The sequence below is a fragment of the Paenibacillus alkaliterrae genome (assembly GCF_021532375.1).
In the GTDB taxonomy this organism is placed as follows: domain Bacteria; phylum Bacillota; class Bacilli; order Paenibacillales; family Paenibacillaceae; genus Pristimantibacillus; species Pristimantibacillus alkaliterrae.
The window spans coordinates 114,824-171,013 of record NZ_JAKGAP010000007.1; the positions used below are offsets into that span (position 1 = coordinate 114,824).

The following is a 56,190-nucleotide window of genomic DNA, read 5'->3' on the forward strand; positions in this document are numbered from 1 at the left end:
CGCCAACGTTACTCAGGAACAGGTGGCACAGGCGCGTAAAAGAGGAAGCGTGTCCCTCAGGGACGAAAGCGAGCACTACCCAAATGCATCACACAACCTCCTCTGCTGCTCTTACGTTAGTCCAATTGCGGGTGTCCAGAGGGTGCAACCCTTGGGGCCCTCCCTTGGAAGGGAGGGTTTGGGAGGGTTCGAAAGCCTTTGAAGGTTTGGATGAAGCCTTTGAAGGTTTGGTAGTAGAAGCCTTTGAAGGTTTGGTTGTCACTAAGGAGGGAATTTTATATGGAACAAACAGACCAGATAACATTTGATCGTATTGAAGAGGCGCTAAATGATCTTAAGCTGGGAAAGCCGATTATCGTCGTAGACGACGAAGATCGTGAGAATGAGGGCGATCTCATCGCATTAGCTGACAAAACCACGCCCGAGATTATTAATTTTATGATTACGGAAGCGCGAGGACTGGTATGTGTACCGATTACACAAGAGCGTGCGGAAGAGCTGGATTTACCTCCCATGGTCTCTCATAATACCGACTATCATGGTACGGCTTTCACCGTTTCTGTCGATTATATCCGGACAACGACTGGAATCTCGGCGCATGAACGGTCGGAGACGGTGAAGGCGCTCATCGACCCGATGACGAAGGCGGCGGATTTCAGGAGACCGGGGCATATTTTTCCGCTCATAGCGAAACCGGGCGGCGTGCTTCGACGCGCTGGGCATACAGAGGCAGCGATCGATCTGGCCGTTATGTGCGGCTCATCGCCTGCAGCCGCCATTTGCGAAATCATTAATGAAGATGGAACGATGGCGCGTCTGCCGGACCTAATCGTTTTTAAAAAAAAGCATGATTTAAAGCTGATCACGATCCAAGAGTTGATTCACTACCGCAATGAAAAAGAAAAGCTAGTTGAACGCGCAGTGGATGTGAAGCTGCCTACCGATTTCGGTACGTACCGGGCAATTGCCTATACGAATATCGTCGACAATAAAGAGCATGTGGCCCTTGTCAAAGGCGATATCGATCCAGAGGGCATTTCATTGGTGCGTGTGCATTCGGAATGCTTGACGGGAGACGTTTTCCATTCTCACCGTTGCGATTGCGGTCCGCAGCTGGAAGCGGCTCTTAAACAGATTGACGAGGCGGGCAGCGGCGTTCTTCTCTATATGAGGCAAGAAGGCAGGGGCATCGGTCTTATTAACAAATTAAAGGCTTACGCGCTGCAAGAGCAAGGTCTTGATACCGTCGATGCAAATTTAAAGCTTGGCTTTCCGGCCGATTTGCGAGATTATGGTATTGGCGCGCAGATTTTGAAGGATCTTGGCATTCGAAAAATGCGTTTGCTAACAAACAATCCTCGTAAAATTAAAGGTCTAGAAGGTTACGGGCTGGAGGTTGTCGAACGCGTACCGATTCAAATGGATGCGAATGAAGACAATAACGGCTATTTACGTACAAAAAAGTCGAAGCTGGGGCATTTGCTTCGGTTCGAGGAACAGGATTACAACATTTGAAAAACGAAAGGATGATTATAAAATGGTACGCGTTTTTGAGGGACATTTAGTATCGGAAGGTTTAAAATATGGAGTAGTCGTAGGACGGTTTAACGAATTTATTTCGAGCAAGCTGCTTGGAGGTGCGCTTGATGCTTTTAAGCGCCATGGTGCACAGGAGGAAGACGTAGACGTAGCTTGGGTACCAGGCGCATTTGAAATTCCGTTGATTGCGCAAAAAATGGCGGAAAGCGGTAAATATGATGCCGTTATTACTTTAGGGGCTGTAATACGTGGATCAACACCACATTTTGATTATGTTTGCAACGAAGCTGCAAAAGGAGTAGCGGCAATCGCATTGAAAACGGGGGTTCCAACGATTTTTGGCGTTTTGACTGTAGATTCCATTGAGCAAGCGATAGAGCGCGCAGGCACGAAAGCAGGGAACAAAGGATACGAAGCGGCGGCAAGCGCAATTGAAATGGCGAATTTGACCAAGCAATTGCAGGCTTAAGCTGCTGAGCAAAGGCTAGGCGGGAGGAAACAGATGTGTCGGTGCTTTATAAGCTGGATTCCTTTGAGGGACCGCTGGATCTATTGCTGCACTTAATCGACAAGGCTGAGATCGATATCCATGAAGTATCAATCAGCGAGATAACCATACAATACATGGAATATTTGGATGCAATGAAGGAGCTTGAGCTCGAGGTGACGAGTGAGTTTCTAGTCATGGCAGCTACCCTCTTGGCGATCAAGAGCAAGCAGCTTCTTCCGAAGCCTCCCGTGTTTGAGGAGGATTACGAGGATTGGCCGGATGACGGCTTAGATCCGCGTGATGAGCTGATCCAGAAGCTCGTAGAGTACCGTAAATTCAAACAAATCGCCGAGCAACTGCGCGAGAAGGAATTCGAACGCAGCCTTGTTTATTCTAGAGAGCCGGAAGATATGACTCCTTATATGAAGGAGGAGAAGGTGAATCCGGTTGAAGGCCTGCATGTATCGGATTTAATTTTGGCTTTCCAGAAGGCTCTCCGCCGTGCAGCTAGGCGAAATGTCGTCGCCACGGTTCAGCGTGATGAAATATCGGTAAAGGACCGTATCCGCGATATTATGGACATACTGAAGCAGTTTGAAACGGTACGCTTTTCGAAGCTGGTTCGTGAAAACATGGACAGGCATGAGGTCGTCGTAACCTTCCTGGCGATACTTGAGCTTATGAAGATGAAGCATATACGCTGTTACCAGCATCAGCTGTTTGAGGATATCGTTATTCATTGGAGAGGAGAATCTTCGGAAAGTGGATTATCCGAAATTGAAGACAATTATTGAGGGCTTGCTTTTTATGGCTGGTGATGAAGGCTTGACGAAGAGACAGCTTGCAGATATTTTGGAGATGGATCCAGAGCTGGCATCCGATTTGGTTTACGATCTTCAGCGAGATTTGGAGCGTGAAGGCAGAGGCGTGCAAATTGCCGAGGTAGCAGCCTCATACCGTCTCACGACCCATCCGGAGCATGCACCTTATTTTGAGCGAATGGCCTATTCGCCTACCCGTTCACAGCTTTCGCAGGCAGCGCTGGAAACCTTGTCTATTGTTGCCTACCGGCAGCCGATTACTAGAGTCGCTATAGAAGAAATTCGTGGCGTCAAGAGCGATCGAGCGATTGCCTCTCTCGTCTCTAAGGATTTAATCGAAGAGGTAGGCCGGGCGGAGGCAATAGGTCGTCCGATCTTGTACGGAACAACGAAATCATTTTTGGATTATTTTGGGCTGCCGTCCATAAAAGAGCTTCCCGAGCCAGGAAATGTCGATATAGACGATGCGCTTGAGGAACAAACTCAGCTGCTTTTCGAGCGTCTGGATGGACGTCAGATGACATTTGAAGAAATTAAAGAATGAGATTTGACCGCCGGGTCATACTATATTCAACCCATATTAGGGAAACGGAGGAAGCATCATGATGCTCGGTTACCCTTACGGTTGGATAACGGCGGCCGGTCTCTTTTTTTTGCTCATTTTCGCTCTAGTCTTGTCTTCTCCAGTTGTCATAAAAGGACATTTGCGACGGGTTGGAATCAATGACGACGCGGAATTGAATGTAAGAGCTTTATTCGGCCTTATCCGATACCGCTATAAAATACCGATAATCCAATTTACGGGTTCGTCGGTAGAGATTAAGGAGCAGGTGTCATCGTCGAGCGCTGGCATTAATACATGGAAGCAATTTAACGATGATATTGACGCTGAAAAGGTTGTAAATGCGATTGATAAGATGAAGACTATTTTGCAAATGACCCGAAACCTTACCGGCTGGGTGAGACGAACGTTGACGAAGGTTAGGCTTGACGAATGGAAATGGTCTACCTCGGTTGGAACAGGGGATGCGATGTGGACGGCTATGGCCACGGGATTCGTATGGTCCGTGCAAACATCTGTTCTGGGTATCCTTTCTCAAATGGTGAAGCTTCATGCTGAACCTAAAATGAATGTGCAGCCGATTTATCAGCAGCCTGCTTTTACAACTGAAATATCATGCATAGCCCAAATCCGCTTCGGTTATGCTATTCTTGCCGGACTGCAGTTATTAGTTCGCATAAAGAAAGTGAAAGGAGGCGTCAAAGCATGGCAGAACATCCTATCCAAGGCTTAATGCAAACCGCAATGGAAAACATCAAGGAAATGGTTGATGTTAATACGATCGTGGGTGACCCCGTCCAAACGCCTGACGGCAGTATTATTATGCCTATTTCGAAAGTCGGCTTCGGATTTGTTGCAGGGGGCAGCGATATTCGGTTAGATGATGCCGATCACAAAAATGCTACACAGTCAGATGCCCATCATGCTTCGGTATCCATGCCATTTGGCGGAGGAAGCGGCGGCGGTGTATCAATTACCCCAATCGCATTTCTTGTCGTCGGAACACATGGCGTGAAAATTGTGCCGTTAGATAGTCAAACCCATCTGATCGAGCGAGTTATCGATTCAGCCCCGCATGTTTTCGATAAACTGCAGTCGATGATGAAGAAGTCGACTACCGCATCACCGTATGCGGACCCGACACAAACGGTAATAGCAGAAAACGTCATTTCAACAGATCATCTTTTATGACATAACTGCCCGAGAGGGCAGTTTTTCATTTTTTGTTAGCTGCTTTTCGTCTAGAGCAAAGTGTACAGGCATATACTAAGTCAGGAAAACAGAAGCTTGAACAACTAACGCTGTGAGAGGGGCAAGTTAAACGATGTTTTTTGAGAAGTTTAAACGGATTACAGCATTAGGGTTAATGTTTGCCTTGATGTATGGGACAAGCAGCATATCCTACGCTAGCGCGACTCCTAACTCGGTGAGTACTCATGCGAGAGCATCGGCGCTAATGGATGTCGAATCCGGCAGGCTTTTGTATAGCAGTAACGGTGATACTTCGATGAGAATAGCGAGCTTGACGAAAATTATGACGGCTATCGTAGCGATTGAGCACGGTAAACTGACCGATATGGTAAAAACAAGCAAGCGCGCGGTCGGGAAAGAAGGCTCATCGATTTATCTTCAGCTTGGAGAGAAAATGAGTTTATCCAACATGCTTTACGGTCTAATGCTTAGATCTGGAAATGATGCGGCTACAGCTATAGCAGAGCATGTTGGCGGAACTGAGGAGGGCTTCGTTCATCTCATGAATGAGAAGGCTGTATTTCTTGGACTGAAGCAAACGCAATTTAAAAATCCTCACGGTCTCGATGAAGACGGTCATTATTCTTCTGCAAATGATTTGGCTAAGCTAACGGCATATGCATTAAAAAATGATGTATTTGCCGAAATTGTTAGAACGCGTGTCAAGAAGGTACCAAATCCGCATGAGAAATGGGAATACAGCTATATCAACAAAAATAAAATGCTTGCTATGTACGAGGGCGCCGATGGCGTTAAAACCGGTTATACGAAAAAATCTTTACGATGTTTAGTGAGCTCGGCAACTCGAGATGGTCAACAGCTAGTCGCTGTTACAATTAACGATGGCGACGATTGGGCAGACCATCGCAAGATGCTCGATTGGGGCTTTATGCATTATCCTCTTCATCAGCTGGCGGATAAAGGTCAGCCTATTGCGGATAGTTCTTATGCGATAGGACAGACATTTAAATACCCGCTTGAAAAGCAAGAAGCAAGCGCGGTTCAATCGAAATTAGTTCTTTACGAGACAACGACAACACGCTTTGCATTGGGTGAAAGAGGCTCGCTCGAGTGGTATATGAATGGTCTGAAAATTGGTGCGGTACCTGTATATGACGCTGGAAGCCGCAGATTGCAGCTGCCGGAAACGTCGCAAAGAGCCATTGAGTCATTAGCGGAGTTCAAGAAAGCTTCAGGGCAAAAAGAACGAAGTGTTCAAAGTCAATCCATTATTAAAGTAATGGATGCCTTATTGGTTCATTAGTGTTTTGAAAACGCGGGAGACGTTTTCTAAACACTTAAGAATGCTTAGCTGTACAAGGGGGAGGCTGCCTATATGGTTAATTGGATTTGGTTATTTTTTATTGTAGCTAGTGTAGTCGTTGCTGCTGTAAATGGGAAAATGGATGCGGTGACGCAAGCTGCCTTCGAGGGGGCGAAATCTGGCGTCACCGTCAGTTTTGGACTAATTAGTATTATGGTATTCTGGCTTGGCATGATGCGAATAGCGGAAGATGCCGGCCTACTGCAAAAGCTGGCGCGGATGCTGGGTCCTATTGTCAGAATGCTGTTTCCTGACGTACCGCGCAATCATCCGGCGATCGGATACATTATGAGCAATTTGAGCGCAAATTTATTTGGTCTTGGTAACGCGGCCACTCCAATGGGAATCAAGGCGATGCAGGAGCTGCAGAAGCTTAATCCTGATGCCTCTACCGCAACGCCAGCTATGTGTACTTTACTCGCACTTAACACATCCAGCATTACCATCATTCCAACTACGCTCATCGCGATTCGAATGAATTACGGCTCAGCTAATCCAGCTGAAATAATTGGCACAACGCTAGCGGCTACATTTGTTGCAACGTCTGCTGCGATTCTTGCTGACCGCTGGTATAGAAGGAAATCGCCGCCCCCGCCAATTGTACCCAAGCAGGCAGCTCAAAACAAAAAAGTTAAACCTTCAAATGCCGGAGGTGAGCCGGTTGTATAACTTCTTTACAAATATGTCCGCATGGATGATTCCTGCCATTATCGTATTTATTCCGCTTTATGCTGCGTTTAGGCGCAAGGTGCCTGTATATGAAACATTTGTCGAAGGGGCCAAAGACGGATTTGGAACGGCGATTAATATCATCCCTCATTTGGTAGGCATGATGGTAGCCATAAGCATGTTTAGGGCTTCCGGAGCTTTAGAGCTCATGCTGTCTGCTGTTCGTCCGTTATTTGATTGGATGGGCATTCCAAGCGAAGTGCTGCCATTAGGAATTCTCAGACCGCTGACGGGCGCCGGTTCATTGGCGTTCACGACTGATTTGATTCAAAACTTTGGTCCAGACTCCATGATCGGAAGAATCGCTTCTACGATTCAGGGCAGCACGGACACGACGCTTTATGTGCTCACGGTCTATTTCGGAGCGATCGGCATTCGTCGTACTCGTTATGCGCTTAAGGTTGGATTATTTTCGGATATTGTCGGTTTCTTTGCAGCTATTTTTATTTGCTTATACATATTCGGCTAGTGAAGCTTGTACTTTGTTCTCCATATGGTTATGATGGAGAATGAGGTGAAATAATTGGAACGTTTACAGAAAATATTAGCCGCAGCTGGTATTGCATCCCGCCGCAAATGTGAAGAAATGATATTGGCAGGCATGGTCGAGGTCAACGGCGAGAAGGTAACAACGCTTGGCGTGAAGGCAGATCCAGCCGTCGATGCCATAACCGTTAATGGCAAGCCGATTAAGAGCGAGAAGAAAATCTATCTCATGCTTAACAAATCAAAGGGAGTTATCACAAGCGCCAAAGATCCGCAAGGACGCAAAGTGGTATCTGACTTTTTGCCAGGCATTAAAGAACGCGTTTACCCAGTCGGCAGATTGGATTACGATACGGAAGGCTTGTTGATTTTAACGAATGATGGCGAATTCGCGAATTTGCTTACTCATCCGAGCCATCATGTTCCGAAGACATATCGTGCCACGGTGAAGGGCATTCCGCACGGAACGGCATTAGAGCAGCTGCAAAAGGGAATCAAGCTTGAGGATGGCATGACCGCTCCCGCAGAGGTGGAATACCACGATGTCGATACGGAGAATAAAGAAGCTACCATAACGATTACAATCTACGAAGGGCGCAACCGTCAAGTACGCCGTATGTTTGAAGCGATCGGACATAAAGTGACCAGGCTGAAACGGATTCGGTTCGGCGAGATTGGACTTGATAATTTGGGCAGAGGCAAATACCGCCATCTGACGCCGCAGGAGATCAAAGAGCTTCTCTCCATCGCACAAAGCAAGACACATAAAGTTCATAAAAAGTAATCGACGGCGGCAGTTATTGCCGTCGACTTTTCGTTATAATGGTAATATTCGTGGCTGTGCAAACAGAAGCTGGTGGTGAATAAGATTATGGGAAAGTCGCGTAAAACGGTTCAGGTTATTATATTGTTTGCGGTATTGCTCATAGGAGGTTACGCCATTGGATCCGCTTTATTTGCGAATAATGACAGAGATCCTTTAAAGGAAGGCAGCATGCCGCCTCCATTCGAGCTTGCGGATCTGGATGGCAGCCTTCAGCGATTGTCAGATTATGAGGGGAAGGCTGTCGTCGTAAATTTCTGGGGAACCTTCTGTCCGCCATGCGTAAAGGAAATGCCGGAGTTTGAGCGCCAATTTCAGAAGTGGAAGGATCAAGGCCTCGTTATTTTGGCTATCAATTTAAGCGAGGATACGTTAACGGTCAACAATTTCGTTCGACGCTTTGAATTGAATTATCCGATTCTGCGTGATGTGAATCGCAAAACCGAGCGCAGCTATGAGCTTAAGTCGTATCCAACTACTTTTTTCATTAAACCGGACGGCTCAATTATGGAGATTAAAGTAGGCGGTATGACGGAAGAGGACATTGACGAACGGATAGAACGGCTGCTTCAGCTGTAGGAGGTTATATCGTGTTATTGGTTGAAAACACAAAATGCGAGTGCGGACATCAAAATTCGGTCGGCACCGTATTGTGCGAGAGCTGCGGCAAACCGCTTGAAAATAATGATGTTTCCGATTTGCCTTTGGAAATGCGATATGACGGGGTTGCCCGTCGTTCTCAAAAAAGCAATCCAAATTTCATTGATCGGATATGGAATTTTTTCTCGTCTGTCAAGATTGCGATCTATTTAATTATATTGACTTTCTTGACTGCCATGCTTGGAACGATTTATCCGCAAGAAAATACATTTGTAAACAACTTTGATCCATCGGTCTACTATGAAGAAACCTATGGTTTGCCGGGGAAATTGTATTATTTGCTCGGTTTGTCGCATACGTACGAGACCTGGTGGTTTATCGGATTACTCGTCATGATAGGCACCTCGCTCGTTATTTGCAGTCTGGACCGCGTATTGCCCCTTTACCGTGCATTGAGCAAACAGCAGATCCGAAAGCATTTGCAGTTCATTCATCGCCAGAAAACAGTATTTAAACATTCGATTAAAGGCGATGGGGAACAGTGGGCAGTACAGTTCGGAGAGCAGTTGAAGCGGAAGGGGTATCGGATTCATCGTGACGGATCTGCGCTGCTGGCAGAGAAAAATCGGTTCAGCCGCTGGGGTCCTTATATTAATCATATCGGTCTTATTCTATTTCTGTTAGCGATATTGGCGCGCAGCATTCCAAGCTGGCAAATGGATAATTATATTACTATACCGGACGGTGATACGGTTCAAATTGCGGATACGAATTATTACGTGAAAAACGAGAAATTTACGGTGGAGTTTTATTCGGATGAAGAGTTGCCGGACAAGCTTAAAGGGACTGTGCGCGCAAAGCTTTTCGAGACGAAAGCGGTTCTCTACGAATGCGTAAGCAATTGTAATGATCAAACGCTGAAGCCTGTTCTTGAAGAGGTGAAGCGCCACGATATCGTCGTGAATGAACCGCTTAAATATAAGGGGCTTAAGCTGTATCAATTTGATTTCGATATGACGCCACGCTTGAATGCGGTCCATCCGGTGCTGGTAGACAAGCAGACAGGAGAAACGTATGGGCCGTTTGATCTTCCGATGAAGGATTCGGCGCTTCAGCACAAGCTGGGTCCATATACCCTCGATCTGTACGCGAACTACATGGAGTTTGCGCTGGGAGACAACGGTGAGCCAACCACATTATCTCGTGATCCTGTCGCGCCGGCGTTCGTATTCACGGTCAAGGGACCGGGCTTAGATGCTGCGGGTGAGCCTTATATGTATTTTCCAATGCAGAAAGATAAAGTGAAGTTTTCGCAGGATGCCATTAATCATGCAATCGCCGATAAAATTGAAATCAGAGTCGATGGGATGGAAAATGTTGATTTCTCTGAGGCGTCTACCCATTTAAACGTGCGTATAGACAAGGCATTACCGTATGTATGGATAGGTGCTGTCTTTTCGATGACCGGTCTGTTGATGGGCTCGTATTGGCAGCATCGCCGAATATGGCTTCGCATCGATGACAACGAGCTGTCTCTAGGCGCACATACGAACAAAAACTGGTACGGTATGCGCTCGGATGTAGCGGGAGCTCTTCAGAAAATAGGGATAACCATAGATCCGAAGTCGCTTGATAACGGAGGGAACAACGCGTGAGTTTAATCGATTTTAGCAGCGATGCGTTTATAGTCGCATTTTTTCTTTACTGCTTTGCCTTTATGTTCTATGTGATTGCGATTGCAGGGAAAAAATGGAGCAACCGGGATTCTCTGCAGCATGAGAAGCGCTGGGGCCGCATTGCCTTCATTACTTCCAACGTTGGGCTTGCATCACACCTAACTTTTTTCTTCACGCGCTGGGCGGGAAGCGGTCAAATTCCAACAAGCAACATGTATGAATTTATGACTTTTTTAGGCATGTCGATTATGATCGCTTTTACAATCATCTTTGCTATATACCGGAAACCATTACTTGGCATGTTCGCTTTGCCGCTTACTGTCATCATCATTGCCTATGCGGCTGTATTTCCACAGGAGGTTCAACCGCTTATTCCAGCACTGGATAGTATTTGGCTGAAGATACACGTTACGACAGCAGCACTCGGGGAAGCCTTCTTTGCTATCGGATTCGCTGCAGGCTTGATGTACTTGCTAAGAGTAGTTGATTTCAATGGGAAAACGAAGGCAGCGCGCAGATCGCAGTTTTGGGTTGAGTTTTCATTATATACCATTATCGTTATTGTCGGTTTTATCATTGCGGTATTTGCTTTCCGGGGAATGGGTTACGAAGCTCAATTTATTCAGGAGCAGTCGAAAATCGATTCGAGAGGAACGGAGACGTCAACAACCGATACGGTTACTTATACGCTTCCGCCTATCGTTAAGCCGTACAATAGCGAGGTTGTAACGGTTGATTCCTTTCTAGGCATGGACAAGCCCGTGCTTGAAGCGCCGTATTGGATGAATGGGGTAAATGCCGGAAGAAAATTGAATACCGTCGTATGGTCCATTATTGCCGGTACCATTCTTTATGGCTTGCTCCGTCTCGTATTCCGCAAGCCGCTCGGAGCGGTTATACACCCGGTTATGGAAGGTATTGATCCAGAGGATTTGGATGAAATCAGCTACAGATCGATTGCGATCGGCTTTCCAATCTTTACACTCGGTGCGCTCATATTCGCTATGATATGGGCGGAAATAGCGTGGGGCCGATTCTGGGGTTGGGATCCGAAGGAGGTATGGGCGCTCATTACCTGGCTTTATTACAGTGCATATTTGCATTTCCGCCTTTCTCGGGGCTGGCAGGGCCGCAGGTCGGCTTGGCTCGCGGTAATCGGTTTTGTCATCGTCCTGTTTACACTTATCGGAGTTAACCTTGTCATAGCCGGATTACATTCCTATTCTGGTACTTAATCTCTAGGTTGAGAGGAGTCATGCCATATGTCTGATTATGCAAGCCGTATTTTGGTTGTGGATGACGAAGAAAGAATTCGTCGTCTGCTCAAAATGTATTTGGAGAAGGAAGGTTATACAATAGACGAGGCTGAGGACGGTGAAACGGCGCTGAAGCTGGCATCCGGCACCGATTATGCCCTCATATTGCTCGACGTCATGCTGCCCGGCATTGACGGTGTAGAGGTATGCTCACGTCTGCGCCAAATAAAAGCAACTCCCGTAATTATGCTTACGGCAAAGGGCGAAGAGATGAACCGCGTGCAAGGCTTCGAGGTTGGAGCGGATGACTATGTCGTGAAGCCGTTTAGCCCGCGAGAAGTGATCTACCGGGTTAAAGCTATTTTGCGCCGCTCTTCCGCTACCGCTTTTCTTACGAAAGAATTGAACTCGAGCAACAACATCGTTTTCCCTCATCTGGTCATTGAGCATGATGCGCATCGCGTCACAGCGGGAGGCCAAGAGGTAAGTTTAACGCCTAAAGAGTATGAGCTGCTTCATTATTTGGCGGTTTCGCCTGACAAGGTTTTCTCGCGCGAGGAGCTGCTCAAGGATGTATGGAATTATGAATTTTTCGGTGATTTGCGTACCGTCGATACCCATGTGAAGCGTCTGCGCGAGAAGCTCAACAAAGTATCCCCCGATGCTGCCGCAATGATCACGACGGTATGGGGCGTTGGCTACAAGCTTGAGGTACCGAAGTAAATGAACTTATGGCAGCGTTTGATCGGGTTTCTGCTGCGGAGCGTGGTCGGGAAGCTTTGGGCGACGATCATGCTGCTGGTAGCGGTAGTGTTGCTTATTGTCGGCGTACTGCTTCTTCAGTACGTTGAGTTTATTTCGTTCGAGGATGCGCATAAGGTAAAGGTGCTTTTTGTGCTCACCGCGGTAATCGGCTTCTCATTGTCGACCTTTTTTGCTTTTTTCTTATCGAGGAAAATTCAACAGCCTTTGCTGCAGCTGAAGGACGCGGCAGATTCAATCTCGCAAGGGAATTACAGCACTAGAGTAAACATTCGTTCATCTGATGAGATCGGGGAGCTTGCAAACACGTTCAATCATATGACGGAACAGCTTGACAGGTTAATCCACGACTTGAACCATGAAAAAAACCATTTGGCGAGTATTTTACGCAGCATGGGCGATTCCGTTATTACGTTTAGCGCTGACGGAAAAGTCATTTTAACGAATCCTAGCGGACATTTGCTTATCAATCAATGGTCAGGTCTGGATGTTGCATGGCAGGAGGAATTATTCGAAGGCGGCGTTGCCCCGTCCGAGGTGCCTATGCCGCTGCGGGAGTTGTTCCAAAGAGTTATGCAGGAGGGTCGGGACGTTACGGAAAAAATACATGTCTTAAGCAATGTATGGTCGGTCGTGATGGCTCCGCTTCAATCTAAAGGCGTCATTCGCGGTGCTGTAGCGGTCATCCGTAACGTTACCGAGGAGCATAAGCTCGAGAAGCTCCGCAGAGATTTCGTGGCCAACATTTCACATGAGATTCGTACGCCGCTATCCATGCTTCAAGGCTATAGTGAAGCTCTTCTAGATGATATAGTCGTGACCCCTGAGGATCGGAAAGAGCTGGTACAGGTCATTCATGACGAATCGCTCCGGATGGGGCGTTTGGTTAACGACTTTCTGGACATCGCTCGGATGGAAGCCGGACATGTTGATATGAATTTTCAAGAGGTTGATCTTAGGCATGTCGTGAAGCGAGTGCACCGCAAATTTCAGGTTTATGCAAAGGAACGGGAAGTGAAGCTTCTTGCCGAGCTTCCGAAAAATCCGCTGCTTGTGAAGGAAGCGGATGAGGATCGGCTCGAGCAGGTGCTTACGAATTTGCTGGATAATGCATTGAGGCATACACCGGGAGGTAAATCAATCACGTTGGCAGGGAAGCCGGCTAACGTGAATGGCAGTGAGTTTGTTCAGCTGAGTGTCAGCGATGAAGGACAAGGGATACCGACCGAGGATGTGCCTTATATTTTCGAACGCTTCTATAAGGCGGATAAGGCGCGAAAACGCGGATCTTCCGGAGGTACGGGACTGGGTCTTGCCATCGTCAAAAATTTAATTGATCTGCATCATGGACGAATCGTCGTGGAAAGCGAAGCGGGAACCGGCACCTCGTTTATGTTGCTGCTGCCTGTCGAAGCTCATCAGTAGTTGTCAAAGCGTTCCCTAGCGGAACGCTTTTTTTGTAGAATGCAGAAGATAATTCTTGTTGTTCGTGAAACAAAATGAGCCAACCGGGCAGCCCGGTTGGCTCATTACAATAAGACGTTTTTACTTTATTAGAATAGTGTGATTTCCTTAGCCGTATTTAACTCAGGCATGCGGATCAGTTGGTCAAGCACTTCCTTAGGCGTGCCTTTATCGACTCTAAGTACCATGATTGCCGATCCGCCAACGAGCTGACGACCTACCTGCATCGTCGCGATGTTCACATCGTTGTTACCCAGCAGCGTGCCGACGCGTCCGATAATCCCTGGTTTATCGTTGTGCGAAATGAGTATAAGGTTGCCCTCAGGCGTTACATCGACTGGGTATTTGTCGATTTGTACGATCCGGGGACCATACCCAGTCAGCAGCGTTCCGGCAACGATACGCTCTTCCTTCTTCGTGCGCAGGGAGACCGTTACAAGGTTCGTGAAATCCTTCGAAGCATGCGATTTTTGAATAACGATATTAACGTCGCGAACTTTTGCAAGGTGCATGGAGTTTACGACATTAACTTGTTCGGTGCCCAGATGATGGGCAAGCACTCCGCGTACGATATGACGGGTTAGCGGCTGTGTATCAACTTCGGCAAGCTCACCGGAGAAGCCGACGACAATTTCCGTTACTGCGCCCTCTGTGGACTGGGCAATAAAGCTGCCCAGCTTCTCGCCAAGCGTGAAATATGGCTGCAGGATACTTTGCAAATTGGCCGGAATAGGCGGCATGTTAACCGCGTTGATGAACGGCTCGTTTCGAAGAATATGAATAACTTGCTCCGAAACGTCAATTGCCACGTTCTCTTGGGCTTCTATCGTAGATGCTCCCAAGTGAGGGGTAACGATGATTTTCGGATGTGTCAGAAACGGATGATCTTCAGCCGGAGGCTCAACCTCAAATACATCGAATGCTGCGCCGGCTACGATGCCTTGATCAACGGCATCGACCAGGGCGATCTCATCAATGATACCTCCGCGGGCACAGTTTACTATGCGCATTCCTGGCTTCATCACTTCAAATTGTGCTCTGCCGATCATGTGGCGAGTTTCCGGAGTTAATGGAGTGTGAACGGTCATGAAATCTGCGTTGCGGACGATATCGTCCACGCTAGCCAGCTTGACGCCGATCTTCTCAGCTCTTTCTTCTGTCATAAACGGATCGTAGCCTATAATTTCCATGTCGAAAGCCTTTGCGCGTTTAGCCACCTCGCTGCCGATCCGTCCCATTCCAAGAACGCCGAGCGTCTTGCCGCGAAGCTCGACGCCAAGGAAGGATTTGCGGTCCCAAGTTCCGTTAACGGTTTTCATATACGCCTGCGGGATATGACGGGCAACTGCCATCATCATGGCGAAAGTATGCTCGCAGGTGGTGATTGTATTGCCGTCAGGTGCATTGATAACGATGATGCCGCGTTGTGTCGCAGCATCCAAATCGATATTGTCTACGCCGACTCCTGCGCGTCCGACTACCTTGAGCTGTTTGCCGGCTTCCATAATTTTTGCGGTTACGCGCGTTTGGCTGCGAACAAGCAATGCATCGTACTCGCCAATGATGGCAACGAGCTCGTCTTCGCTTAATCCCGGTTTTTTGTCGACTGCGATGTCTGACGCATCAACAAGCTGCTGGATGCCTAAATCGCTGATTGGATCGGAAACTAACACTTTAAACATGTGAATTATGCCTCCTAAATTGGGGCGAAACTGAAGCAGCCTCGCTGAATATGTACAGAAAAACTCTCTACCCGGCACCGTTGTGCAGCAGCGGGTCGAGAGTTTGATCTTCGATCATGGACTTTTCTATTTTATAGCAAGGGAGAGGGCAAAAGCAATGCTCAAACTTGCTGAATTGTGAAAATTTCGTTATGATTCAAGCATCAAGAGCAACAAAATGTGACACAGAAGGACTTTGTATATGACAAAATGGCAAAATGCGACTCCGGAATCCGTACTGTAAATCAATTTGTATCAGGATAGAAAAACGGAAGCTGAGGCAGAAGAACCTGTTGGTATAATCTGGCTTTGCTTTGTGTGAAGTCTCCCGATCGGACAGCCTCTGTATTGATTAACAGATCAACGACAGCTGACAGCGTATGAAGCTTCATTTTTGAGGCTTGACCTGATTTGACAAAATCGTCTACACGACTCGTAAGATCATGGGGATAGTAAGAGGTAAGCTCCAAACGAGATGTCAACTGGTCGGCCATCAGTTTATTTTTTATCGTGATGGGCAGCTTTTGCCATTGCGACAGTTCCAGAATAGCTGGTGCCTTGTATTCGGATGGAACATCCATATCGACGGAAGCAGCCCAATTAACCATAGCTGCGTAATAGGACTGCTGCGCCGTCAACGAAAATTGTGTCGCAGATAAATACGTTTTTTCATTCTCAACATGCTGCTTCAGTTCATTAAAGGCAAGAGTTTTAGCGCTGGTTGCCGCTTTCCCCGCGGCTTCGTTAAACAGTTTTAAGCTTCTGATGTAGCTGACTTGTGCCTCAGCCAGCAATGGAGACCGCTGGACATCGATCGAGCTTGCTTCCTTCGCTTTAGACTCGGCTAAATTAGATAAGTCCTTGAACATCGAGGTTGCTTCATTGGTTTTTCCTTGCGATAATTTGTTCATAGCGTCGAACCATTCGTTTTGAAATTCTCGATAAGGCAAAAATACAGTATGATAGAATGAGACAAGATCTTGCTGCTGATAAGGGCTGACGGAAGCGGCAGCTCCATTCGCATCATCTTCGTCCACTGCGTATTTGGCTTCAGTCTTCTCTGTGCCTATTTGTATACCGTAGAAGAAAGCGCCTACCGCGCATACAAGCATGAATACAAATCCAACGCTAAAGAACATTGCAGTTGCTGTTAATCGTTTTTCCATCTCTATCTCCCTCTATGCAAAAAAAATGTTGTCGATTTGTCCTAATAGTATAGGTGATAAGGTCGAAAAAGAAAATATGAACGTTCCAGACAGGCGGGAAGCTATGAAAAAATTCGATATTCGTAAAATACGTATCCGAAAGGTTTCGGTCGATGAACTGGATGACCGGATGCTACTTATTAATTTATACGCAACTCAAGCGTTTACTTTTATTATCGGTATCATATGGGTTTTATTTCAGCATCAAAATATAATCCGATTATTTTCGATTCCGAAGGAGCTTGCTTTCTTATGGTGGGGAATTGGACTGGCAGCCGCTGTCATTGCCGTCGACTTGCTTATCGCGCGCTGGGTTCCTGATGAAGCGAATGATGACGGAGGTGTGAATGACCGCATTTTCCGCAGTCGTCCGGTTTGGCATATCGCGCTTATATCGTTTGTCGTGGCGGTTTGCGAGGAGCTGCTCTTTCGCGGAGCGGTTCAACAAGCGATCGGACCCTACTGGACGAGTATCATATTTGCCGCTATACATGTTCGTTATTTGAAGCATTGGATTCCGACCGGATTAGTGTTTTCGATAAGCTATGGCTTGGGTTGGATCTATATCCAATCGGGCTCGTTATGGGCTGCGATTATCGCGCATTTTTTAATTGATTTTATAATGGGACTTATTATTCGATTCAGGAGGGAGTCATGAGCAGGAAAGAAAAATTTAGAAGCTCCAGAGCATCCATACAACAAGAAAAGACGGCTATGCCGTTCAACGCCGGAACGGATCCAAGTGTTGACGAGGCACTGCCGCCAAGACGCCAAAAGTTTCCTTCCAGCAACCAAAAAGTGACCAAATGGTATTATAATTTTCTATTTCTTTTATTCGTTTGCTTAGTAGGGGGACTGTTTTGGTATGGTTTGAAATTTAGCGAATAGCCGCGATCGCAGCGGGATCTATAAAACCGTAGCCTTTGTCTTTCAGCTTCGTTAACAGCTCATCAAGCGCATCGGCAGTCCATTGCAATTCATGCATCAAAATATTGGCCCCGGGATGAAGCTGCTCCATCACATTGCGAATGACTTCATCCGGCTTATCCTTGGTCGACTTATCCCAATCCAGTGAGCCGTTGGACCATGTCATGTACAGCATGCCGTGGTTTTTTACTATTTTTTTCACGATATCCCCGCCAGAGCCGAACGGAGGTCTGAAAAATAGCGGCTTCTCGCCAATGAGCGACTCTATTTTCGTTTGCAGGTCACTGATTTGTTTCTCAATGATTTCTTCATTTTCATTTTTAAGATTGATGTGATCCCAGGAATGATTTCCAATCGTTTGCCCCCGTTGATGGATCAACTCAAGCAACTGGGGATTTTGCTTTACCCGATATCCGTTTACGAAAAAAACAGCTTTAGCTGCATGCTTGTCAAGAGTGTCCAGCATGCTCGTTAGGACGGCTTCGTCTTTTAGTCCGTCGTCGAAGGTCAGCAATACGACTTTATCCGGACTGCTCTCCTCGATGGGGACGAATCGGTAAGCTTCATTCATTCGATACAGCTTGATGGGCTTTGCCGAATCCTTGGGAGCCGGTTGTACCGAAGGTACAGGCTGATCGTTATTCTCCATGCTTGGATTTTCCGCAGCTGCAGGACTTTGAGTGGACGGTTGCGTGTTGGCGACCTGTTTTGAGTCGGCCTTGCCTTCATCATGCGACAGGGTGCTGCAGCCAGTCATTTGAGCCGCAAGAATAAATACGGCAATTAGCTGTATCAATAGTTTTATCATACTGACCCTCCGTACCCTAATAATGATTCGTGCTGAAATGAAATTATTGTATCATATTTGCCTTTCGTCTTGGTTAGAATGATTTCCTTATTTTATATGGAATGACCGACATGCATTGCGGTCAAAATAAGCAATGAATACGACATAGGAAAGAGGTGTCCACGAACATGAAGTTAAGCGGTTTTTTAGTGGGGAGTTTGATTGGGGCGGCAGCCACTGTGTACGTCTCGCGCAGACGTCCAGGTGCTGTTTCCTGGGCGGCGAATGCGATGTCGGATGTATGCTCATCGGTCACCCGCAAAGCGATGGCGAAAATAATGAGCAAGGATTTCAAGGAGGAGGCAGCAGCGTTTGCCCCAAAGCATTCAGACGATACCGCCGAAAAATCCGAAGCCGCTTGGGTGCAAATTGAAACGATCGTAAACAAAGACCCTGCTCTCAAGCGGGAAGCGGACAAAATCAAAGCGGAATCGTCATCTTTGAAGCATTAAATACATCGCATGGATTCAGAATCGTATGAACGCTTCGCACCTGCGCGAAGTGGTCAAACGATTCTTTTTTTTCACTTAATATTAGTGCATTCGGCGAAAAGAAATGATAAAGTAGTTACATAGCACGATTTGATCAAATTGATCACATCTTACTAAAAATTTCATACGCTGTTACAACAGATGCTGCAGAGGAGGATCCTGTCATGAAAATCGAACGGCTTAGTCAGGACAAGATTCGGATTTTCCTGACGTTCGACGACCTGCTGGAACGGGGGATCCAGAAGGACGACATGTGGCGCGAAATTCCAAAAGTACACGAACTATTCAGTGAAATGATGGATCAAGCCTATAGTGAACTTGGATTCGATGCCAGCGGCCCGTTAGCGGTCGAAGTGTTTGCCCTCCCCGCACAAGGTATGGTGGTGATTGTCACGCGTGGCAAAATGAACAGTCATGATGGGGAACGCGCAACCGATGATGACGATACGGAAGACGAGATATACGAAATGGAAGTAACACTCGAGCAGAGCGACATCGTCATGTATTCCTTTCGGGAATTTGAAGATGTCATATCCGTATGTAAGCAATTGAAGGCTTCCGCGTTGACGGATGACGGAAGGCTTTACTCCTATAACGGCAAATATATTTTGGCTTTGGAACCGGCGTTGATTGATTCTTCAAGGCATAATGCCGTTATCGCGCTGTTGGCGGAATATGGAGAAGCAACCTCTGTAACCTATGCGATGCTGGAAGAGTACGGAAAAGTGATTATGCCCGAATCGGCAGTACGGGAAGTATGTAATCATTTTAAATATTAAGAAGACGACCTTGATAGAGCATCTGCGGGCAATGCATGTCCGCATGATGCTCTTCTTGTATATAAAGAGGCACCGCATTCGAATACGGCGGGTGAAAGGCGTTCATATTAGATGTAGACAAAGGCGGTGGATAGAATGAGCGATAAAGAAGCAAATGATGTATTGCTTTCTACTCAAATCGTAATCGAACAAGCGCTGCAAAGGCTTGGCTACAATCAAGATATGATCGATTTATTGAAGGAGCCGATGAGAATGCTGACCGTTCGTATTCCTGTCCGGATGGACGACGGGACGACGAAGGTATTTACTGGTTACCGGTCGCAGCATAACGATGCGGTGGGCCCGACAAAAGGCGGCGTTCGTTTTCATCCTGCTGTAACGGAGAATGAGGTCAAGGCGCTTTCGATATGGATGAGTTTAAAATGCGGGATCGCCGATCTTCCATACGGAGGCGGCAAAGGAGGCGTTATCTGCGACCCCCGTACGATGTCCTTCCGCGAGCTGGAACGGCTTAGCCGAGGTTATGTGCGCGCGGTTAGCCAGATTGTTGGACCTAACAAGGATATACCAGCCCCGGATGTGATGACCAATTCGCAAATCATGGCATGGATGATGGATGAATACAGCCGTATACGCGAATTCGACTCGCCCGGCTTCATTACGGGTAAGCCGCTAGTTCTAGGCGGTTCGAAGGGGCGAGAGACGGCAACGGCACGCGGCGTCGTCATTATGATTCAGGAAGCGCTGCGCATAAAGGGAATTGATTTGAAGGATGCGCGGATCGTCATCCAAGGTTTTGGCAATGCGGGCAGTTATCTTGCCAAATTTATGCATGAGGCAGGCGCACGTGTAATAGGTATTTCCGATGTGCACGGAGCGTTGTATAATGAAAAAGGACTGGATATTGAATATTTGCTCGACCGTCGAGATTCCTTCGGTAATGTAACCAATCTTTTCCCGCAGACTATCAGCAATTCACAGCTGCTTGAGCTGGAATGCGACGTTCTAGTGCCTGCGGCAATTGAGAATCAAATTACGGAGCATAACGCGCCTAACCTACGCGCTTCAATAATCGTCGAGGCGGCTAACGGACCCACTACGTTAGAAGCGACAAGGCTTTTAACAGACAGAGGAGTTCTGATTATCCCGGACGTGCTCGCCAGCTCTGGCGGCGTTATTGTTTCCTACTTCGAGTGGGTGCAAAATAATCAAGGTTACTATTGGGATGAACGTGAGGTAGACGATAAGCTCGTGCTTATGATGATACGCGGATTTGAGCATGTGTACGAAATACACCGCACCCGTAAAGTCGATATGCGGCTGGCAGCATATATGGCCGGCGTCCGCAAAATGGCTGAAGCTGTCCGATTCCGAGGCTGGGTGTAAGAAAGCAGGTAGAAAATGCTGTTGTTTTCCGTATTGACCGCAGCTGTTGCGCCTGGCGTGTCGCTGCTTACTTATTTATATTTGAGAGACCGGTATGACGCCGAGCCCATACATATGGTCGCAAGGATGTTCGTGCTCGGAATACTTGTTGTCGTGCCGATCATGGTTATCCAACGCGGTTTACAGCTGTGGTTAGGTGATCATAACATCATTTTCGCTTTTGTAGAGTCGGCCGGTGTGGAGGAGTTTGTAAAGTGGTTCGTTTTATATCATGTGATTTATAACCACACCGAGTTTGATGAGCCATATGATGGTATCGTGTATGCAGCTGCCATTTCGCTTGGTTTTGCCACGTTAGAGAATGTTTTGTACGCCATCTATTCGCCGGCCACATTCGGTACGCTGCTCGTTCGCGCGCTGCTGCCCGTGTCCGGGCATGCCTTGTTCGGCATAATGATGGGCTATTATTTAGGCAAGGCAAAGTTTGCCTCTAAGAAGCAAAGCTATTATTTCTTGGCGATTTCATTCGCACTTCCCGTACTTCTGCATGGGACGTATGATTGGATCATGATTACGGTACGAACAAATTGGATGTGGTTTATCATCCCTTTTATGGTCGTGTTATGGATTTGGGGCTTGCGTAAAATGAACCATGCCAATTCCCGATCGCCATTTCGTTTTCTTGTCCGGGAGGACGAGATTAAATTGTAAATGCTCCGTCCATACTGAAAATATATAGAAATGTCTGTGATAACAGCATTCGAGTATTTTGTCGGGAGGGACATATGGAGGCTGCAAGAATAAAGGTAACGATTCGCTGCAATGTTTGCGGAGAGAAATTTGTACTGCGAGGACGCAGAGACAGAGGAATGATTGATACGGGCTTTAAGCAATGCATATGCAATAACACGAATGATTTGGATATCGAGGAGCACAGCGTTTAATTAAAAGAGGAGTCAGTCGGTATAAATTGAATAGAAGGATGCATAAAGCTCCCTTGGGCAAACCAAACTATACCCATGTTTTGCACAAGAAAGGAGCTTTTGTGTTATGTACCGTCGACTCAGCTCGATCCTCTTTCCGGTCATGTCTCTTTTGTTTCTAGGCGCGATATATTGGGGGTACCAGGAGCATCAAGAGAAAAACTCGATCCTGATTAAGGCCGAAAACCAATACCAGCGTGCTTTTCACGATTTAACTTACCATGTCGAGCAGCTGCATCAGCAATTAGGCAATACGCTGGCAGTGAATTCAACCTCCCAAGGCTATCATCGCAAGGGGCTTGTTAATGTGTGGCGGCTGACAAGCGAGGCACAAAACGAAATTAACCAGCTGCCTTTGACGCTGCTGCCCTTCAATGAAGCGGAGGAATTTTTGTCGCGCATCGCCAACTTTGCATACAAAACGGCTGTCCGCGATTTGACCAAGCAGCCGCTTACTCCGGAAGAGTTTCAGACGATGAAGACGCTTTATGCAAAATCGGAGGAAATCTCAAAAGATTTGGTCGGTATGCAAAAGAAGGTTCTGGCTAACCAATTGCGCTGGATGGATGTGGAGGTTGCGCTTGCATCCGACAACATCAATAATGACAACACGATCATTGACGGATTTAAAACAATGGATAAAAAAGTGACCGAATACCCTGAAATCAACTGGGGCCCTTCGGTCAGCACGATGTACGAGAAGCGTACGATGAACATGCTGGGCGGCAAAATGGTAACTGCAGAGGATATCAAGAAGGCAGCGGCGGAATACACGGATGCGCCGCCTGCTGAAATTCGTGTCGTCGAAAACGGCAAAGGAACGGAATATGCCTCCTATTCCGCAACCGTATATGAAAATAATGAAAATAATGAAAATAAAAAGCTGCAAATGGATTTTACCCAAAAAGGCGGAAAGCTGATTTGGTTTATGAAACCGCGCGAGATTAACGCTAAGAAAATAGATATGGAAAAAGCGCAAGCCGCAGCCGACAACTTCTTGGATAAGCACGGATTTTCAGGGATGAAGGCAATAAGCTACGATATGCTGAACAACACGGGAACCTTCACATACGTTGGCGTGCAAAGCGGTGTCCTAATCTACCCGGATCAATTAAAGGTCAAGATCGCGCTGGACAACGGAGAAGCGGTAGGGTTGCAAGCAAATGATTACGTGTATGAGCATCATGAACGGAAATTGCCAAGTCCAATCGTCTCAAAAGCGGAAGCGCGTAAAGCTTTGAATCCGGAAATGAATGTAAGGAATGAGCAGCTGGCGCTCATTGAAAATGAACTCGGTAAAGAAGTGTTATGCTACGAATATATGGGTCAAATCAACGGCTCGATTTATCGCGTGTATATTAATTCAGAGACAGGTATCGAAGAATCGATCGAAGAAATGTCGCCTTATGATTCGGAGATAACCTCTGACAAATAACGATATAGCTCCCCTCAAATCGACGTGTTATAATGGCATGTAAATGGGAGGGGAGCTAATTTGCTGCTTAAAATGAATCAAATGCTCTATTATCAGATCGCTTCTTCGGACAATGAAGAGGCGGCTATTGAGTACAAATCCCGCATTGCCGATGAGCACGCGGACGGATTGCTTATAGAGGTTCCAATCAGCGAGAAGACAGGTCGATATAAACGTCTTTTTTTAGGCGACGAGCTTTCTGCATTTTTTGTGTCCGAGGACGGAATAAAAAATTATTTTGATTCGCATGTCATCGGCTTTAAGGAAGACGGGATACGCTTAATAAAAATTTGCAAACCCGATCCAGACCGCATTGCTAAGGTTCAGCGCCGCAGCTTCTTGCGTGTATCGGCTGAACTTGAAATTGCCGTTAAGCAATCGGACCATGTTCGGTTTGTATGTTTGACCGATGATGTTGGCGGCGGCGGAATTTCGTTTATTTGCGATGGGAAATGGCCCTTGCTTCCAGAACAAACGTTGGAATGCTGGCTGCTCGTCCCTTTCCGCAACGGTACAATCGAGCATGCTTTCTTCAAGGCGGAAATCGTTCGAGTCGTTGAGTTGGTATCCGGAAAGAAGCAAGCTATGATCAAATATGTAAGCATAAATGATTCCGAACGGCAAAAGGTTATCCGCTATTGCTTCGAGAAGCAGTTAAAATTTCGCAATCGATGAATAAGATGTTGTCATTTTTGGAAAACTACCCCCAAAAAGTTGAAGGGGCAGATGAATATGCATCGAAAGCTATTATCCAAAAAAAGAAACCGCAAGCAGCTCGTTACATTGACTGAGGAAGTCAGCACAATACTTAAAAAAATAATCATATTGCTTCTTATATTACTTGCATGCTCACAAGCTGCTATGCAAAATGATTGGGTTCGACACATCGTGACAGGTGTGGATAAGTGGGAAGGCACACGTCTCAGTTAACGCCAGGCTTTTGCATCTAAGTTTATAGTGTGGTATAATTTTCACGTTCGCAGGCAAAGCCTGCTTTTTTCTTGAGAGGTTTGCGTCGCATTCTACCTTGCATTCGGCCGGCCGTCTCTATATAAAGGGGGTTGACCGTACGTGATGCAACACGAAGGTGACAACGATCGCATGAATATTGCAATTGACGGGCCGGCGGGCGCGGGCAAGAGCACGGTCGCAAGAAAAGTCGCCGAGCAGCTTGGATATGTGTATATCGATACAGGCGCGATGTATCGTGCTGTTACGCTTTGCGCACAGCGCGCTGGTGTATCGGCGGAACAACCGGATAAGCTGGATCAATTAGCACGATCTTTACAGATTGAGATAGAGCCAGGCGAACATGGTCAATCCGTTTTCATAAATGGTGAGGAAGTTACCTCATTGATCCGATCGCGTGAAGTTACGCTTCAGGTATCGCATTTTGCAGCAAATGAAACCGTACGTGAAGTACTGGGAACTATGCAGAGACAATTGGCAGCCCGTAAAGGCGTCGTGATGGATGGCCGGGATATCGGTTCGCATGTCCTGCCGGACGCCGAGTTGAAAATTTTTCTAACCGCTTCCGTTAAGGAACGGGCTATGCGCCGTTTCCGTGAAATTGCCGACAGTCAGATCATTACCCTCGAACAATTGGAAACAGAGATTGCAGAGCGTGATCGGTTGGACGAGCAGCGTGACATTTCACCGCTAGTATGCGCTTCCGACGCTGTTGTTCTCGACAGCACCGGCATGACAATTGACGAAGTCATTCAGGCAATTGTGAAATTAAGCCGAACCAAAATGGCGGAGGCGAAGTAAACTATGTTATACCGGGTTTTCAGATTTCTGCTGCGTGTAATATACACGCTAGTTTTCCGATTGGAAGCCAGGGGAACGGAAAATATTCCAACCGCCGGTCCAGTCGTGCTTGCATCGAATCATATCAGCAATTTTGATCCTCCAACCGTTGGAGTAAAAGTTCGGCGCAAGGTACACTTTATGGCGAAAGAGGAGCTTTTCAAAATTCCTGTTTTCGGTGCACTCATTCATTCATTTGGCGCATTTCCGGTCAAACGCGGCGGAGTGAGCAAGGATGCGATTAAATCCGCTATCGCGCTGCTGAAGGAAGGAAATGTGATGGGCATTTTCCCTGAGGGGTCCCGGAACAATCAGTCAGGAATGGCGAAGAAGGGCGCAGCGATGATTGCAGTACGAAGCGGCGCTGCCATCGTTCCTGTCGCAATTGTAGGCAGTTATCGGCCTTTTAGCAAAATAATCGTCTGTTACGGAAAGCCTATGGATCTTACTGCAATTATTGAAGAATCATCGCCTGATATGCTTGAACAAGTAACAGATGCCATCATGACTCGCATTCGTGAGTTAAATGCCAGCAATCGATAATATGTGTTTTAAATGCCACTGTCGCTATAGGCGATCGCGGATTTAAATAAAGTTGGGGTATGAACTGAGGAGGTTATTTCAATGTCAGAAGAGTTTAATGTGCAAGAATCCGCGGCGGAAGAAGTAAGCCAAGACGCTATGGATAATTTCGTGTCTTTGAAAAAAGGTGATTCCGTTAAAGGTACGATCGTCAAAATCGAAGATAACCAAGCTTATGTAAGCCTTGGATATAAATATGACGGTGTCATTCCAATTCGTGAGCTATCCGCTGTACAAATCGATAATGCAACGGATGCAGTTCAAATTGGTCAAGAAGTGGAGTTGAAAGTCGTTAGCATCAATGACGACAAAGAAAGCCTTGTTCTTTCGAAGCGTCAAGTAGACGGTGAAAAAGCATGGGATCAGCTTCAGCAACGCTTCGAAAGCGGCGAAGTATTTGAAGTCGCTGTTGCTGACGTTGTTAAGGGCGGACTTGTTGCCGACATAGGAGTACGCGGATTTATTCCGGCTTCAATGGTAGAGCGTCACTTTGTTGAAGATTTCTCCGATTACAAAGGCCGCACGTTGCGCGTGAAGGTAAAAGAAATCGACCGTGAAAATAACAAAGTTATTCTTTCCCAGAAAGAAGTACTGGATGCCGAGTTCGAACAAAGCAAACAACAGGTTCTTGCTTCACTTGAAGCAGGTCAAGAGCTTGATGGAACGGTTCAACGTTTGACTCCATTCGGCGCATTCGTTGATATCGGCGGCATTGACGGTCTCGTGCATGTATCCGAGCTATCCTGGCAGCATGTTGCTCATCCGAAGGATGTTGTATCCGAAGGTCAAGCGGTTCGCGTAAAAGTACTTAAAGTTGATCCGGCAGCGGGTAAAATCAGCTTGAGCTTGAAAGCTGCCCAGCCTGGTCCATGGGATACAGCTGGCAGTCAATTTGCTACTGGCGATATCATTACGGGAACAGTACGCCGTCTGGTTCCGTTTGGCGCATTCGTTGAAATCGCACCGGGCGTTGAAGGACTCGTTCATATTTCCCAAATCGCTCATCGTCATATTGCGACACCTAATGAAGTTTTGAAGGAAGGCCAAGAGGTTCAAGCGAAAGTGCTTGACTTTAATCCTGCCGAAAAACGTGTTAGCCTGAGCATCAAAGAAACGGAAGAGGCGCCTGAGCAGCCTGCTGCTAGCGCTAGACCTGAGCGTGCGCCACGTTCACCAAAGATTGAAAAGATCGATAACCCGAACGTAAGCTTGAGCAATGAGAGCATGAGCTACTCGCTTGCAGAGCGTTTCGGCGATAAGCTAAAGAACCTTAAGTAAGGTCGAATAGATGTGCTAAGGAGCTATTCCTGCGATTAATCGCAGGAATAGCTCCTTTTTTTTTAGCGCATAATAGGGGCTAGAGGTGAATACTCATGAATCATGGATATATGTCCATATGGATTATGGTCATTATGGCAACATTGGTCGCTACCGGGTGGAAGCCCTATGTGGCACCGGATATTAGCAAGCGCACGATTGGCTTGTTAGGAATTCTGATCGCAGTGCTTCTTCCGAGCTCAATATGGTGGTCTCCAATGCCAGCTGTTGTACAAGTCCAACTTCATGTAACTGTTTGTTTGTTGTTGCTATCGACTTTTTTTTTGCTGCGAGGCTCAGAAAATTGGAGTTACAGAGGTTACTTAGTCCTCTGCGCATTTATGATTGCTGTTATATGGGGTTCAATACGTAAAATATATATCTATGATCCCGTATTTTATTGGCTGGACCCAAGCTGGGACGCGCCAATAATAGGAGGCTTGCTTTGCGGAGCTTTCACGTCTGAGGCAAAGCATCAATTCGGCTTGATTATATGGGGCGCCGTATTAGGCGAGTGTCTTAATGCCGTTTTGCAATCGGGAGCTTACACGGCACAAATTGGTTCGCTGTCATGGTGGGATAGCTTTTGGATTGCGATCGCATCGGCTAGACTCTTCAGCTTGCTGCTTAAATTAATACGTATGACAATTTCGAAACTTGGCATTATGCTTTGGCACATAAAAGGAGGCAGATCCTCATAATGCATCAGTTTCTCGTCCATAATAAATTTCTAGTAGGCGTGTTAGCCGGCATCGTGTTGGGTATTATATCACGAATGCTGATGCTGAGGACGGATTATCGACAATATCCGACTCATACCCACGGCCGTATCATACATATTTCACTAGGGGTCATAGCAGCTGCGCTTGGGGCTGTAGCCGTACCTGCCTTATTCAATAAAGACTATACGGCTATTACTTTTCTAACGTTAGCAGCGCAGCAATTTCGGGACGTTCGGAAAATGGAAAGAGAAACGCTAACCAAAATAGACGAATTGGAGCTGGTAGGGAGAGGCTCCACTTATATTGAAGGTATTGCCATGATGTTTGAAGGACGTAATTATTTAGTTATAATGACGGCTATGTTGACGAGTCTGTTTGCTATATTATTGAACGTATGGATAGGAATTATAGCGGGCGGGCTGTCGCTTCTGCTGGTAGAGAAACTCAAATCTGGAAAATCAATGGCTCATATTGCAGCGGTAAAGCAAGGTGAAGTGCGGATAGACGGTCCGGATTTATACGTCGATGATATTTACATCATGAATGTCGGCTTAAAAACAAATCAAGAAATTATCGCGGAGCGCGGAATGGGGTTTATTGTAATGCCCTACAATGCCAACGGGAAGGTGACAATTAGCAATCTTGGTCAACGGCAAGCTATTCTCTTCGATTTGGCGACTATTCTCGGCGTGTACCGTGATTCAGGTGAGCCGATGCTCATTCCGCTGACGAAATTGGATATGAAGGATGGGCGATTGGCCGTGTTTTTACTGCCTCAGGAATTGGACGCCGATAAAGGGAAGGAAATTATTTTGCGAGCGCCAATCTTGGAATCGGCAGTGCGAATGCCAACGGAAGCTTCAGTGAATAAGAAGGAGGCCGTTGACCATGGCTGAAATCGTCGCGGTCGTAAGTTTGAAAGCGGATGATGTAGGCGGAGGCACGCCTATTTTCATCGCGGGAAGCAAGGAAGAACTCGAACAGACCTCGTTTCTTCTGGAAAAGATTTTAGATGCAAGCGCACATGATTTGAAAAATGGTACGATCATACTGGTCAACCGCCGATAGTATGAAAAGTTAGCCAAGAACGCACTTTTTTGCTATGATGATTAACGTGAGTATTTTTGAAGGAGTGGAAAACTAACTATGGCAAGACCCGTTATCGCTATCGTCGGGCGTCCGAATGTGGGTAAGTCCACCATATTTAATCGTGTCATCGGCGACCGCCTAGCTATTGTTGAAGATAAACCGGGTATCACCCGCGACCGGCTATATGGCGCCGGTGAATGGAACGGAAAACCGTTTAGCATCATTGATACTGGCGGTATTGAAATTGATGGTGAAGACGAGATTATGAAATCCGTCCGCATGCAGGCAGAGTTGGCTATTGAAGAAGCGGATGTTATCCTGTTTATGGTCGATGCAAAATCCGGATTGACGCATGCGGATGACGAAGTCGCACAAATGCTGTTCCGTTCCCGTAAACCAGTCGTTGTGGCCGTGAATAAAGTGGATAATCAAAGCCGCATGGATGAAGTTTACGAGTTTTACGGACTCGGATTTGGTCAGCCTATTGCGATTTCCGGTTCTCACGGACTTGGCATCGGCGATTTGCTTGATGCCGCAGTTGAGCTGCTGCCTGATTTGACAGATGACGGCTATGATGAGGATGTTATTCGCGTTGCGCTCATCGGCCGACCGAATGTAGGAAAGTCTTCCCTTGTGAACGCCTTGCTAGGTGAGGACCGCGTTATCGTAAGCAACGTTGCAGGAACGACCCGCGATGCGATCGATACACCGTTCGAACGGGATGGCCAGCGTTACGTCCTTATCGATACGGCAGGCATGCGCAAGCGCGGAAAAGTTTATGAATCCACAGAGAAGTACAGCGTAATGCGGGCGATGAAGGCGATTGAGCGCGCCGATGTTGTTCTAGTCCTAATCAACGGAGAAGAAGGAATCATTGAACAGGACAAGCATATTGCGGGATACGCGCATGAAGCGGGCAAAGCTTCTATTTTCGTAGTGAATAAGTGGGACGTTGTAGATAAAGACGAAAAGACGATGCAACAGTTTACAACAAGTATCCGCGATCATTTCTTGTTCATGTCTTACGCACCGGTTGTTTATCTATCTGCATTGACGAAACAGCGCTTACAAAAGTTGCTTCCCGTCGTTAATCATGTTTCGGAGCAGCATGCCATGCGCATTCAAACCCATTTGCTCAATGATGTTATTTCTGATGCGGTTGCTATCAATCCTCCTCCATCCGACAAAGGGAAGAGATTGCGCATTAATTATGTCACTCAAGTAGCAACCAAACCGCCGACGATCGTTGTCTTTGTGAACGATCCGGAGATTATGCATTTCTCTTACGAGCGTTACCTGGAAAACAAAATTCGCGCAGCTTTTGATTTTGAAGGAACACCAATACGAATATTCTCACGTCGTAAGTCCGAAGAAGATTAGGGGAGAAGGAGCTTGTTATACGGAGTAATCGCGGTTGTTTTAAGCTATTTGTTAGGTTCAATTTCTTTCAGTATCGTCATTGCCAAATGGGTTAAGGGTATAGATATCCGTCAGCATGGCAGCGGTAATGCCGGTGCTACAAACACGTTAAGGGTACTTGGCAAAGGCCCTGGCATACTCGTGTTTCTGCTGGATATCGCAAAGGGGATAGCAGCGGTTTGGATCGGGCACTGCCTTAGCGACAACGGCTGGATCCCTGTATTATGCGGTCTAGCTGCGATCGTCGGCCATAATTGGCCGATATGGTTTCGTTTTAAGGGGGGCAAAGGCATCGCGACAACCGTAGGCGTTATTGCTACGCTTGCCTTCGTTCCCGCTCTTTGCGCGGGTCTGATCGCTATCCTAACCATTGTTTTGACCCGATATGTTTCTTTGGGTTCATTATTGTTCGCGGCTTTGACGCCATTATTTATTTCTATCTTTTATTTTTCAGTGCCGTTACTTAGCGCAAGCCTGCTCATTTGTTTATTTGCGTTCGTTCGTCATAAGACGAATATTGTGAAGCTGCTCCAAGGCACAGAGAATAAGCTTGGCGCAAAGAAGGGATCGTGAACTTTGCATGACCGACCATAATCATTCAACAATTAAACGCGCGGCTGTGCTCGTAGCAGGCAGCTGGGGCACGGCCTTAGCGTCAGTCCTCGCGAATAACGGTTATCAGGTTATGCTTTGGACGCGAAACGGGGAACAAGCGGACAGCATCAATCGGACTCGGGTGAACAGTAAATTTTTACCGGAGATGCAGCTACCGGACCTCATTCATGCCACAACGGATTTGAAGCAAGCGCTTCACGATGTGGAGCTTGCTTTGTTCGTTGCGCCTTCCGGCGCTATGAGAGAAGTTGCAAAGCAAGCGGCGCCATTCTTGTCCGCAGAGACGTTGATTGTGCACGCGACAAAAGGCTTTGAGACCGACACGCTCAAACGGATGACTACTGTGTTGTCGGAAGAGCTTGGGCGAAGCCCTGAACAGCTTGTCGTGCTTTCCGGACCAAGCCATGCCGAGGAGGTTATTCGGAAACAGCCGACAACGGTTGTCGTCGCCTCCGCTTCAATTCAAGCGGCAGAGCAGGCGCAGGACGCATTGATGAATACGCACTTTCGCGTTTATACAAACCCTGACGTAGTCGGAGTTGAGGTCGCCGGCGCGATTAAAAATATAATTGCGCTGGGTGCAGGCTTAACGGACGGACTTAGCTTTGGTGATAATGCCAAAGCTGCCTTATTGACGAGAGGCTTAGCGGAAATTGGCAGACTTGGTTCGGTGATGGGGGCCAACCCGCTCACATTCGCCGGACTGGCGGGGGTGGGCGATCTTGTCGTAACTTGTACAAGCAAGCACAGCCGCAATTGGCGGGCTGGATACATGCTTGCTGACGGTACGCCGCTTGATGAGGTTTTGAGCCGGATGGGGATGGTCGTAGAAGGCGTCAAAACAACAAGGGCAGCCTATGATCTAGCGAAGCAATATGATGTCGAAATGCCGATAACGTTTCAGCTGTACGAGGTATTGTTCGCAAACAAGGAGCCAAGAAAGGCTGTAGAGCATTTAATGGGACGCCTCCGTACGCACGAAATCGAAGAGCTCGTATAATCGATCGCCTACACCAAACCAGAATTCTCCTCATATGATGCATGGAGCAACACTTAATCGCATCCTGGAGGTGTAGGAGATGTCGAAAAATTTATCTAAAGACGTTTTGAATGCGATAAATAAAAAAACCGGCAAAGGCATTACCGAAAATTCAGTTAAAAAAATAGCAAGCGGGATAACAGCTGAAACGATGCAGGATGAGGCTGAGCTTCGCAAGCTTATCAAGCAGGTTTCGGAAATGGCAAAAGTGAAAGTTGCTGATTCGACGGTAAATGATATCGTGAAAGCCGTCAAAGCAACGGGTATGAGCACGGCTAATATGGAATCATTAATAAATATGATGATGAAGAAATAATAGTGTAGCGGCAAAAGCAGTGGGAGACGTTCCGAATTTTCATATTCGGCGCCGGGCCCTGTCGGCTTTTGTCCTTTTTTTTGTCCGATGTTATAATGAGTGAGAACTCATTATGTTATAGATTAGGAGAATGGAACGACTATGGATGCAATGACAAAAATGTGGGTTTCGCTATTTGGCATAGGGATGATGGCTATTGCGGCTTTGTTAATAACTTTCGCTCGTTTAAAAACGAAAGGTATTATAAAGTTTGTATTATCCCTTATCGCTTTTGTGATTCTCATCATTGGTTTTATATGCGGTCTTATATCCATTATTTAACACGAGATACATACAACGCTGGAAGGAACAAGCAGAAAGGGAGACAACGACATACAATGATTGAATTAAAGGGAAAAACGAAAACGGCGGTCGTAGATGCGGAGGAGGGCCTGTCACTGCTCGATCTCGCTTTGAAGCATGATGTGGATTGGAGCTTCTCGTGCGCGCGCGGAACCTGTGCACGCTGCCGTTGCATTGTAACGGAGGGCGCAGACCAGTTGGAGGGCATTACAGACGAGGAATGGGACCGTCTGGAGCCGGAGGAATTCGAGGAAGGCTACCGTTTAGGCTGCCAAGCCATTATTAAAACCGCTGGAGCCCAAATTTCAGCTGCCAATAAGACCTATTTTTAGTATAAAGGAAGTGCCGGCGTTGACAGAAAATGAACACATCCATAAAGTGCTGGCCGTCATTGTTAGAGCCACGGAAGCAAGTCAAGCAAAATGGATAGTAGGAGGAAGCGCGGGATTAATGCTGCGAGGGCTTCCCTTAGCCGCGGAACCGCGCGATTTGGACATCTATTGCGACGAAGAGGAAGTTCAAGCCATCTATCAAGCGCTCCAAGACTATGCATGTGATGAACCTACAATTAGCACCACCAGCATGTATCGGTCAACGCTCTGTCATTTTCGTATTCACGATATGCAAGTTGAATTGGTGGGCGGCTTTCAGGTAACTGCGCTTGGCTGTCAATATGTGACGGAAGTGAAATCGCTGCTTATCCCCTATTCGGAATCAATAAATATTAAAGGAACAAACCTATCGGCATACGTTGTTCCGTTGGCGCATGAGCTTTGGTTTAATCAGCTAAGAGAGCGGGATGACCGGGTTCAGCTTATTACGCAGGCGATATCATCGGAGGCTTCATTACACGAGGAAGCGCTGCAGGCTATCGAATTTAGGAATGGGTTCACCGAGGAAGCAAAGGAAGGCATTCACCGAAAGATTACGAAAAGCGAGGCTGGTGGCTTTAAATGAATGGAGAAATCACATTTTGGCCGTCCGGCCGCTCGATCAAGGTGAAGCCGGGCACGACGCTGTTAGACGCAGCCAGACGGGCGAATGTACCGATTAAAACACGCTGCGGAGGGAAGGCGGCATGCTTTATGTGCAAGGTGACGGTACGGCCGGGAAGCGAGCTGCAGCCGATTTCGGACAATGAGCGAAGAAAGCTGGCTGGCATGGATGGCAGTCACATCCGTCTAGCGTGCCAAGCGAGAGCGGCTGGTAAGGTGGATGTTGAAGTCCCTTTGGATCCGCTTCGAGCTGCGGTAGCTCGTCAGCTTGCCAGACAGGCGGAGGAAGACGGAAATTTATGGTAGGAGGAAAAAAATGAATCGTATTCACACGCTGGCGCTGCGCCTGCGTATTCGGCATACGCCGGCGTTAATGGCTATGCTATTTATCATCATTTCCTTGACGGGCTGCATGTATCCGCAGGACGAGCTGAAGCAAAATCAAGCGCCTCCGAAGGAGGCGGTTCGCAATGTACAGGCAGCAATTGACCAATACATGAGTGAAACAGGTATGCTGCCCATCAAAAATAGTACGGCAGAAACGCCCGTTTATGAAAAATTCCACGTTGATTTTGCCAAGCTTGGACGCGAAGGTTATTTAACCGGTATTCCTTCCGCAGCCTTTGAGAACGGCGGTAACTATCATTTCCTCGTTATCGACGAAGAAACGGCTCCGCGGATCAAGCTTTTGGATATTGTAACGTTTCAAAAGATCAATGACATCCAGAGCTGGGTAACAGCCTATATCCAAAGCAACGGCAATCTTCCAAGCGGGGAGCAAATGTACCCTGGTTTTTATCAAATCGATTATAAAAGACTAAACAAATCCGAGCCTGCGATTCGAAGCATATTCTCAGGGCAAACCATTCAGGCCATAGTGGATGAGAACGGCGTCGTTTTCGCCGATTATGGCATCGATATTATGCAGTTTATACAAAAAAGCGGCAAATCCGATTTTGACGCTCAGTTCGATCTAAGGACGCTTCTCGTTGACGGTTCGGATTTTGTGCCGGTCAAGGCGCCGATTTACCATTGGGTGAACAAGGAGCCGCAGGCGGCACAGCCTTAGGACAAGCTTTTCTTAAAATCATACTTAATCAGCACGCGCGCCTGGACATTCTGTCTTGGCGTTCTTTTTTTACTTGCTTGCGTCATAGTAATGTGTATATGGTCATATAATTCAATCTTGGAAGGGAAGTTAGTTGGCGAAAAAAAGATTTCGAGAAAGAATCGTCATAATCGGAAACCCTGCACATAAGATGTTACTAGTCCAAAAAGCATGTACGAGTTGCGTCGCTGGCCTGCCCTATTGACCGGTGGATGGCGGCGAACCGGAAAATCAATTGGGAGGGGATATTCAGTGGAGAAAGTGGACATTTTCAAGGACATAGCCGAGAGAACCGGCGGGGATATTTACCTCGGGGTTGTCGGGGCTGTCCGGACGGGCAAATCAACGTTTATTAAACGGTTTATGGAGACGGTCGTCCTTCCGAACATTGCGAATGAATCAGATCGTATTAGAGCCGTGGACGAACTTCCTCAAAGCGCCGCAGGCAAAACGATTATGACAACCGAGCCCAAATTTGTTCCTAATCAAGCGGTTCAGCTTAAGGTTACCGATGGACTTGAGGTAAACGTAAGACTGGTTGACTGCGTAGGTTATGCTGTAGAAGGTGCGAAGGGCTATGAGGATGAAAACGGTCCGCGAATGATTACCACGCCTTGGTTCGATGAGCCGATTCCGTTCCAGGAAGCAGCGGAGATTGGAACGCGTAAAGTTATTCAAGAACATTCTACATTAGGTGTTGTCGTTACGACGGATGGTACCATTGCTGAAATTCCTAGAAGTTCCTATGTTGTAGCGGAAGAAAGAGTCATTAATGAGCTGAAGGAAGTCGGTAAGCCATTCGTCCTCATTATTAATTCTACTAGACCTAAGAGTGAAGAAGCGCTGCAGCTTCGCAGTGAACTCCAAGCAAAGTATGATATTCCGGTTATGACGCTTAGCGCAGCCACGATGGGCGAGGAAGAGGTTATATCTGTCCTTCGCGAAGTGCTTTATGAATTCCCGGTTCATGAGGTAAATGTGAATTTACCAAGCTGGGTAATGGTGCTGAACGATAACCATTGGCTGAGAAGCAACTATGAAAGCTCCGTGCGCGATACGGTGAAGGATATCCGCAGATTACGGGATGTAGACCGTGTCGTTACCCAGTTCATGGAATACGACTTCATTGCTCGCGCAGGCTTAAGCGGTATGAATATGGGGCAGGGTGTTGCCGAAATCGATCTGTACGCGCCTGATGAGCTCTACGATCGCATCTTAATGGAGGTCGTTGGCGTTGAGATTCGAGGAAAGGATCATTTGCTGCAGCTTATGCAGGATTTCTCGCATGCCAAACGTGAATATGACCGTTTCGCAGAAGCGCTTGAAATGGTCAAAACGACGGGGTATGGCATCGCTGCGCCATCGCTTGCGGAAATGGCGCTCGATGAGCCCGAGCTCATACGTCAAGGCTCTCGCTTCGGTGTGAGACTGAAGGCAACCGCACCTTCCATCCACATGATCCGCGTTGATGTAGAGTCGGAGTTCGCTCCGATTATCGGCACGGAGAAGCAAAGCGAGGAGCTGGTCAGATACTTAATGCAAGATTTCGAGAATGACCCAATCAAAATCTGGGAGTCTGATATATTCGGCCGTTCCCTGCACTCGATTGTTCGAGAAGGCATCCAGGGCAAAATCGCGATGATGCCGGACAATGCCCGGTATAAGCTGCAGGAGACGCTGGGCCGAATTATTAACGAAGGATCAGGCGGTCTGATTGCTATTATTTTGTAACTAAACCATTCTATAATACAAATAAGCCGCTTCGGTAATGAAGCGGCTTATTTGTTTTGGCGAAAAGCAGGTTAGTACTTGAAATAACCAATCGGCTGTATTACTATAGGTTTGTTCGGTCAAAAGGTATATTTTTGAAGTTTTCAGTGAATAAGAGGGATATGATGAGTCTTTAACGATACTTTGGAGGAGGTGAAACAATGAACAAAACAGATTTGATTGCTAAAGTAGCTGAATTGACTGATCTATCGAAGAAGGATGCAACGAAAGCGGTTGATGCCGTATTTGATGCTATTTCTGATGCGCTGCAAAGCGGAGATAAAGTGCAATTGGTTGGGTTTGGTAACTTCGAGGTTCGTGAGCGTCAAGCCCGTAAAGGCCGCAACCCGCAAACTGGTGAAGAAATCGAGATTGCAGCTAGCAAAACACCTGCTTTCAAACCAGGGAAATCTCTTAAGGACCTTGTATCCAATTAGTATATGGATTCAAACGACGCTCGAACGAAATGCCGTTCGGGCGTTTTTTCTTTCTTAGAGCGATGGAAGAGATTGCACAAACGGAAGACTTGCACTATAATTCACATGGATAGTTCGGAATAGCGGAGGGATAACGATGGAGCCTACACATGGCGAGTATATTGTCGTAAAAGCAAAGGATCAAGGCGTACAAGTCATCGGTTTAACACGCGGGCAAGATACGAAATTTCACCATACGGAGAAGCTTGACAAAAATGAAATTTTAATTTGTCAATTTACGGATCATACGTCAGCGATTAAAATTCGGGGCAAGGCCGTGGTTATGACCAAGTACGGCACAATGGAAACCGATCAGTAGCAGAAATAAAGGGTAAGGCAGGCGAAGCCTGCTTTTTTTGTCTGCGCATAGTCCGAATATTCATCATGAAGCGCTCGTACAATGATGTATGAGTCATTTATACAATGCGAAAGCACTGTACGAGGGTTATCAAGACGATGTGTATTTGGAGGTGCATGATGAAGAGTTTTAAGCCGCTGCTGACAGCTTGCTTGGCTGCTTTCGCAGTGACTCTGTTATGGAGTGCGCTGCCCTTTGCGGCATGGCAGAAGCCACCGGGCCATAGCGAGGTGGCAGTCTTTAAGGCTACTCCTGCTTTACGGCTCACGAACCGCAATCTGGTAGACGTTCTAATTGCGGTCCAGTTAAATGAACGATTGAGTAATGCCCAATGGAGCAATGGCGTTTTGTCTATTGATATGAAGGTGAGACCGGGAGTTGGCCGTCCTTCTGCTTGGTTTTCCGATATAGAAAAGCTGGTTCGCGTATCTTTCTTACAATTAGAAAATGTGAAGCGCGTGCTCATTCGAATTGTGGAGGAGCGTCCGGAAAGCAAAGTTCTGTTAGCCGCCGTAGACGTAAGGAAATCAGATAGCTGGCTGCTGCATGATATGGATGCTTTGGCCTATGCCGATCCGGTCCATGACGTGCTTTGGAGAGAACGCTTGAGAGTAAGCTTCACCTCGGCTTGGGAGGAACGTTTCGGCCAGATATCGGGATTTTCGGTAAAGCCTGCCTCTATTTCACAATTCTAAGAGCAGGGATGTTTCAATTTGTTGAACAAGAGGTCGGAGTCGTATGCTCTTTAGAAAAAGTTATGCTATAATAGTTTAGATTATTGAGCAGCGATCCAGCGCTTCTCTGTTCGGAGGCTCCAATCATGAAACCATACGGTATATCTGAAATCGCTCAAAAGTATGTTGAATACGACATGATCCAATCGCATACGGAGCTTCCGGCTATGCCGGATTCCAGACTTCGCGTGTTATATGCTTTCCTTAATGCGCAGCACTCTTTAACGAAGTATAGCGAGCTGTATACGCTTGTCATATCGCTGGTTCAGCTGGGAATGGACACTCATGATCTGATCGATACGGATGAAGAGAAACGCCCGGAGTCCGAAATGCGCTCGCGACAGCTGAAGGTGCTGGCGGGCGATTATTTTAGCGCAAGATTTTATCAGCTGCTCTCGCAGGCCGGTCAAATTGATATGATATCCAAAATTAGCCACGCCGTATGCGAGGTGAATAGACTGAAGGTAAACCTTTACGTGAGGATGAGACAGTTTAAAGTAAATGCTGAAGATTATTTAAGTCAGACCGTTCAGCTTAGAAGCACTTTATTTCAGCTATTCTCGGGCGTATTGGACGGTAATTTGTCGCGTGTATGGTCGGAAGTGCTCGGCGCCATCAGCCGTTGCGAGGTAGTGGTTGAAGAAATTGAACGCAGTGAATGCCCAGTGCGGTTCGAGAAAAGCTGGGCTTACTGGCATGTCATGCAAGAGGGAACAGAGGAAGAGCGCCGGAAGCTTTCAGAGAGCTCGATCGAACCAGACCTCATCGCGGGCTTAGTGGAGAAATATAATGTGCGCAATCAGCTTGCCGCCAAGCTGAAGCAGTCGGCTGATGCGGTGAAAGCAATTGCAGGAAAGCTGGAATCGGACAAGCTGCTTGGTGAATTGAATTTGATTGTCGATTCCCTGCTAAACAAACGAGCCGGTTATACGCCTGCACTCAACGAGACGAGGTGACTTGAACGATGGAAACGAATTCCAAGAGCCATGTGCATGGCGTATTCGAAAGAATCGCGCCGCAGTATGACTTCATGAATGATCTTATTAGCTTTCGCAGACATAAGGCTTGGAGAAGGTTCACGATGGGGAAGATGAATGTGCGGCCTGGCCAAACTGCACTCGACCTATGCTGCGGCACCTGCGACTGGACGATAGCTCTTGCGGATGCAAGCGTTACGGGTAAGGTGATCGGCCTGGATTTCAGCCAGAACATGCTTGATGTCGGTGCTGTCAAAATAAACAAGCTGGGGTTGAACGATCAGATTTCACTCGTGCAAGGCAATGCGATGAGCTTGCCCTTTGAGGATAGCTCTTTCGATTACGTAACGATTGGGTTCGGCCTGCGCAATGTGCCTGATTATTTACAGGTGCTGAAGGAAATGCGAAGAGTTGTTAAGCCCGGAGGTCAAGTCGTTTGCTTGGAGGTATCTAAGCCTACATGGCAGCCTTTCAAGGCCATGTACAGCTTGTACTTTGGACGAATCCTGCCATTGATGGGCAAACTTGTCGCTAAGCGTTTTGAGGAATATAAGTGGCTGCCCGAGTCGTTGAAAATGTTCCCGGATCGTGCACAGCTGGCAAAATTGTTTGAGGAAGCCGGCCTGATACAGGTGAATGCTTATCCGTTGACAGGCGGCGTTGCGGCGCTTCATATGGGAACAAAGGAGAATGGACAGCAATGATTCGCAAAATAGGCATAATTTTTGAAATGATTAAATTTGAGCATACTATATTCGCTTTGCCGTTTGCATTTATGGGAGCTATACTAGGCGCTGTAGTTATGGAGCATCGTCTTCCGTCTTGGGAAGAGATCGGTTGGATTACACTGGCCATGTTCGGTGCTCGAAGCGCAGCGATGAGCTTGAATCGGCTGATTGATAAAGCGATCGATTTGCGCAATCCGCGTACAGAGAAGAGAGCACTCCCGGCAGGTTTGCTTAAGTCGGCGGAGGTTCTTCTTTTTATTGTCGTTTCATTTGCATTGCTGTTTGTAGCCACCGCCAATTTGGCACCGATTGCGCTTAAGCTAATGCCAATTGCCGTCGTGCTGCTGGTGCTTTACTCCTATACGAAGCGATTTACATGGCTTTGCCATATTTTTTTGGGCCTAACGATCGCTTTATCGCCGCTTGGCGGTTGGGTTGCCGTTACTGGCGGCTTTGATTTGCCCGCATGGCTTTTGTATATTACGGTAGCCCTGTGGATCGCCGGCTTTGACATTATTTACGCAACTCAAGATTTCGAGTTCGACCGTAATGCCGGGCTGCATTCCATTCCGGCGAGGTTTGGCATTGAGAGAGCACTGTGGATCGCCCGCTCGCTGCATGTTGTTACTGCGGTTGGCTTCATTGCGTTATTTTGGATGACAGCGCTAAGCTGGATGTATTTATTAGGGACGCTCATTTCCATTGCGTTATTGTTTTATCAACATATGCTTGTACGGCCCAATGATCTATCCCGCGTGCAGACTGCCTTTTTTGGTATGAATGGAACGTTGAGCGTCGTATTATTTTTATTCACGATTGTTGATTTGCTGGTGATCCGCCAATGGTAGAAGAGCAAAAGAAAGGAAAGGGCATGAGTTGGAAGAACCGTTGGATCGTCGGCATTACCGGTGCAAGCGGATCTATTTATGGAATCCGTCTCATTGAAGAGCTGCTGCGCATTGGTTTTCAGGTCCATCTGGTCGTGACGGAAGCAGGATGGAGAGTGCTGAAGGAAGAGCTTGGGTGGGAGACGATTCGCCGTCCTGCCGCGCTCGAACGCCGATTTGGCGACGCAATCCAAAACCGGAGCCTCATTTTTTATCCGAATGCGGATATAGGAGCAAGCATTGCAAGCGGCTCCTTCCGCGTCCAAGGAATGGTAATTATGCCGTGCTCGATGGGGACGCTTGCGTCTATCTCGCACGGCATTTCCGATGATTTGATGACGAGAGCAGCTGACGTCATGCTGAAGGAAAATCGCAAGCTTCTGCTTGTACCTCGGGAGACTCCGCTTCACGCGATCCATTTAGAGAATATGCTTAAGCTGTCTCGTTTAGGCGTAAGAATGATTCCGGCTATGCCGGCCTTTTATTACAAACCGCAATCGATGGACGAAATGGTAAATTTCTTGGTAGGCAAAGTACTTGATAATATGGATATTGACCATGATTTGTACAGAAGATGGGGAGATGAGCAGAATGGGCCTGAATCGCCCGATCACCATCGGAAGAATTGATTACGCAAATGCTTGGCCCTTGTTTCATGAGTTCGAGAAGCATGCTGCATTGGAAAGCTATGAGATTATATCACGCGTACCTTCTGAATTAAATCGAATGCTTCAGACTGGCGAGCTTGATTTATCTGCGATATCGTCCTTTTCTTACGGGTTAAATGCGAAGGATTATATATTGTTGCCACATTTGTCAGTCGGTTCGATCGGTAACGTCAACTCAATTCTTCTATTTATGAAGGAACCGATCGAGCATAAAAGGCCGGAGAAAATTGCCGTGACAACAACGTCCGCCACATCGGTCAATTTACTGAAAATAATAATGGCCATATATTTTGAATGCAGTCCCGTTTATAGTTCTGCTGAGCCTGAGCTGGGCAGCATGCTCGAAACATCTGACGCGGCACTGATTATCGGTGATCCCGCCATTCAAGCATCCTGGAAGAGCGACGGTTACTATGTCATCGATCTGGGACGGTTATGGAATGAATGGACAGGACTCGGGATGACCTATGCGGTAGTCGCGGCACGGAAGGAAATTGTGCTTGCAGCGCCGAATGTCATTCAAGCCGTATATAACGGGCTGATTGCGAGCAAACAATATAATAAAGCGCATTCAGGTCCGCTCATTGCGCATGCATGCTCGCAGCTTGGCGGACAAGCGTCGTATTGGGACATGTATTTCCATTCGCTTCAGTATGACTTTGGGAGCAAGCTGCAGGAAGGTCTCAAGTTATACTTTCGCTATTCGAAAGAGCTGGGATTGCTTGCGGAGGATGTGGAGCTTACTTTTTTTGAAGAACAATCTGCCCAATAGGTGAATGAATGAAACTATTAGATTTGTACGCAAAGATGAAAGGCGATCTTAACCAAATTGAACAAGAGCTTGAGCATAGCGTTTCGGATGACCATGTGCTGTTAAGCGACGCTTCTTTGCATTTGCTCAAAGCGGGGGGGAAGCGAATTAGGCCGATTTTTGTTTTGCTCGCAGGAAAATTCGGCGACTACCGGCTTGATGTGATGAAGCTTGTTGCGGTGCCTCTTGAACTTATACATATGGCTTCCCTCGTACATGACGACGTTATCGACGATGCCGATACTCGCCGCGGCCAACTGACCGTAAAATCGAAGTGGGACAACCGCATCGCAATGTATACCGGCGATTACATTCATGGAAAAGCGCTGTCAATAGCCTCGCAGCTGCCGAATCCGCAAATTCATCAAATTTTATCCAATGCGCTTGTTCAAATGTGTATCGGAGAGATGGAGCAAATTCGGGATTTCTTTAATACCGGACAATCCGTTCGCCATTACTTGCGCCGCATCCGTCGTAAAACGGCACTTCTAATCGCCATAAGCTGCAAGCTTGGCGCTGTTGCAGCGGAGACAGACAGGAAGACGGCTAATCAATTATATCGATATGGCTATAACGTCGGCATGGCTTTTCAAATTCGTGACGACTTGCTTGACCTATACGGAACTGAGAAGCAAATCGGGAAGCCGCCTGGTTCAGATATGAGGCAGGGCAACATTACGCTCCCTGTTATTTTGGCATTAAAGGATAAGCGGGCCCGAGAGACGCTTCTTCTGGAAATTGCGTCTATCCGCGATAATGGCGGCCAAAAGGATGCCGGACGCGCTATCGAAATCATTCGCAAGAGCGAGGGCGGAGATTTGGCTGACCAGCTCGCTAACCGTTATATCAAAAAAGCGTTTCAAGCTTTAGAGGGATTGCCGAATGTAGCAGCGAAGAAGAACTTGATTGATATCGCCCATTTTGTGGGAAAACGTAATTATTAAACAGTCGAATGCGAAAGGATTGATTGACGATGGAGAGAACATTTTTAATGATTAAGCCTGATGGCGTGCAGCGTGGATTGATCGGTGAAATCGTAACGAGGTTTGAGAGAAAGGGGCTCCAGCTTGCGGCTGCAAAATTAACGGTCGTCAGCCGCGAGCTCGCAGAGCGTCATTATGCTGAACATAAGGGAAAAGGCTTTTATGAGCCGCTGCTCGAGTTTATTTCTTCGGGTCCCGTATTTGCGATGGTGTGGCAGGGGGATAACGTCATCGCCCTTTCGCGAGCGCTTATTGGAAAGACGGATGCGCTGGATGCCCTTCCGGGTACCATTCGTTCCGATTTTGCCGTACATACGAATTTCAATTTAATTCACGGCTCTGACTCGCCAGCTAACGCGGAAAGGGAAATCGGCATTTTCTTCTCGCCTTCAGAGCTGCTCGACTACGAGCATACTATACAACGGTGGATTTGATATCAGGATCCGTTTACGATGGAGGAACACATGTCCCAGGATCGTGATTTTGAACAGTTTATCGTTCGGATAAAGCAAAAGACCGCCATCGATTTGTCGCAATATAAAGAAGCCCAGATGAAACGCAGGCTTACGACGCTGCGGATGAAGCATGGCTATACAACCTTCGAGGACTATTGGAAGGCCATTGAACAGAACCGCAGCCTGCTTAACGAGTTTTTGGATCGCATGACGATCAACGTCTCTGAGTTTTGGCGCAACCCGTCTCGTTGGGACGTTTTGCAAAATCGCTTTTTACCAGAGTTGCTAAAGTCGGCTAATCGGATAAAAGTTTGGAGCGCGGCTTGTTCAACCGGCGAGGAGCCGTATACGCTTGCGATGATTTTAGCCGAACTTGGGGCGCTGCAGCGCTCGTCGCTGCTTGCGACGGATTTGGATGCGGCTGTGCTGCAGAAGGCGATGGATGGCAGCTATCTGGAGCGTTCGCTTCGCGATGTTCCCGCTTCATGCCGACAAACGTATTTCAAGCAGGCGGACGGAGCCTATTTGATCTCGGAGCAGCTGAAGAAGCATATTCTATTTAAGCAGCAAAATTTGCTGCATGATGCTTTTGACAGCTCCTTTGATTTAATTGTTTGCCGCAACGTCATGATTTATTTTACGGAGGAAGCCAAACATCAGCTCTACCACAAGTTTGCTAAAGCGTTAAAGCCGGGAGGTATGTTGTTCGTTGGCAGCACGGAGCAAATATTCTCCCCTTCGCAATATGGCTTTGAAACAGCAGATACGTTCTTTTACCGCCGCGTTCAATTGTGATGTATACCGTTTTCCATCTTCTCCTATACTAGTCATAGCTGATAAATTGGAGGATGAAGAACGAGATGGATAAACGGAAAGTAATAGCAGCCTATAGGCGTGGGTTTATTTCAATACAAGAATGTGCGCAGATTATTGGAGTCGACAGCGGGCAAATGATTAGACTCGTTAATGACCCCTTGTTAAAAAACGATGGAACAGCGCTGCGCGGGAAACGATCGGTTACGAGTTAATGGTAAATGTTAATGGTGCTGGATTAGTTGTCTTTAACAGGAGACAACTAATCCAGCTCTTTTTTTGTTGCCCCATAAGGCCATAAGGGTGTGCAAATTCTTGTCAAAGCGATAACGCTGTACTATAATGAGCAAAGATGTTTAGGGCAGTAAAGCATAGCAGGCCAGTACAGGCTTGCTTGAAGGAGGAGCTTTGGTTGAGTTTAAGATATTTGACAGCGGGGGAAACTCATGGTCCCCAATTAACAGCTATTATTGAAGGTTTACCGAGCAATTTAACGATCGATTTCGAGGAGTTGAATTTTCAGCTTCACCGACGTCAGAAGGGCCATGGCCGCGGACGCCGGATGCAAATCGAGAAGGACACCGCTAACATTGTAGGAGGCGTGCGCCATGGCAGAACGACGGGTGCTCCTGTAGCGCTTATCGTTGCGAACAATGATTGGAAGCACTGGACCTCCGTTATGAATATCGAACCGATCGAAGGCAGCGATGAAGAGAAGCGCCGCGTTCACCGACCGCGTCCGGGACATGCAGACTTAAATGGCGGCTTAAAATATGATTTGAAAGATTTGCGCAACGTATTGGAGCGTTCAAGCGCCCGTGAGACGGCTGCGCGCGTTGCGGTAGGTGCAATTGCCAGACAATTGCTCGCTGAGTTCGGAATCAAGGTAGCCGGACAAGTTATCCGCATCGGCGAAATCGAAGCACCTGCTAACCAACTGCCGGTTGACGAGCTTATCCGTCTGACGGAGGAGTCCTCTGTTCGTGTCGTAGATAAAGAAACCGAGCAGAAGATGACCGATTATATCGATCAAATTAAAGCGGAAGGCGATTCCATTGGCGGCATCGTAGAATGCGTTATCGAAGGCGTGCCTATCGGACTGGGAAGTCATGTGCAATGGGATCGCAAGCTAGATGGGCGTATCGCGCAAGCGGTCGTGTCGATCAATGCTTTCAAGGGCTGCGAGATCGGTATTGGATTCGAAGCGGCGAAGCTTCGCGGCTCGCAGGTCCATGATGAAATCATGTATGATGCAGAGCGCGGCTATCATCGAGCGACCAACCGCCTGGGCGGCTTTGAGGGCGGTATGACTAACGGAGAGCAAATCGTAGTTCGAGGCGTAATGAAGCCGATTCCTACACTTTACAAGCCTCTGCGCAGTGTTGACATCGATACGAAAGAGCCGTTCACCGCTCAAGTAGAACGCTCCGACAGCTGTGCGGTTCCGGCTGCCAGCGTCGTAATGGAGCATGTCGTCGCGTGGGAAGTCGCAAAAGCCTTTTTAGAAAAATTCGGCGGAGATTCCATTGAAGAGATACGCGCTAACTTGAACAATTATTTAGAGCAGTTAGGCAGGTACTAATCATGCGTGAGCTAAAAGTCGAATTAGGCGAACGCTCTTATCCCATTTATATCGGGGAGGGCCTCATGAAGGAGGCTTCTTCCTATTTCGCGAAACATGGAATAAGCAAAAAGTCGCCGCTAATGATCATTACGGACAGTCATGTGGAGAAGCTGCATTTGCAAGCGCTTGAATCAGAGCTGGCAGCAGGCGGCTTCAAGACGGTCAGTGTCGTGGTGTCTGCGGGCGAGAGCGCTAAGTCGCTTTCGATGCTGGAGAGTCTCGTTACGAAGGCCTTGGAAGCAGGACTTGATCGCAAATCGGCGATTGTCGCGCTTGGCGGCGGCGTTGTCGGTGATCTCGCTGGTTATGTTGCTGCCTCCTATATGCGAGGCATTAAATTTGTACAGGTTCCGACAACGATTCTTGCGCATGACAGCAGCGTAGGCGGCAAGGTGGCCGTAAACCATCCATTAGCCAAAAATATTATCGGGGCGTTCCATCAGCCCGAATTGGTACTCTATGATTTACATACTCTTCAGACGCTGCCGCCTAGAGAGGTAAGAGCTGGATTATCTGAGGTAGTAAAGCACGGTCTTATATGGGATAAATTATTCGTCGAGTGGTGTGAGGAGCATGCGGAGAAGCTGTTATCGCTTGATCCGGATGCGCTTGGCTACGCCCTGCACAAAGGCTGCAGCGTGAAGGCTGCAGTCGTATCCCGGGATGAGCGTGAAAATGATCTGCGTGCGATACTAAATCTAGGCCATACGATTGGCCATGCTCTAGAAGCGGTTGCAGGCTATAACGAGCTGCTGCATGGTGAAGCGATCTCGATCGGCATGATTGGTTCGGCCAAGCTTGGACTTCGTTATGGCGCTCCCGAAGAAGTTTACGCGATTACGAAACGGGTGCTTAAGGGGTGCGGACTGCCTGTCCGTTTGCCGGCGCACTTTGACGTTGATGCGGTAATGGATGCAATGATGCACGATAAGAAATTCATGGAAGGGACGATGGTATTTGTCGTTCCGACCGCAATCGGAAAAGTCGAAATCAAGCCGGATGTTCCGGTACATTGGATCAGGGAAATCGTAGAACAATTGAAACAGGAGGGCGACTAGCAATGAGTGTGAGAGGTATTCGAGGGGCAATTACCGTTGATGCAAACGAGGAGCAGCCCATACTAAGTGCAACAATCGAATTGCTGAACGGCATTGTAGCCGACAATGAAATTGTTCCTGACGATATTTGCAGTGTATTTGTGACGGTTACGAGCGATCTTGACGAGACGTTTCCGGCACGCGCGATTCGCCAAATGAAGGGCTGGGAGCTTGTTCCGCTTATGTGCGCTCTGGAGGTACCCGTTAAAGGCAGCCTTGAGCGCTGCATTAGGCTGATGGTGCTGATCAACACGGACAAAACCCAAGGAGAAATACGTCACGTTTATTTAAGCGGCGCAGAGGCGCTTCGTCCTGATCTATCTAAGTCATAGCATAATTCATAAACTGATGAGCAAAAAACTCACTTCGCATGGAGTGTCATAGTTGACGCATGGCCGTATGGTGTTGTATATTGAAAAGCGTAAGTGAGAGTAGCAGAGCAGGTTTTGAGATGAGTAGAGATGAGCCGAGACTAGTTGAGAGAAGCAAAGGAAGGTAATTGCTAGTACGTATTTACGGAAGAGCTGAGTCATTCTTCATGCACAAGTGTGAGCGAATGGCGAAAGTGCTGTTTCACCGTACTTGTAATTATGTCTTTTCCGCTTACACACTTTCGTCATCATCTAAACCAACGCTCCTGCTCAGGCAGGAGCTTTTTCTGTTCCAAAAGCAAATTAGATTCGAAAATTACAGGGAGGTTTTTCGGGATGTCAAGCGAGCTGCAGCAGGTTACCCGTCTTGCCAGTCAATACAATTTAATCCCAATCGTTCGTTATATGATGGCCGACACAGAAACGCCGATACGTCTGTTTCAGCATTTCGCCAAGGAAAAGCATGCATTTCTGCTGGAGAGCGTGGAGGGCGGAGCGAAATGGGCTCGATATTCGTTTATCGGAACGGACCCGTTTATGATGCTATACGGTAAAAATGGCGAGATGGTACTTGAGCATAACGGGCAGAAGCATGTATTGAACGATAAGCCGATTGAGCTGCTTAAAGCTCATCTTCGATCCTTCCGTAGCCCTTCGCTCCCGGAGCTGCCTCCTTTTACGGGCGGAGCTATTGGATTTTTCGGTTATGATCTGCTGCAATATTACGAGAAGCTTCCAGCGCACCGGGTCGATGATTTGAACATGAATGACCTGCAATTTATGTTTTGCGACCAAGTCATTGTGTTTGATCACTTCAAGCAGCAGCTGCAAATCGTCGGTAATGTCCATATTGCAGAAGGAGCAACCGATGCAGAGATTGCCCAGGCCCATGCTGCTGCAGCAGCAAAAATCGAGGGAACCATTGAACGGCTTCAACAGCCGGTAACGATACCTGTTACGTCAGGTCCATCCATTCAAATTGATCATGAGTTGGGTGACATTCAATCTAATGTGACGAAGGAGCAGTTCATTTCAAACATTGAGCAGGCCAAGCAATATATTCGGGCGGGTGACATTTTCCAGGTCGTTTTGTCCCAACGCTTCAGCATCGAGACGGATATCGATCCGCTTCATGTGTACCGGGTGCTTCGCACGATGAATCCGTCACCCTATATGTATTATTTGAAAATGGGCGAGGAGGTCATTGTCGGAACATCGCCGGAAGCGCTCGTTAAGGTAGACGGTGATCGCGTAGAGACTCGCCCTATAGCAGGTACGCGGCCTCGCGGCAAAACGGCTGAGGAGGATAAGGCGCTTGAGCTCGAGCTGCTTGCGGATGAGAAAGAACGCGCAGAGCATTTGATGCTGGTCGATCTCGGGCGTAACGATATTGGGCGCGTATCGGAGTTTGGTTCGGTGAAATGTGATTCCTTTATGGAAATCGAGCGTTACTCGCATGTCATGCACATCGTTTCCAATGTATCCGGCAAGCTGCATAAGGATAAAGATTTCTTCGATGCCTTTGTTTCGTGCTTGCCGGCAGGTACTGTGTCCGGCGCGCCAAAGCTGAGAGCTATGGAAATTATTGCTGAGTTGGAAAATGAAGCGCGAGGAGCCTACGCCGGCGCAATCGGATATTTGGGCTTCGGCGGCTCGATGGACACCTGTATTACGATCCGAACCATCATATTTAAGCAGGGCAAAGCATACGTACAAGCCGGAGCGGGCATTGTATGGGATTCGGTGCCTGAAAGCGAATATATGGAGACTGTAAACAAGGCCAAAGGGATGCTAAAGGCCATTCGGGCAGCAGAGGCGATTTTTGCCGGACCGAAAGAGCAGCAAGACACATATAACCCCATCAATACGGATTATTACGTCAAAGCGGGAGAGGGGCTTGGGCAATGATGCAGGCAAACGATGCGATCACGATGCAGCAGGCGCTGGGTCAGCTTATTGGCGGTACTGATTTGACGAGGGAGCAAGCAAAGTCCGTCATGAACACTATTATGAACGGCGAGGCGACACCCGCGCAAATCGCGGGCGTCATTACCGCGATGCGGATGAAAGGCGAGACGAAGGATGAGATTACAGGCTTTGCCGAAGTGATGCGCTCGCTTTCGGGCCGGGTGGAGGCCGAGCAGGAGGGCTTGCTGGATACTTGCGGCACCGGCGGATCGGGCATTCATAAATTCAACATTTCAACAGCTTCATCGATTATTGCGGCTGCGGCAGGCATCCGGGTAGCCAAGCATGGCAACCGGGCAATGTCCGGCAAAGCGGGCAGCGCCGATGTGCTGGAGGCTCTAGGCGTTCAGATCACCATTACGCCGGAGCAAGCAGCCCAGTGTTTGAACGATATTGGCATATGCTTTATGTTTGCACAGCTCTATCACCCGTCGCTGCGCTATGCCGCTGTGCCTAGGAAAGAGCTTGGTATCCGCACGATATTTAACATGTTAGGCCCATTAACGAACCCGGCTGGAGCTGACAGGCAACTGCTAGGCCTCTACGATCGTACACGTACCGAAACGGTGGCTGAAGTGCTGGGTGAGCTTGGCTTGAAGCGGGCGATGGTCGTCAGCAGTCACGATGGACTGGATGAAATCAGCATTTCCTCCCCTACTCAAGTATCTGAATTGTTGAATGGAAAAGTACGTACGTATCATCTAACCCCCGAGGAGCTGGGATTGCCGCGCTCTCCGATTTCTGAAGTAATGGGCGGTGAACCTGCTGTCAACGCATCGATTATCCATGCGATATTTGCCGGGGAGCAGCGGGGAGCCTATCGGGATATCGTGCTTGCTAACGCCGGTGCATGTATATATGTTGGCGGTTCGGCAGCGTCGCTTCGTGAAGGCGTCGAGCTTGCCGCTGAGGTTATAGATTCAGGCAAGGCTGAACGTAAGCTGAACAGCCTTATTCAAAGGACAGGAGAGTTGGCTCATGTTTCTGGATAAAATTGTAGCAACTAAGCAATCGGAGGTTGAGGCACTGTCCACGCGCTTTCAGCTCGCCGAGGCAGAGAATCAAATTTCGAAACTGGAGGCTTGCCGGGGCTTCGAGCATGCGTTAACGGCTTCAGGCCGCAACCGCAGCATGGGGCTAATTGCCGAGGTGAAGAAAGCATCGCCTTCAAAAGGTCTAATCCGTCCGGATTTCGAACCAACAACGCTAGCCGCGGCTTATGAAGCTGCAGGAGCGGACTGTATTTCAGTACTAACGGACCGTGACTACTTTCAAGGTTCAAATGAGTTTCTAAGGGCAGTGCGCGATACCGTTAAAGTTCCGCTGCTGCGGAAGGATTTTACGATTGACCATCGTCAAATTTATGAGGCTCGTTTAATCGGTGCGGATGCGATCTTGCTCATTGCGGCCATTTTAACGCCGTCCCAACTTGGCGAATTCCATGATCTTGCGAAATCGATCGGGATGGATGTTCTCGTAGAGGTTCATAACCAGGAGGAACTGGAGGGCGTACTAGAGCTGAACAAAGCAACGCTGATCGGCATTAATAATCGCGATTTGAAATCATTCGTTACGGATTTGAAAACGACTGAGACGCTTATCGGATTCATGCCGGGTAACGTTACGGTAATAAGTGAAAGCGGCATCGCTGGTAAGCCGGATATGGAATACTTGCAATCGATTGGCGCCCATGGTGTGTTGATTGGCGAGCATTTCATGCGCCATGACGATGTGGGTCAAGCGGTTAACGACTTAATGGACGCGGTGAATGTTCGATGAGTCAGCAGCCGCGTATCAAAATATGCGGACTAAGGGATGTCCCGACAATCGAAGCGATGGACGATTTGCCGATTCATGAAATCGGCTTTGTATTCGCGCCAAGCAAGCGTCAGGTAGATCCGGCAACAGCCGTCCGGTTGATAAAAGCCGTACATCGCTTAAAGGCATCTGGCGGCGAGCGGCCGCGCACCGTAGGCGTATTCGTCAACGATAGCATGGATCATTTAAAGGCTGTCGTAGCTGAAGCTCCGCTTGATGTCGTGCAATTGCACGGTGATGAAACGGCTGAATTTTGCAGCGCGGTACGTGAGACGCTCCATGTGCAAGTATGGAAGGTCTTCTCCATCAAAAGTGAGTCTGCGCTAAGTAGTCCGCGATCAGCGATGGAACGATTGATCCCGTATAAAGGGAAGGTTGATGCTGTGCTTATTGACGCGCCTGGCGGCGGCACTGGCCAAACGTTCAATTGGGAAGCGATCAAAGATTATGAACAGGCTGCCGATCATCTTGAAATGACGTTATATGTGGCTGGCGGGCTGCATGAGGGTAACGTTCAGGAGCTGCTCAGGACGTATTCACCGGGCGGAATTGACGTGTCCAGCGGAGTAGAGACGGATGGGCGGAAAGATATAGACAAAATCCGATTATTTGTGAGAAAGGTGTTGGAAGCATGACGCAAGTACCTGATCAGAATGGCCGTTTCGGCAAGTTCGGCGGACGTTATGTGCCGGAGACGTTAATGAATGCTTTGTTAGAATTAGAGGAGGCGTACCTCCATTATTCGAAGGACCAGCAGTTTAAAGACGAAGTTCGTTATTTATTGCATAAATATTCAGGCAGACCGACCTCGCTTTATTATGCAGAGAGATTGAGTGAGCAGCTGGGCGGAGCCAAAGTATACTTAAAGCGCGAGGACCTGAACCATACGGGAGCACACAAAATAAACAACACCATTGGCCAAGGCGTGCTTGCCAAGCGTATGGGGAAATCGAAGATTATCGCGGAAACCGGCGCAGGCCAGCACGGCGTTGCATCCGCGACGATCGCTGCATTGCTTGGACTTGAGTGCAAGGTTTTTATGGGCGAAGAGGATATGAAGCGGCAGCAGCTTAACGTATTCCGTATGCAGTTGCTGGGCTCCGAGGTCGTGCCCGTGTTGTCGGGGACGCGTACGCTTAAGGACGCCTGCAATGAAACGCTGCGTTACTGGGTGAGCCATGTGGAAGACACGTATTATATCTTGGGCTCTGTCACCGGTCCGCATCCTTATCCGATGATGGTTCGCGACTTTCAAAGGATCATCGGGGACGAGGCGCGCCAGCAAATTTTGGCGGAGGAAGGCAGATTGCCTGATTACGTGGTTGCGGCAGTAGGCGGCGGAAGCAATGCGATGGGTATTTTCTATCCATTCGTTCAAGATGAGAGTGTGCGGTTGCTCGGAGTTGAAGCTGCTGGACGCGGCGTCGATACAACCTTGCATGCGGCGACGATGACCAAAGGCCGCCATGGCGTCTTCCAAGGCTCTATGAGCTATGTATTGCAGGACGAGCACGGCCAGGTTCAGCCGGCCCATTCGATTTCTGCAGGTCTTGATTATCCGGGTATCGGGCCGGAACATGCTTATCTGAAGGATTCCGGACGCGCGGAATACGTTCCTGTAACCGATGCTGAGGCTTTGGAAGCTTTGCAGCTATTATCGCGCACGGAAGGGATTATTCCTGCGCTGGAGTCCGCTCACGCGATCGCCCAAACGATCAAGCTCGCTCCGACGCTTGACAAGGACAAGATAGTAGTCGTGAGCTTGTCCGGCCGCGGAGATAAAGACGTAGAAGCGATTATGAGCTATTTGGGAGGCAATACGAATGAATCTCATTGATACAGCATTCGCAAGCTTGAAGGCAGAAGGTCGTACAGCGCTCATTCCTTTCTTGACGATGGGCGACCCCGATCTAAAGACGTCCGTAGATATTATTAAGACGCTGGAGCTGGCCGGCGCGGATATGATTGAGTTAGGCGTCCCGTATTCCGATCCGCTTGCGGACGGTCCCGTTATTCAACGGGCTTCCGAGCGTGCGTTAACGAACAGCATCACGCTTAAGGATTGTATTCATGTTGCAGAGAAAGCACGCGAGGCTGGAGTGAATATACCATTTATATTATTTACTTATTATAATCCTGTGTTCCAATTCGGCTTAGACGCTTTCTTCGAGCTTGTTCAAAGCAAGGGAATTAGCGGCCTGATCATTCCCGATCTTCCGATCGAAGAGGATGAAGAGGTTAGACAGCTTGCGGAAGCGGTGAATGTGCATCTCATTCCTCTTGTCGCCCCTACTTCGAAGGATCGTGTCGTTCGTATTTCTCGAAAAGCGAAGGGCTTCGTGTATTGCGTCTCTTCGCTTGGCGTAACCGGAGAAAGAGCGGATTTTCATACGAGCATAAACGAATTTCTTGCGACCGTGCGGGAAGCGACTGATTTGCCGATCGCGGTTGGCTTTGGCATTTCGAGCCGAGAGCAGGTGGAGCGCTTTGAGAAGCAATGCGACGGCGTAATCGTGGGAAGTGCGATTGTGCGGACCATTGAGGACGCGATCCCCTTGCTGCAGGATGAAAGCAAGCGTGAAGCGGGCCTTAAACAAATCAGCGATTTCGTTGCGAAGCTTAAAGGGTAAGATTGATCTACCGCAAACAGATATGAGACAATGTATGACAAGCAATAAGACCAGTTTATTATAAAAGAGGTGAACGGCCCATGCAGCCCAAAAGTAATATCGTCCATCTTCCTGTCTACCAGCCGGGTAAGCCGGTTGAAGACGTTAAGAGGGAGCTAGGATTAACCGAAGTCATTAAGCTTGCATCCAACGAAAACCCGTTCGGATGCTCCGAGCAGGTGAAAGCCGCAGTTATCGAAGAATTAGGAAATTTCAATATTTATCCGGATGGCGCAAGCGTTGAGCTTACTGCAGCGCTGGCTGCGGAGCTTGGCGTCGATTCCGAACAAATTATTTTCGGAACGGGCTCCAGTGAGATCATTTTGATGATCGCCAGGGCATTTCTCGTTCCGGGCGACGAAACGATTATGGCGGATGAAACCTTCCCCCAATATAAGCATAATGCAGAGATTGAGAACGCACGCATCATTGAGGTTCCCTTGAAAGAAGGCAAGCATGATCTTCCCGCAATGCTGGCGAAAGTGAATAGCCGCACCAAAATCATTTGGATTTGCAACCCGAACAATCCTACGGGAACGATCGTGACGCTGTCGGAATTGTCGGCCTTCCTGAAGCAGGTGCCAAACGGCGTGCTTGTCGTATTGGATGAAGCCTACGGCGAATATATCGACGATCCTGATTTCCCGGACGGCGTGCAATTGCTTCGCGAGCACCGCAATCTCATCGTGCTGCGAACGTTCTCGAAAATTTATGGTTTGGCCGCTCTTCGTATCGGTTACGGCATCGGGCATCCGGATGTCATTCGATTTACGAATCAAGTTAGAGAGCCCTTTAACACGTCAAGAGCTGCTCAAGCTGCGGCAAAGGCCGCATTGGCAGACCATTCCTTCCTTACCTATTGCCGGGAGCAAAATAAACAAGGACTCCTTTATTTGAGCGAGCAATTTGATCGTTTGGGCTTAGCCTATTATCCTGCTTATGGAAACTTTATCATGGTTGACGTGAAACGACCGTCGCCAGAGGTGTTTGACGCCTTGCTCCGAAAAGGCATTATTTCGCGTTCGCGCTGGACTTATTATCCAAATCATATCCGAATTACGGTCGGCACGCGCGAGCAGAATGAAAAGTTTATTGCAGCTTTAGAGAATGTTTTGCAGGAAGCGGCGGTGCAGGGATAACGTTATGACAACAGTAGCGATTTTTGGAGTAGGCTTGATCGGAGGCTCTATCGCCCTTTGTTTAAAGGGAAAGCCGGGTATCACGGTTATTGGGCATTCGAATCGTCCTTCTCAGGCAGAGAAATACTTGCAGCGGGGTGTAGTTGATTACGCAACGACATCCATGCAGGAGGCTGCAGAGCAAGCCGATTTTATTTTCATCTGCGTGCCTGTAGGTAATCTGGAGGAATACATTCTGAAGCTAAGCACCATCCATTTGAAGCCGGGTTGTATTATCACCGATGCGGGAAGTACAAAAGCTTCCATCATGGCATGTGCAAGTAAACTTGATTTCGGAAGTGCCGTATTTATCGGCGGGCATCCGATGGCTGGATCGGAACGGTCGGGCGTTGAAGCAGCTTCTTCTTATCTTTATGAAAATGCTTTTTACGTGCTGACGCCCGATGAGAAAACGCCTGCTGAAGCGGTTGAACGATTGGTTCAGCTGTTAAGCCACACGAAGGCGAACATTGTACAAGTAGACGCGAAGGAGCATGATGAAATAGCGGGTGCTATTAGCCATCTGCCGCATATGATAGCTGTCTCGCTCGTTAATCAAGTGCGGGGCTACAGTGAGCAGAATGATTTGTATGAGTCGCTTGCAGCGGGCGGGTTCCGGGATATTACGCGGATTGCCTCGGGCGAGCCTAACGTATGGCGCGATATATTAATTAACAACAGGGCGGTTCTGCTTCCATTGCTTCAGGATTGGAGCAAGGAGACGAATAAGTTCGTCGAGATGCTGGAGCGCTCGGATGGGAAGGCGATTGCGGAAGCCTTTCGTCAGGCCGGACAATTTCGCAGCAGAATGCCGGAGCGTCGCAAAGGAATGATTCATTCCGCATTCGAATGTTAT

At 47.8% G+C, this 56,190-nt stretch carries 65 protein-coding genes (1 of these 65 running past the window's edge); 62 read left to right on the top strand and 3 right to left on the bottom strand.

Translation table 11 applies throughout. The annotated features are described in order from the left end of the window. The first annotated feature begins 279 nt into the window (after positions 1 to 279). From L1N85_RS03815 to L1N85_RS03885, 15 genes are all read left to right on the top strand, one after another. Positions 280 to 1,515 carry a bifunctional 3,4-dihydroxy-2-butanone-4-phosphate synthase/GTP cyclohydrolase II gene (locus L1N85_RS03815; protein ID WP_235234851.1) on the top strand — a complete coding sequence of 412 codons (1,236 nt, stop codon included), beginning with the start codon at positions 280 to 282 and terminating at the stop codon, positions 1,513 to 1,515. A 22-nt stretch (positions 1,516 to 1,537) separates the two neighbouring features. After that, on the top strand, positions 1,538 to 2,008 hold the full coding sequence (gene ribH / locus L1N85_RS03820) for a 6,7-dimethyl-8-ribityllumazine synthase (RefSeq protein ID WP_235234853.1): 471 nt from the start codon (positions 1,538 to 1,540) through the stop codon (positions 2,006 to 2,008). 35 nt (positions 2,009 to 2,043) lie between these two features. Further along, on the top strand, positions 2,044 to 2,823 hold the full coding sequence (locus L1N85_RS03825) for a segregation and condensation protein A (RefSeq protein ID WP_235234855.1): 780 nt from the start codon (positions 2,044 to 2,046) through the stop codon (positions 2,821 to 2,823). Then, on the top strand, positions 2,792 to 3,394 hold the full coding sequence (gene scpB / locus L1N85_RS03830; RefSeq protein WP_235234864.1) for an SMC-Scp complex subunit ScpB: 603 nt from the start codon (positions 2,792 to 2,794) through the stop codon (positions 3,392 to 3,394). Before L1N85_RS03825 ends, scpB begins: the two co-directional genes overlap by 32 nt. Positions 3,395 to 3,452: 58 nt before the next feature. Further along, positions 3,453 to 4,145, top strand: a complete 693-nt coding sequence (locus tag L1N85_RS03835) for a DUF2953 domain-containing protein (protein WP_235234866.1) — start codon at positions 3,453 to 3,455, stop codon at positions 4,143 to 4,145. After that, the gene (ytfJ, locus tag L1N85_RS03840; protein WP_235234873.1) at positions 4,118 to 4,603 is read left to right on the top strand and encodes a GerW family sporulation protein; all 486 of its coding nucleotides are present in this window, start codon (positions 4,118 to 4,120) and stop codon (positions 4,601 to 4,603) included. The genes L1N85_RS03835 and ytfJ overlap by 28 nt, the downstream gene beginning before the upstream one ends. Positions 4,604 to 4,790: 187 nt before the next feature. Beyond that, positions 4,791 to 5,927, top strand: coding sequence for a D-alanyl-D-alanine carboxypeptidase family protein (locus L1N85_RS03845; RefSeq protein WP_235235318.1), 1,137 nt, complete (start codon positions 4,791 to 4,793; stop codon positions 5,925 to 5,927). Between the two features lie 72 nt (positions 5,928 to 5,999). After that, positions 6,000 to 6,656, top strand: coding sequence for a nucleoside recognition domain-containing protein (locus L1N85_RS03850; RefSeq protein WP_235234875.1), 657 nt, complete (start codon positions 6,000 to 6,002; stop codon positions 6,654 to 6,656). Between the two features lie 13 nt (positions 6,657 to 6,669). Further along, positions 6,670 to 7,185 (top strand): spore maturation protein, encoded by a 516-nt coding sequence (locus L1N85_RS03855; protein ID WP_235235320.1) that lies wholly within the window; start codon positions 6,670 to 6,672, stop codon positions 7,183 to 7,185. Between the two features lie 54 nt (positions 7,186 to 7,239). Then, positions 7,240 to 7,986 (top strand): pseudouridine synthase, encoded by a 747-nt coding sequence (locus L1N85_RS03860; protein ID WP_235234877.1) that lies wholly within the window; start codon positions 7,240 to 7,242, stop codon positions 7,984 to 7,986. An 87-nt stretch (positions 7,987 to 8,073) separates the two neighbouring features. Next, the gene (locus tag L1N85_RS03865; protein WP_235234884.1) at positions 8,074 to 8,604 is read left to right on the top strand and encodes a redoxin domain-containing protein; all 531 of its coding nucleotides are present in this window, start codon (positions 8,074 to 8,076) and stop codon (positions 8,602 to 8,604) included. A gap of 17 nt (positions 8,605 to 8,621) precedes the next feature. Next, complete coding sequence (resB, locus tag L1N85_RS03870) at positions 8,622 to 10,280, top strand: cytochrome c biogenesis protein ResB (protein ID WP_235235322.1); 1,659 nt, start codon at positions 8,622 to 8,624, stop codon at positions 10,278 to 10,280. Then, positions 10,277 to 11,536: a cytochrome c biogenesis protein CcsA gene (gene ccsA / locus L1N85_RS03875; protein ID WP_235234891.1), complete on the top strand. Its 1,260-nt coding sequence runs from the start codon at positions 10,277 to 10,279 to the stop codon at positions 11,534 to 11,536. The genes resB and ccsA overlap by 4 nt, the downstream gene beginning before the upstream one ends. 27 nt (positions 11,537 to 11,563) lie before the next feature. Beyond that, positions 11,564 to 12,280 (top strand): response regulator transcription factor, encoded by a 717-nt coding sequence (locus L1N85_RS03880; protein ID WP_235234893.1) that lies wholly within the window; start codon positions 11,564 to 11,566, stop codon positions 12,278 to 12,280. Beyond that, complete coding sequence (locus L1N85_RS03885; RefSeq protein WP_235234900.1) at positions 12,281 to 13,744, top strand: HAMP domain-containing sensor histidine kinase; 1,464 nt, start codon at positions 12,281 to 12,283, stop codon at positions 13,742 to 13,744. Positions 13,745 to 13,872: 128 nt separating this feature from the next. On the opposite strand, the gene serA is transcribed toward L1N85_RS03885, so the two are convergent. Together serA and L1N85_RS03895 are read right to left on the bottom strand one after the other, a co-directional pair. Further along, positions 13,873 to 15,465: a phosphoglycerate dehydrogenase gene (serA, locus tag L1N85_RS03890; RefSeq protein ID WP_235234902.1), complete on the bottom strand. Its 1,593-nt coding sequence runs from the start codon at positions 15,463 to 15,465 to the stop codon at positions 13,873 to 13,875. A gap of 284 nt (positions 15,466 to 15,749) precedes the next feature. Then, on the bottom strand, positions 15,750 to 16,670 hold the full coding sequence (locus L1N85_RS03895) for a hypothetical protein (protein ID WP_235234904.1): 921 nt from the start codon (positions 16,668 to 16,670) through the stop codon (positions 15,750 to 15,752). 103 nt (positions 16,671 to 16,773) lie between these two features. On the opposite strand from L1N85_RS03895, the gene L1N85_RS03900 reads away from it, so the two are divergent. Continuing rightward, positions 16,774 to 17,367 (top strand): CPBP family intramembrane glutamic endopeptidase, encoded by a 594-nt coding sequence (locus L1N85_RS03900; protein WP_235234906.1) that lies wholly within the window; start codon positions 16,774 to 16,776, stop codon positions 17,365 to 17,367. Then, positions 17,364 to 17,597: a hypothetical protein gene (locus L1N85_RS03905; RefSeq protein WP_235234913.1), complete on the top strand. Its 234-nt coding sequence runs from the start codon at positions 17,364 to 17,366 to the stop codon at positions 17,595 to 17,597. Before L1N85_RS03900 ends, L1N85_RS03905 begins: the two co-directional genes overlap by 4 nt. Here L1N85_RS03905 and L1N85_RS03910 read toward each other — a convergent pair. Beyond that, the gene (locus L1N85_RS03910; protein WP_235234915.1) at positions 17,587 to 18,444 is read right to left on the bottom strand and encodes a polysaccharide deacetylase family protein; all 858 of its coding nucleotides are present in this window, start codon (positions 18,442 to 18,444) and stop codon (positions 17,587 to 17,589) included. The genes L1N85_RS03905 and L1N85_RS03910 overlap by 11 nt on opposite strands. A 167-nt stretch (positions 18,445 to 18,611) precedes the next feature. Between L1N85_RS03910 and L1N85_RS03915 the strand changes: the two genes are divergently transcribed. The 45 genes from L1N85_RS03915 to L1N85_RS04130 all read left to right on the top strand — a co-directional run. Further along, entirely contained in the window at positions 18,612 to 18,935 is a 324-nt protein-coding gene (locus tag L1N85_RS03915; protein ID WP_235234921.1) for a hypothetical protein, read from the top strand. Positions 18,936 to 19,138: 203 nt separating this feature from the next. Continuing rightward, positions 19,139 to 19,753 carry a genetic competence negative regulator gene (locus L1N85_RS03920; RefSeq protein WP_235234923.1) on the top strand — a complete coding sequence of 205 codons (615 nt, stop codon included), beginning with the start codon at positions 19,139 to 19,141 and terminating at the stop codon, positions 19,751 to 19,753. 135 nt (positions 19,754 to 19,888) lie between these two features. Next, on the top strand, positions 19,889 to 21,139 hold the full coding sequence (locus tag L1N85_RS03925) for a Glu/Leu/Phe/Val family dehydrogenase (protein ID WP_235234925.1): 1,251 nt from the start codon (positions 19,889 to 19,891) through the stop codon (positions 21,137 to 21,139). 15 nt (positions 21,140 to 21,154) lie between these two features. After that, positions 21,155 to 21,850, top strand: a complete 696-nt coding sequence (gene prsW / locus L1N85_RS03930) for a glutamic-type intramembrane protease PrsW (RefSeq protein ID WP_235234937.1) — start codon at positions 21,155 to 21,157, stop codon at positions 21,848 to 21,850. A 74-nt stretch (positions 21,851 to 21,924) separates the two neighbouring features. Then, positions 21,925 to 22,083, top strand: a complete 159-nt coding sequence (locus L1N85_RS03935) for a hypothetical protein (protein ID WP_235234938.1) — start codon at positions 21,925 to 21,927, stop codon at positions 22,081 to 22,083. A 106-nt stretch (positions 22,084 to 22,189) separates the two neighbouring features. Next, positions 22,190 to 23,557 carry a germination protein YpeB gene (gene ypeB / locus L1N85_RS03940; RefSeq protein ID WP_235234947.1) on the top strand — a complete coding sequence of 456 codons (1,368 nt, stop codon included), beginning with the start codon at positions 22,190 to 22,192 and terminating at the stop codon, positions 23,555 to 23,557. Positions 23,558 to 23,617: 60 nt separating this feature from the next. Beyond that, a complete protein-coding gene (locus L1N85_RS03945) occupies positions 23,618 to 24,271 on the top strand; it encodes a flagellar brake protein (protein ID WP_235234955.1) in 654 nt (217 codons plus the stop codon). Positions 24,272 to 24,670: 399 nt separating this feature from the next. Beyond that, on the top strand, positions 24,671 to 25,366 hold the full coding sequence (cmk, locus tag L1N85_RS03950; RefSeq protein WP_235235333.1) for a (d)CMP kinase: 696 nt from the start codon (positions 24,671 to 24,673) through the stop codon (positions 25,364 to 25,366). Between the two features lie 3 nt (positions 25,367 to 25,369). Beyond that, positions 25,370 to 25,948, top strand: a complete 579-nt coding sequence (locus L1N85_RS03955) for a lysophospholipid acyltransferase family protein (protein WP_235234957.1) — start codon at positions 25,370 to 25,372, stop codon at positions 25,946 to 25,948. An 81-nt stretch (positions 25,949 to 26,029) separates the two neighbouring features. Beyond that, the gene (rpsA, locus tag L1N85_RS03960; protein ID WP_235234959.1) at positions 26,030 to 27,265 is read left to right on the top strand and encodes a 30S ribosomal protein S1; all 1,236 of its coding nucleotides are present in this window, start codon (positions 26,030 to 26,032) and stop codon (positions 27,263 to 27,265) included. 110 nt (positions 27,266 to 27,375) lie between these two features. After that, positions 27,376 to 28,005: a YphA family membrane protein gene (locus L1N85_RS28145; RefSeq protein ID WP_456238766.1), complete on the top strand. Its 630-nt coding sequence runs from the start codon at positions 27,376 to 27,378 to the stop codon at positions 28,003 to 28,005. Further along, entirely contained in the window at positions 28,005 to 28,922 is a 918-nt protein-coding gene (locus L1N85_RS03965; RefSeq protein WP_235234961.1) for a YIEGIA family protein, read from the top strand. Before L1N85_RS28145 ends, L1N85_RS03965 begins: the two co-directional genes overlap by 1 nt. Further along, complete coding sequence (locus L1N85_RS03970) at positions 28,915 to 29,094, top strand: capping complex subunit for YIEGIA (RefSeq protein WP_235234969.1); 180 nt, start codon at positions 28,915 to 28,917, stop codon at positions 29,092 to 29,094. Before L1N85_RS03965 ends, L1N85_RS03970 begins: the two co-directional genes overlap by 8 nt. A 78-nt stretch (positions 29,095 to 29,172) precedes the next feature. Then, a complete protein-coding gene (gene der / locus L1N85_RS03975) occupies positions 29,173 to 30,495 on the top strand; it encodes a ribosome biogenesis GTPase Der (RefSeq protein ID WP_235234980.1) in 1,323 nt (440 codons plus the stop codon). Positions 30,496 to 30,507: 12 nt separating this feature from the next. Further along, positions 30,508 to 31,107 (top strand): glycerol-3-phosphate 1-O-acyltransferase PlsY, encoded by a 600-nt coding sequence (plsY, locus tag L1N85_RS03980; RefSeq protein WP_235234987.1) that lies wholly within the window; start codon positions 30,508 to 30,510, stop codon positions 31,105 to 31,107. Positions 31,108 to 31,114: 7 nt separating this feature from the next. Then, positions 31,115 to 32,149 (top strand): NAD(P)H-dependent glycerol-3-phosphate dehydrogenase, encoded by a 1,035-nt coding sequence (locus L1N85_RS03985; protein WP_268818131.1) that lies wholly within the window; start codon positions 31,115 to 31,117, stop codon positions 32,147 to 32,149. 79 nt (positions 32,150 to 32,228) lie between these two features. Beyond that, positions 32,229 to 32,504, top strand: a complete 276-nt coding sequence (locus L1N85_RS03990) for a stage VI sporulation protein F (RefSeq protein WP_235234989.1) — start codon at positions 32,229 to 32,231, stop codon at positions 32,502 to 32,504. A 141-nt stretch (positions 32,505 to 32,645) separates the two neighbouring features. Next, positions 32,646 to 32,825 (top strand): DUF2768 family protein, encoded by a 180-nt coding sequence (locus L1N85_RS03995; RefSeq protein WP_235234991.1) that lies wholly within the window; start codon positions 32,646 to 32,648, stop codon positions 32,823 to 32,825. A 56-nt stretch (positions 32,826 to 32,881) separates the two neighbouring features. Next, positions 32,882 to 33,178, top strand: a complete 297-nt coding sequence (locus L1N85_RS04000; RefSeq protein ID WP_235234998.1) for a 2Fe-2S iron-sulfur cluster-binding protein — start codon at positions 32,882 to 32,884, stop codon at positions 33,176 to 33,178. Between the two features lie 19 nt (positions 33,179 to 33,197). Next, positions 33,198 to 33,803 carry a nucleotidyltransferase domain-containing protein gene (locus L1N85_RS04005; RefSeq protein ID WP_235235000.1) on the top strand — a complete coding sequence of 202 codons (606 nt, stop codon included), beginning with the start codon at positions 33,198 to 33,200 and terminating at the stop codon, positions 33,801 to 33,803. Beyond that, positions 33,800 to 34,147, top strand: a complete 348-nt coding sequence (locus L1N85_RS04010; RefSeq protein WP_235235002.1) for a 2Fe-2S iron-sulfur cluster-binding protein — start codon at positions 33,800 to 33,802, stop codon at positions 34,145 to 34,147. Before L1N85_RS04005 ends, L1N85_RS04010 begins: the two co-directional genes overlap by 4 nt. 10 nt (positions 34,148 to 34,157) lie before the next feature. After that, positions 34,158 to 34,910 (top strand): DUF3939 domain-containing protein, encoded by a 753-nt coding sequence (locus tag L1N85_RS04015; RefSeq protein ID WP_235235004.1) that lies wholly within the window; start codon positions 34,158 to 34,160, stop codon positions 34,908 to 34,910. Between the two features lie 291 nt (positions 34,911 to 35,201). Continuing rightward, positions 35,202 to 36,680: a stage IV sporulation protein A gene (gene spoIVA / locus L1N85_RS04020; RefSeq protein ID WP_235235017.1), complete on the top strand. Its 1,479-nt coding sequence runs from the start codon at positions 35,202 to 35,204 to the stop codon at positions 36,678 to 36,680. Positions 36,681 to 36,880: 200 nt separating this feature from the next. Beyond that, positions 36,881 to 37,156, top strand: coding sequence for an HU family DNA-binding protein (locus L1N85_RS04025; protein WP_028610523.1), 276 nt, complete (start codon positions 36,881 to 36,883; stop codon positions 37,154 to 37,156). Between the two features lie 136 nt (positions 37,157 to 37,292). Continuing rightward, a complete protein-coding gene (mtrB, locus tag L1N85_RS04030; RefSeq protein ID WP_028610524.1) occupies positions 37,293 to 37,514 on the top strand; it encodes a trp RNA-binding attenuation protein MtrB in 222 nt (73 codons plus the stop codon). Positions 37,515 to 37,669: 155 nt separating this feature from the next. Continuing rightward, positions 37,670 to 38,248 carry a hypothetical protein gene (locus tag L1N85_RS04035; protein WP_235235019.1) on the top strand — a complete coding sequence of 193 codons (579 nt, stop codon included), beginning with the start codon at positions 37,670 to 37,672 and terminating at the stop codon, positions 38,246 to 38,248. Between the two features lie 125 nt (positions 38,249 to 38,373). Then, complete coding sequence (locus L1N85_RS04040) at positions 38,374 to 39,243, top strand: heptaprenyl diphosphate synthase component 1 (RefSeq protein WP_235235020.1); 870 nt, start codon at positions 38,374 to 38,376, stop codon at positions 39,241 to 39,243. An 8-nt stretch (positions 39,244 to 39,251) separates the two neighbouring features. Next, positions 39,252 to 39,968, top strand: coding sequence for a demethylmenaquinone methyltransferase (locus L1N85_RS04045; RefSeq protein ID WP_235235021.1), 717 nt, complete (start codon positions 39,252 to 39,254; stop codon positions 39,966 to 39,968). After that, positions 39,965 to 40,840: a UbiA-like polyprenyltransferase gene (locus L1N85_RS04050; protein ID WP_235235028.1), complete on the top strand. Its 876-nt coding sequence runs from the start codon at positions 39,965 to 39,967 to the stop codon at positions 40,838 to 40,840. The genes L1N85_RS04045 and L1N85_RS04050 overlap by 4 nt, the downstream gene beginning before the upstream one ends. Next, positions 40,834 to 41,508, top strand: a complete 675-nt coding sequence (locus tag L1N85_RS04055) for a UbiX family flavin prenyltransferase (protein WP_235235030.1) — start codon at positions 40,834 to 40,836, stop codon at positions 41,506 to 41,508. Before L1N85_RS04050 ends, L1N85_RS04055 begins: the two co-directional genes overlap by 7 nt. Further along, positions 41,471 to 42,319, top strand: a complete 849-nt coding sequence (locus L1N85_RS04060) for a menaquinone biosynthetic enzyme MqnA/MqnD family protein (RefSeq protein WP_235235032.1) — start codon at positions 41,471 to 41,473, stop codon at positions 42,317 to 42,319. Before L1N85_RS04055 ends, L1N85_RS04060 begins: the two co-directional genes overlap by 38 nt. 8 nt (positions 42,320 to 42,327) lie before the next feature. Continuing rightward, positions 42,328 to 43,302, top strand: a complete 975-nt coding sequence (locus L1N85_RS04065; protein ID WP_235235034.1) for a polyprenyl synthetase family protein — start codon at positions 42,328 to 42,330, stop codon at positions 43,300 to 43,302. A 29-nt stretch (positions 43,303 to 43,331) separates the two neighbouring features. Next, positions 43,332 to 43,775 carry a nucleoside-diphosphate kinase gene (gene ndk / locus L1N85_RS04070; protein WP_235235036.1) on the top strand — a complete coding sequence of 148 codons (444 nt, stop codon included), beginning with the start codon at positions 43,332 to 43,334 and terminating at the stop codon, positions 43,773 to 43,775. A gap of 30 nt (positions 43,776 to 43,805) precedes the next feature. Further along, entirely contained in the window at positions 43,806 to 44,591 is a 786-nt protein-coding gene (locus tag L1N85_RS04075; protein WP_235235044.1) for a CheR family methyltransferase, read from the top strand. A gap of 430 nt (positions 44,592 to 45,021) precedes the next feature. Further along, entirely contained in the window at positions 45,022 to 46,191 is a 1,170-nt protein-coding gene (gene aroC / locus L1N85_RS04080) for a chorismate synthase (protein WP_235235051.1), read from the top strand. Positions 46,192 to 46,193: 2 nt separating this feature from the next. Continuing rightward, positions 46,194 to 47,291, top strand: coding sequence for a 3-dehydroquinate synthase (aroB, locus tag L1N85_RS04085; protein ID WP_235235052.1), 1,098 nt, complete (start codon positions 46,194 to 46,196; stop codon positions 47,289 to 47,291). Between the two features lie 2 nt (positions 47,292 to 47,293). Then, a complete protein-coding gene (aroH, locus tag L1N85_RS04090) occupies positions 47,294 to 47,662 on the top strand; it encodes a chorismate mutase (protein WP_235235054.1) in 369 nt (122 codons plus the stop codon). 375 nt (positions 47,663 to 48,037) lie between these two features. Next, positions 48,038 to 49,609 (top strand): anthranilate synthase component I, encoded by a 1,572-nt coding sequence (gene trpE / locus L1N85_RS04095; protein ID WP_235235056.1) that lies wholly within the window; start codon positions 48,038 to 48,040, stop codon positions 49,607 to 49,609. Further along, complete coding sequence (gene trpD, locus L1N85_RS04100; RefSeq protein ID WP_407946315.1) at positions 49,606 to 50,661, top strand: anthranilate phosphoribosyltransferase; 1,056 nt, start codon at positions 49,606 to 49,608, stop codon at positions 50,659 to 50,661. Before trpE ends, trpD begins: the two co-directional genes overlap by 4 nt. Next, positions 50,648 to 51,448 (top strand): indole-3-glycerol phosphate synthase TrpC, encoded by an 801-nt coding sequence (gene trpC, locus L1N85_RS04105; protein ID WP_235235058.1) that lies wholly within the window; start codon positions 50,648 to 50,650, stop codon positions 51,446 to 51,448. The genes trpD and trpC overlap by 14 nt, the downstream gene beginning before the upstream one ends. Then, positions 51,445 to 52,122, top strand: coding sequence for a phosphoribosylanthranilate isomerase (locus tag L1N85_RS04110; RefSeq protein WP_235235060.1), 678 nt, complete (start codon positions 51,445 to 51,447; stop codon positions 52,120 to 52,122). The genes trpC and L1N85_RS04110 overlap by 4 nt, the downstream gene beginning before the upstream one ends. After that, positions 52,119 to 53,324: a tryptophan synthase subunit beta gene (trpB, locus tag L1N85_RS04115; protein WP_235235061.1), complete on the top strand. Its 1,206-nt coding sequence runs from the start codon at positions 52,119 to 52,121 to the stop codon at positions 53,322 to 53,324. Before L1N85_RS04110 ends, trpB begins: the two co-directional genes overlap by 4 nt. Then, positions 53,311 to 54,117, top strand: a complete 807-nt coding sequence (gene trpA, locus L1N85_RS04120; protein ID WP_235235068.1) for a tryptophan synthase subunit alpha — start codon at positions 53,311 to 53,313, stop codon at positions 54,115 to 54,117. The genes trpB and trpA overlap by 14 nt, the downstream gene beginning before the upstream one ends. 80 nt (positions 54,118 to 54,197) lie before the next feature. After that, positions 54,198 to 55,295 (top strand): histidinol-phosphate transaminase, encoded by a 1,098-nt coding sequence (gene hisC, locus L1N85_RS04125; RefSeq protein WP_235235070.1) that lies wholly within the window; start codon positions 54,198 to 54,200, stop codon positions 55,293 to 55,295. A gap of 4 nt (positions 55,296 to 55,299) precedes the next feature. Then, positions 55,300 to 56,190 carry the 5' portion of a prephenate dehydrogenase gene (locus tag L1N85_RS04130; RefSeq protein WP_235235072.1) on the top strand. Its footprint extends 201 nt past the window's final position, so only the first 891 of its 1,092 coding nucleotides appear in the window; it begins with the start codon at positions 55,300 to 55,302; its stop codon lies beyond the right edge, outside the window.

Bases quoted from the DNA above. Each gene is read 5' to 3' on its own strand.
- L1N85_RS03815 (WP_235234851.1), top strand. From the start codon at position 280: ATGGAACAAACAGACCAGATAACATTTGATCGTATTGAAGAGGCGCTA.
- ribH (WP_235234853.1), top strand. From the start codon at position 1,538: ATGGTACGCGTTTTTGAGGGACATTTAGTATCGGAAGGTTTAAAATAT.
- L1N85_RS03835 (WP_235234866.1), top strand. From the start codon at position 3,453: ATGATGCTCGGTTACCCTTACGGTTGGATAACGGCGGCCGGTCTCTTT.
- ytfJ (WP_235234873.1), top strand. From the start codon at position 4,118: ATGGCAGAACATCCTATCCAAGGCTTAATGCAAACCGCAATGGAAAAC.
- L1N85_RS03845 (WP_235235318.1), top strand. From the start codon at position 4,791: ATGTATGGGACAAGCAGCATATCCTACGCTAGCGCGACTCCTAACTCG.
- L1N85_RS03850 (WP_235234875.1), top strand. From the start codon at position 6,000: ATGGTTAATTGGATTTGGTTATTTTTTATTGTAGCTAGTGTAGTCGTT.
- L1N85_RS03855 (WP_235235320.1), top strand. From the start codon at position 6,670: ATGTCCGCATGGATGATTCCTGCCATTATCGTATTTATTCCGCTTTAT.
- L1N85_RS03865 (WP_235234884.1), top strand. From the start codon at position 8,074: ATGGGAAAGTCGCGTAAAACGGTTCAGGTTATTATATTGTTTGCGGTA.
- L1N85_RS03880 (WP_235234893.1), top strand. From the start codon at position 11,564: ATGTCTGATTATGCAAGCCGTATTTTGGTTGTGGATGACGAAGAAAGA.
- L1N85_RS03885 (WP_235234900.1), top strand. From the start codon at position 12,281: ATGAACTTATGGCAGCGTTTGATCGGGTTTCTGCTGCGGAGCGTGGTC.
- serA (WP_235234902.1), bottom strand. From the start codon at position 15,465: ATGTTTAAAGTGTTAGTTTCCGATCCAATCAGCGATTTAGGCATCCAG.
- L1N85_RS03895 (WP_235234904.1), bottom strand. From the start codon at position 16,670: ATGGAAAAACGATTAACAGCAACTGCAATGTTCTTTAGCGTTGGATTT.
- L1N85_RS03900 (WP_235234906.1), top strand. From the start codon at position 16,774: ATGAAAAAATTCGATATTCGTAAAATACGTATCCGAAAGGTTTCGGTC.
- L1N85_RS03905 (WP_235234913.1), top strand. From the start codon at position 17,364: ATGAGCAGGAAAGAAAAATTTAGAAGCTCCAGAGCATCCATACAACAA.
- L1N85_RS03910 (WP_235234915.1), bottom strand. From the start codon at position 18,444: ATGATAAAACTATTGATACAGCTAATTGCCGTATTTATTCTTGCGGCT.
- L1N85_RS03915 (WP_235234921.1), top strand. From the start codon at position 18,612: ATGAAGTTAAGCGGTTTTTTAGTGGGGAGTTTGATTGGGGCGGCAGCC.
- L1N85_RS03920 (WP_235234923.1), top strand. From the start codon at position 19,139: ATGAAAATCGAACGGCTTAGTCAGGACAAGATTCGGATTTTCCTGACG.
- L1N85_RS03925 (WP_235234925.1), top strand. From the start codon at position 19,889: ATGAGCGATAAAGAAGCAAATGATGTATTGCTTTCTACTCAAATCGTA.
- prsW (WP_235234937.1), top strand. From the start codon at position 21,155: ATGCTGTTGTTTTCCGTATTGACCGCAGCTGTTGCGCCTGGCGTGTCG.
- L1N85_RS03935 (WP_235234938.1), top strand. From the start codon at position 21,925: ATGGAGGCTGCAAGAATAAAGGTAACGATTCGCTGCAATGTTTGCGGA.
- ypeB (WP_235234947.1), top strand. From the start codon at position 22,190: ATGTACCGTCGACTCAGCTCGATCCTCTTTCCGGTCATGTCTCTTTTG.
- cmk (WP_235235333.1), top strand. From the start codon at position 24,671: ATGCAACACGAAGGTGACAACGATCGCATGAATATTGCAATTGACGGG.
- L1N85_RS03955 (WP_235234957.1), top strand. From the start codon at position 25,370: ATGTTATACCGGGTTTTCAGATTTCTGCTGCGTGTAATATACACGCTA.
- rpsA (WP_235234959.1), top strand. From the start codon at position 26,030: ATGTCAGAAGAGTTTAATGTGCAAGAATCCGCGGCGGAAGAAGTAAGC.
- L1N85_RS28145 (WP_456238766.1), top strand. From the start codon at position 27,376: ATGTCCATATGGATTATGGTCATTATGGCAACATTGGTCGCTACCGGG.
- L1N85_RS03965 (WP_235234961.1), top strand. From the start codon at position 28,005: ATGCATCAGTTTCTCGTCCATAATAAATTTCTAGTAGGCGTGTTAGCC.
- L1N85_RS03970 (WP_235234969.1), top strand. From the start codon at position 28,915: ATGGCTGAAATCGTCGCGGTCGTAAGTTTGAAAGCGGATGATGTAGGC.
- der (WP_235234980.1), top strand. From the start codon at position 29,173: ATGGCAAGACCCGTTATCGCTATCGTCGGGCGTCCGAATGTGGGTAAG.
- L1N85_RS03985 (WP_268818131.1), top strand. From the start codon at position 31,115: ATGACCGACCATAATCATTCAACAATTAAACGCGCGGCTGTGCTCGTA.
- L1N85_RS03990 (WP_235234989.1), top strand. From the start codon at position 32,229: ATGTCGAAAAATTTATCTAAAGACGTTTTGAATGCGATAAATAAAAAA.
- L1N85_RS03995 (WP_235234991.1), top strand. From the start codon at position 32,646: ATGGATGCAATGACAAAAATGTGGGTTTCGCTATTTGGCATAGGGATG.
- L1N85_RS04000 (WP_235234998.1), top strand. From the start codon at position 32,882: ATGATTGAATTAAAGGGAAAAACGAAAACGGCGGTCGTAGATGCGGAG.
- L1N85_RS04010 (WP_235235002.1), top strand. From the start codon at position 33,800: ATGAATGGAGAAATCACATTTTGGCCGTCCGGCCGCTCGATCAAGGTG.
- L1N85_RS04015 (WP_235235004.1), top strand. From the start codon at position 34,158: ATGAATCGTATTCACACGCTGGCGCTGCGCCTGCGTATTCGGCATACG.
- L1N85_RS04025 (WP_028610523.1), top strand. From the start codon at position 36,881: ATGAACAAAACAGATTTGATTGCTAAAGTAGCTGAATTGACTGATCTA.
- mtrB (WP_028610524.1), top strand. From the start codon at position 37,293: ATGGAGCCTACACATGGCGAGTATATTGTCGTAAAAGCAAAGGATCAA.
- L1N85_RS04035 (WP_235235019.1), top strand. From the start codon at position 37,670: ATGATGAAGAGTTTTAAGCCGCTGCTGACAGCTTGCTTGGCTGCTTTC.
- L1N85_RS04040 (WP_235235020.1), top strand. From the start codon at position 38,374: ATGAAACCATACGGTATATCTGAAATCGCTCAAAAGTATGTTGAATAC.
- L1N85_RS04045 (WP_235235021.1), top strand. From the start codon at position 39,252: ATGGAAACGAATTCCAAGAGCCATGTGCATGGCGTATTCGAAAGAATC.
- L1N85_RS04050 (WP_235235028.1), top strand. From the start codon at position 39,965: ATGATTCGCAAAATAGGCATAATTTTTGAAATGATTAAATTTGAGCAT.
- L1N85_RS04055 (WP_235235030.1), top strand. From the start codon at position 40,834: ATGGTAGAAGAGCAAAAGAAAGGAAAGGGCATGAGTTGGAAGAACCGT.
- L1N85_RS04060 (WP_235235032.1), top strand. From the start codon at position 41,471: ATGGGCCTGAATCGCCCGATCACCATCGGAAGAATTGATTACGCAAAT.
- L1N85_RS04065 (WP_235235034.1), top strand. From the start codon at position 42,328: ATGAAACTATTAGATTTGTACGCAAAGATGAAAGGCGATCTTAACCAA.
- ndk (WP_235235036.1), top strand. From the start codon at position 43,332: ATGGAGAGAACATTTTTAATGATTAAGCCTGATGGCGTGCAGCGTGGA.
- L1N85_RS04075 (WP_235235044.1), top strand. From the start codon at position 43,806: ATGTCCCAGGATCGTGATTTTGAACAGTTTATCGTTCGGATAAAGCAA.
- aroB (WP_235235052.1), top strand. From the start codon at position 46,194: ATGCGTGAGCTAAAAGTCGAATTAGGCGAACGCTCTTATCCCATTTAT.
- aroH (WP_235235054.1), top strand. From the start codon at position 47,294: ATGAGTGTGAGAGGTATTCGAGGGGCAATTACCGTTGATGCAAACGAG.
- trpE (WP_235235056.1), top strand. From the start codon at position 48,038: ATGTCAAGCGAGCTGCAGCAGGTTACCCGTCTTGCCAGTCAATACAAT.
- trpD (WP_407946315.1), top strand. From the start codon at position 49,606: ATGATGCAGGCAAACGATGCGATCACGATGCAGCAGGCGCTGGGTCAG.
- trpC (WP_235235058.1), top strand. From the start codon at position 50,648: ATGTTTCTGGATAAAATTGTAGCAACTAAGCAATCGGAGGTTGAGGCA.
- L1N85_RS04110 (WP_235235060.1), top strand. From the start codon at position 51,445: ATGAGTCAGCAGCCGCGTATCAAAATATGCGGACTAAGGGATGTCCCG.
- trpB (WP_235235061.1), top strand. From the start codon at position 52,119: ATGACGCAAGTACCTGATCAGAATGGCCGTTTCGGCAAGTTCGGCGGA.
- trpA (WP_235235068.1), top strand. From the start codon at position 53,311: ATGAATCTCATTGATACAGCATTCGCAAGCTTGAAGGCAGAAGGTCGT.
- hisC (WP_235235070.1), top strand. From the start codon at position 54,198: ATGCAGCCCAAAAGTAATATCGTCCATCTTCCTGTCTACCAGCCGGGT.